This window comes from Shewanella electrodiphila, assembly GCF_023283985.1.
GTDB classification, from domain to species: domain Bacteria; phylum Pseudomonadota; class Gammaproteobacteria; order Enterobacterales; family Shewanellaceae; genus Shewanella; species Shewanella electrodiphila.
On sequence record NZ_JAKIKU010000006.1, the window covers coordinates 173015 to 230685 of the forward strand.

A 57671-nucleotide genomic window follows, 5' to 3' on the forward strand; every position below is an offset into this window, starting at 1 on the left:
AAATGACAACCCTACCATTAAAGTTTACGCAACTAATGAAGATGATGAGCCTGTTGTTGGTCTTTCTTCGTTTGAAGTTAAAAAAGTCGCTCAGCTGATTCCTGCTGGAGCTACAGGTGCAGGTAATAGTGCAGAATGGCAATCAATAGGTTCTCAAAGTTCTTTTACCGATAATAAAAATGGTAGCTACAACTTTACCATTGAAACTGAAGGTTACAATGCAGAACTAACCCAGCGTTATAACTTGATTGCTAAAGCTGGCACACTTTTAGATGGCGTTACAGAAGTCCCTCATACAGAGCTTTCTCAAGACTTTAGTGGTGAAGGTTATGATGCGCTTTACACTAAAAATATTGTATCTCACGAAGTATGTACCAAATGTCATGCTGAAGGTGAACCAATTACCACTCGACATAGCAGTTACTATACTCAAGAAACCTGTGCAACTTGTCACTCGACGAACTTAAGTACTGAAAGTCAGTGGAAACACCTTATTCACAATATTCATAATAGTAATAAGTCATTTACAGATAAAAATGACAAAGAATATACAGGTGTTGAAGCAGAAGCTCTGATTCAAAATAACTGTCAATCTTGTCACGTTGAGTCAGAAGAACTAACTGAATGGGGCAACTGGACTCGTATTCCAACAATGGAAACCTGTACAAGTTGTCACACTGGCATCGATTTCGTCGCTGGTGAAGGTCACTCACAACAGTCAGATAACTCAAACTGTATTGCATGTCATAACGCGAGCTGGACTGAAGAAATCCACACAGGTGGTTTCGAACAGAAGAAAGCATTTATCGACATGTATGGTTTAACTTCTACCTTGATGGTTAACTCAGACAAAACAGCCACTATCTCAGTGACGATTACTGATGCTGCTGGCAGCGCTGTTGATGCATCAACATTAGTAAGCAAGATTCAACGTATTGAAACGATCACTAACGTTGGTCCTAACTTCCCAATAATGGGTTACAACGCAAGCCCAGGAAATGGACAAGCAAAAGTTGCTTACGATTTAGTACGTAATGGCGAACTTGGCGAAAACGTTTCTGTTGAAGCTGGTGCACTACAGTACACCTTACCGGTTCTTCCATTTGGAGAATACTCACCTGCTGGCATCCAAGACACAGATACCGCCTTTACCTTCATTGGTTTAGAAATGTGTAACGATGGCACTGCTGCAGTTGATTGTGGCGATGATATCGCAACTACAAGTATGAAAGCTGACTTAGTATTCGGTACGCTTTCAGGTGAAGCAGCTAGTATGCGTCACACTGATTCAGTTGCATTCAATACGTGTGAAAACTGTCACGGCGAAACATTTGAGATACACAAAGGCTACCATGCAGGCTTTATCATGACTGAGCAATTAGGTCGTGAAAATGCAGATGGTGAAGTGATTGTCGGTGTTGATGGTTGTGTGACTTGTCATACTCCAGACGGTACTTACGCTTCAGGTGGAAACCAAGGTGCACTTGAAATGAAACTTCACAGTGTTCATGGTGAGCAAGATATCATCAGTGATTGTACCCAGTGTCATAATGACTTCAATCTTGATGCGTTCAAACTGAAAGGTGCATTAGCGACTTCAGCTGGTGAATACACCACTCCAATCACTGCTACTTGTGCTTCTTGTCATGGTTTTGACGAAATTAAAGCGCATGCTGAAGGCCAAGGTGGCGTTGTGAACGGTACTTACGAAGATGCCAACGCATCTGCTCAAGTCGAGTTCTGTATGGGTTGTCATAAACCTACCATTTTCGATCACACCGCGGTGAACATGTAATTTACTGTTAAGGGAGGAGCTTGCTTCTCCCTTTCATTACATAAATCACATCTACATCATGGATAGATTGGGAAGCCATACTATGAAAATCAAAATGAAACTAAATTCTATAATCCCGACATTTGTAGCAGTTGTTATGCTATCTCTTGGGATGTCGCACTCGGCTTATGCGTCGAAGTGGGATGCTAAAATGACCCCTGACGAAGTTGAAGCTGTTCTAGATAAGAAATTTGAAGAAGGCAGCTACTCTCCTAAAGGTGCCGACTCTTGTCTGATGTGTCACAGACGTTCTGAAAAAGTCATGGATATCTTTAAAGGTGTTCACGGCGCTATTGAATCGTCAAAGAGTCCAATGGCAGGCCTTCAATGTGAAGCATGTCACGGCCCAATGGGTAAACATAACCGTGGTGGTAACGAACCAGTTATCGCTTTTGGCCCTGATTCTACCCTAGCGCCAGAGAAACAAAACAGTGTTTGTATGGGGTGTCACTTAGACGATGACCGCATGTCTTGGAATACTAGCCATCACGATAATGCCGATGTTGCTTGTGCTTCTTGTCACAGTGTCCATACCGCTAACGACCCTATTCTGTCTAAAAAGACAGAGATGGAAGTGTGTACTAGCTGTCATACAAAACAAAAAACAGACATGAATAAGCGCTCAAGTCATCCAATGCAATGGAATCAAATGACTTGTAGTGATTGTCATAATCCACATGGAAGCATGGCTGATTCAGACTTGGTTAAACCAAGTGTGAACGAGACTTGTTATACATGTCACGCTGAAAAACGTGGACCTAAACTTTGGGAGCACGCACCAGTAACTGAAAACTGTGTAACGTGTCATAACCCACATGGTTCAGTGAATGAAGGAATGCTTAAGACTCGTGCTCCACAACTATGTCAGCAATGTCATGCCAGTGATGGTCATGCAAGCAATGCTTACTTAGGGAACACAGGAATGGGTTCTAATGTTGGTGATAATGCCTTTACTGGTGGACGCAGTTGCTTAAATTGTCATAGCCAAGTACATGGTTCTAACCACCCTTCTGGCAAATTACTTCAGCGTTAAGGATGTACGACTATGAAATTTAAACTGAATATAATCACCTTAGCGTTAGTTGCCAATGCAGGATTTGCAATGGCAGCAGATGGTTACGGTGTAGGCAGTGCCAATACTGACAAAGTCAAATTCGACAAGTGGGTTTGTAAAGGTTGTGCAGTAGAAACTGGCGTAACAGGTAGTGTTGGCGTGGGTGTTGGTTACAACAGCGAAGATGACATTCATTCAGCTAACGCATTTGGCAGCGACAATGAGTTTGCACCTAAGCTAGATGCTGATGTGAATTACATTGGCGAGTCTGGTTACCGTGCAAAAGTTGAAGCGACTGACTTAGGTCTTGATAACGGTCGTTTAGACGTGAATGTCGGTAAGCTTGGTCAGTACAACCTGAACCTAAACTACCGCTCTATTGCAACGTACGACTCAAATAGTGTTGTATCACCGTACAGTGGTATTGGAGGCTCAGACTTAACTTTACCCGATAACTGGCAAACAGCGGGTTCAACTGACGGTATGACTGAGTTATACAGCAGCCTTAATCCATTTGAGCTTTCGCTTAAACGTGAACGTGCAGGTTTGGGTTTTGAATACCAAACAGAATCAATGTTCACTACTTACGTGAATTATCAGCGTGAAGAAAAAACTGGTATTAAGACAGCATCAGGTAGCTTCTTCAATCAGTCAATGATGATTGCTGAACCAGTTGATTACACCACTGATACCATTAATGCTGGTATTAAGTTTAGCGGTAAAAATTGGTTTACGAGCTTAAATTACGATGGCTCTATCTTTAAAAATGATAATGCCCAATTAAGTTACGATAATGCCTTTAACCCGACATTTGGTGCACAAACCCGTGGTTATATGGCACTTGATCCAGACAATGAGTCACATATTGTGTCTCTGCTTGGTCAATATACTGAAAACGGCACAGCAGTCAGTGGCCGTTTGATGTTTGGACAGATGAGTCAAGATCAAGACGTTGTCACTTCAGGTTATGGTTACAGTGTGCCAACAGAATCTGTTGATGCAAAAGTTGACCTAACTGGCATGACGTTAAAAGCCGTGTCCCGAATCAATCGCAGTGTCCGTGTATCTGGTAGTTACGACTACTCAGATCGCGAAAACAACACCAATATTGAAGAGTGGACTCAAATCAGCATCAACGATGTAAACGGTCAAGTGGCATACAACACCCCTTATGATCAAACAACACATCGCGCTAAGTTAGCAGCTGATTACCGCATTAGCCGCGGAATGAAGCTTGATGGTGGTGTCGATTACAAACGTGATGAACGTAGTTACTCAGAGCGTGAAGTGACCGAAGAAAGCACCCTTTGGGCTCGTTACCGCGTCAACAGTTTTGAAAACTGGGATATGTGGGTAAAAGGGAGTTACGGTAACCGTGACGGTTCTGATTACCAAGCATCTGAGTGGACATCATCTGAAAATAACGACCTATTACGTAAATATTACCTAGCAGATCGTGATCGCAGCATGGTAGAAGCGCGCGTAAGCCATACCCCTATTGAAGCATTAACTGTTGATTTAGGCGTGCGCTATGCACTAGATGACTATACTGATACTGAAATTGGCTTAACTGAGTCAAAAGACACCAGTTACGATATCAATGTAAACTACATGTTCAATAAAGATGTCATGTTGAATGCGTTCTATAACCACCAGGTTATTGAATCACAACAATCAGGTAGCAGCACTTTCTCAGGTCCAACTTGGCAAGCTGATATCGAAGACACTATTGATGTAGTAGGCGCTAACTTAAGTTATAACAACTTAATGGATAGCCGCTTACGTTTAGGTTTAGATTACACCTATTCAGAATCTGACAGTAACACTCAAGTTCGCCAAGGCGTTACGGGTGATTACGGTGATTACTTTGCCAAAGTACATAATGTTAATTTATATGGTCAATACCAAGCCACTGAAAAAATGGCTGTACGTTTAGATTATAAAATTGAAAAGTACTTAGACAATGATGCAGCAAATGATATCGCACCTGATAATATTTGGAATGTCATGACCTTTGGCAGCAATAGCCATGATTATACTGCTCACATGATAATGCTAAGCGTTAACTACAAGTTATAAGCAACGCATTAATTGATTAAAAGCCTGCATTTTTGCAGGCTTTTTTGTTGTAAAACACTTTCTATTTGTGCCCTCTTTCGCAAATACCAACAAATAACTCGATATTGCTAAATTAACAAAAGCTATTCTAAGCGATGTCTATTAAAATTTACTTTTAAGTGACTTAGTAGACTCAAGATATCATGCAAAAAAAACACCTTATTCTATCAGGCTTAGCAGGTTCTTTATTGGCTATGCCAGCGTATGCTTCAACCACATCAATGGCAAATGACAGTATTCTCATTTTGATTGCCTTAATGGCTTTCTCATTTATTAATGCCATCCTACAAGCCTGTTGTTACTTCTCTGGTCAATATGTGCAATCTTCATTTAGTCAAAAACATGTCACAGTTTCGTTATTGTTTCCACTTGCTGCCCTTATAGGCTTTGTAAGCCAGTACGAATCATTTGCACAATTTGTACTGTATTTGGGCGCGGTTGTGCTGTCTATTGGTACTGCACTTATCCCTATGCCATTAACGAATAAGAAGTCCCCATCGCGTCTCTCGACGTTAATTTTACTGACTGGGGCCATTGTCATATTACCCTTGAGCATTATCGTCGCACCTATCAGCATTTTTTCTATTGCTTTGTGTCATATTGGGCTTAAACAAACTGACATACCGCCTTTCGCTAAGTTCGCGACTGTATTGACTTTATTAACCAGTTACGGTTTATTGTTTTACTGGCTTTATCAATTAATAACTCAGGTAATGAGTTAATTTTGCAACTTCTCTGAGTGGACATATGTATGTAATTGACAGTGCAATCGCCAACAGGATTGTAGACAGAACAATGAAAATTATTGGGCATAATATCAATGTGATGAATGCCCAAGGCGTTATTTTAGGTTCTGGCTCTAATGAGCGAATAGGCTCAATACATGAAGGTGCATTACTGGCAATTAGTCAAAACCGAAATGTTGAAATTAATCAAGATATTGCCCCAAGCTTACACGGGGTAAAGTCAGGGCTGAATTTACCTCTGCACTATCAAGGTCAGATAGTGGGTGTCATTGGCATTACAGGTCAGCCTTGTGAATTAGCCCAATATGGCGAGTTATTAAAAATGACCGCTGAAATGATTGTTGAACAAGCTAACTTGCAAGATCAATTACAATGGCAAAATAGACAGAAAGAAGAGTTCATTCTTCAACTGATCCGAGATGAAGATAAAGATGTCGATCAATTAACTCATTGGGGACATCAGTTAGGCATAGATATTACCGTTGAGCGTGTTGTCGCCATTATTGAAATAGAATCGGTCAAGCAGCAACAAGTTCACAATAATCAAGCGTTGAAACAAATCGTCCACTTACTGCAGCACCCAGATCGTAATAACCTGATTGCGATGACATCACTTAATCAGCTGGTCATTCTAAAACCCGCATACCTTAATGGTAAACAATGGGATCCGGAACTTGAGAGCCATCGAATAGATAAGCTGTTAAAGCGTATTCCTGCCAATATGGAATTAAACCTCAATATTTCACTTGGTCACTTTTTTATCGGTATTGAAGGCATTGCAAAATCGTATCGTACCGCGAAAGAGACCTTGGCTATTGGTAAAAGCTTAAACCCTGAATCCAGTAAGTATTTATATGAAGACTATGCCCTTCAAGTGATATTTACCGGCTTAAAACAACATTGGCGCGGTGATGCCTTGTCTGCCCCTTATTTAAAATTAGTTGAAGCAGACAAAAATGGTGTACTTCAAAAAACACTATCTGTTTATATTCAGCATATTGGCGATCATAAACAGTGTGCAGAAGTGCTGTTTATTCATCGCAATACGCTCCGCTATCGATTAGATAAAATTCAGCAAATCACCGGAACAAATTTGCAAGAATTCCATCACTTACTTAATTTGTACCTTGGTCAAATCATGCATCAAGCTTAATGGCAGCAAAGTTAACACGTTAGCTTATTTCGTCAGTAAAACAGTCCAGTCCTTTTATTAACCATCTACATGTCAAAAATATGTGCATACGCACATATTTAAATCTTTATATCCATAAAAATCTGTTCAATTGAACAAAGCATATATTGTGCAACTTTTTAATAATACGCATACAAAAACAACTATCTTTATACCCTGACCAGAGACGTTATCATGAGCATGATCTTGATATTAATTGGCGTAATTGCATTTATCGTTATTGCGACTTCAAAATTTAAGCTACACCCCTTTTTGACATTAATTTTGGCTTCTTTTTTAGCCGCATTTGCCTATGGCTTACCTAGTGCCGACATTGCCAAAACCATTACCAGTGGCTTTGGCGGTATTTTAGGTTACATAGGGCTTGTTATTGTACTCGGTACCATCATAGGCACGATTTTGGAAAAAAGCGGTGCCGCTATCACCATGGCCGATGTAGTCATTAAAGTGCTGGGTAAACGTTTCCCAACGCTCACCATGTCGATAATCGGTTACATCGTCTCTATTCCTGTATTTTGTGATTCAGGTTTTGTCATTTTGAACTCGTTAAAACAGTCAATGGCAAATCGAATGAAAGTTTCAAGTGTTTCCATGAGTGTTGCTCTTGCAACGGGTTTATACGCAACCCATACTTTTGTGCCACCCACACCTGGTCCTATTGCTGCGGCCGGTAACCTAGGCCTTGAAAATCAATTAGGCTTAGTCATTGCTATTGGTGTATTTATCGCTGCAATAGCCGCGCTTGCTGGCACATTATGGGCAAATCGTTTTGCCAATGAGCAACCTGATGGTGAAGGCGCTGAAGAACTCAATAATAAAGTTGAAGATTATGAGACCTTAAAGCAAAGCTACGGTGCACTACCTAGCCCAACAAAAGCTTTCGCACCAATCTTTGTACCAATATTGTTGATTTGCTTAGGCTCTATAGCCAACTTCCCTTCTGCGCCACTGGGTAAAGAAGTCATATTTGATACCTTGATGTTTTTAGGTCAGCCAGTTAATGCCTTAATGATTGGTCTGTTACTCGCCATTCCTTTGTTGAAAAGCGCTGACAAAATTAAAGAGTTCAGCGAACGTATTAGCCAAGGCTTAATTGTTGCCGCGCCTATTTTATTAATCACTGGTGCAGGCGGCGCATTCGGTGCTGTTCTCAAAGCTACTGAAATCGGTACTTTCCTTGGAAGTAGCTTGTCGGCATTAGGTGTCGGGATATTTATGCCGTTCATTGTGGCTGCAGCATTAAAATCAGCACAAGGTTCGTCAACGGTTGCATTAGTGGCTACATCAGCTTTAGTCGCGCCACTGCTGGGTGATATTGGTCTTGCAAGTGATATGGGACGTGTATTAACCGTTATGGCCATTGGCGCGGGTGCTATGACCGTATCACACGCTAATGACAGCTTCTTCTGGGTGGTTACCCAGTTTAGTCGCATGAGCGTTAAACAAGCATATCGTGCGCAAACCATGGCAACACTGGTTCAAGGTGTTACAGCCATGACACTGGTTTACCTTTTAAGCTTAGTTTTGCTTTAACCCGCTATTGTTATCCATTGTAGCCACCCTTAAGTAGGTGGCTCTTTTAAACCCAAGAGAGATAATATGAAAATAGTCATTGCCCCTGATTCGTTTAAAGAAAGTCTGAGTGCATTAGGTGTTGCTAATGCTATTGAAGAAGGTTTTAAGCGTGTGTTTCCTGATGCTGAATATTGCAAAGTACCCATGGCCGATGGCGGTGAAGGTACTGTACAAGCCATGGTAGATGCCACTGGCGGCAAAATGCAAAAGCTTCAAGTCACAGGGCCTGATGGACAACCAGTTAACGCACATTATGGCATTTTGGGTTCAAGCAATAATGACTCAGGCACTAGCACTGGCTCTGGCACAGCTGTTATTGAAATGGCTGAAGCATCCGGTTTACATCACATTGAAAGAGATAGAAGAAACCCTATGCTGACCACCAGCTTTGGAACTGGGGAACTTATTCGTGATGCACTAGATAAAGGCATAAATCACATAATTCTAGGCTTGGGGGGGAGTGCGACAAACGATGGCGGCGCGGGAATGGCGCAAGCTTTAGGCTTTAAACTGCTTACAGCAAACGGGAGTGTTATTGGCCATGGCGCTGCAGGACTCAGCCAGCTAGCTGAGATTGATAGTTCATCTGCACACCCACTCATTGCTGATTGCAAAATCGAAGTGGCTTGTGATGTAGATAACCCTTTATGTGGTCCTAATGGTGCCTCTGCAATATTTGGCCCGCAAAAAGGCGCAACAGCAGAAATGGTCACTGAGCTTGATAATATTCTCAGCCACTTTGCCAATGTTATTAATCGCACCCTACCTGAAAATTCCGATAACGACATTGCACTTTTCCCTGGTGCTGGCGCTGCTGGCGGCATGGGCTTTGGCGTTATGGCATTGCTTAATGCACAACTTCAGCCGGGAGTTGAAATTGTCATAGAAACAGTGAAATTAGCCGACATAATGCAAGGCGCCAATATTGTCATCACTGGTGAAGGCCGTATGGATAGTCAAACCTTGAGTGGAAAAACCCCCATGGGCGTAATGCAACAAGCTTTAAAACAGGATATCCCAGTGATTGGCATTGCGGGTTGTTTAGGTTCTGGAGCAGAAAAAATACTGCAACAAGGAATGACAGCAATTTTTCCTATTATTCCCTCGTTAGTTCCGCTCGATGATATTTTAAGCAATGCACACGAAAACCTGGTTCAAACAGCTCAAAATGTCGCCGCTACACTTAAACTATCAATATAAAAACGCTCGTTTAACTCAAAAACTTGCTGAGCAATAATCCATGAAGTAAAGTTAGCCCTCATAATTGCCAAGAAACCACTTTCATTTTAGTGGTACTTGGCTGAAAAATAAAAATGATGGCACGAAGACATGACCGCAAAAAATTACCGACAAGCCCAAGCATCTGAAGCAAGCCTTCTACGTATATTTACCATTCCAGAAGATGCGGAATCAACACTAAGTATCATTGAGCAAAAGCTTTCTGAAGACTTAGCGGGCTTTTTAGGTAAAAGTATTGCCGCGCTTGAAAAGCCATTGTCATTAATCGAAAAAGATTTTCGAGCCTACCAAATTCCTGATTCACCGAGATTTGTTTCAGACTATACCGATGAAATAATGAAGAATTTAGTGGCCCATTCGGTACACACTTCAGCACCGAGCTTTATCGGTCATATGACATCTGCTCTGCCGTATTTTGTATTGCCACTGTCTAAAATGATGGTTGGGTTAAATCAAAACCTCGTTAAAATTGAAACCTCTAAAGCTTTCACCCCACTTGAGCGCCAAGTGCTGGGGATGATGCATCATTTGATTTTTGATCAGGCTGACAGTTTTTACAACCAATGGATGCATAGCGCTAATTACTCCCTTGGCGCATTTTGCTCCGGCGGCACCGTGGCAAATATCACCGCTTTATGGATTGCTAGAAATCAATTATTAAAAGCAGACGGCACCTTCAAAGGAGTTAATCGTGAAGGGCTCCCACGTGCATTAAAGCATTATGGCTATGATGATTTAGCCATATTAGTGTCTGAACGAGGTCATTACTCAATAGGAAAAACTGCTGACTTATTGGGGATTGGCCGCGACAACATTGTCAGTATCCCAACCAATGCCAACAACAAAGTTGATGTTGAACAAATGCGCCAAACGGCTGCGAAACTCGCCAAAGAAAACATCAAAGTGATGGCGATTGTCGGCGTTGCTGGCACAACAGAAACAGGCAATATTGACCCATTATCTGAACTAGCCCAATTAGCATCAGAATTACAATGTCACTTCCATGTTGATGCAGCTTGGGGCGGCGCAAGTTTATTATCAGATAAATACCGTTACTTGCTTAAAGGCATTGAACTGGCTGACTCAGTGACCATTGATGCCCATAAACAAATGTATGTACCGATGGGCGCTGGAATGGTGTTGTTTAAAGACCCTGAGCTTGCCCATGCCATAGCACACCATGCTGAATATATACTCCGCGTTGGTTCTAAAGATTTAGGGAGCCAAACATTAGAAGGCTCTAGACCAGGCATGGCAATGTTAGTACATGCTTGTTTACAGATCATCGGTAGTGAAGGTTATGAGATTCTGATTAATAACAGCCTTGAAAAAGCGCGCTACTTTGCACAAGAAATTAACCAGCACCAAGAATTCGAATTAATAACCGAACCAGAGCTGTGCATTTTGACCTATCGCTATGTACCACAAGCTGTGCAATCCTTTATGGAACAAGCTTTACGTAATAATGATATTGCGAGTGTTAAACTGTGCAATAAATTGCTCGATGGTTTAACTCAGTTCATTCAAAAACATCAACGTGAACAAGGAAAGTCTTTCGTTTCACGTACGCGTATAAAGCCCGCGAAATATCAGCGACAAGCAACGACGGTATTTAGAGTGGTATTAGCTAATCCGCTAACCACTGATGAAATATTAAATGACGTACTGCAGGAACAAACTGAAATAGCGAAGCTTGATAGCCATTATTTACCGCAATTACTCGCAATGACTGAATAAGCTTCAATTTAATTGACCAATAAAAAACCAGCCTTGTGGCTGGTTTTTTATTGCTGCAAAGCCTTATTGACACAAACTTAACTGATGCAATTTCATTAAGAATACGTTTCTTCAATATCGATAGGCTGAGGAATGTAATCGGCAGCTTTTAGACCAAACAGTTGCGGTAAAGTCACCCCTAGCGCAATGGATGAACAAGTTCCGCATATGATGCCAACGAATAACGCGATTGAGAAACCTTGTAAACTAGCACCTGCCAATAACCACAAACTTGACACTGTCACTAATGTCGTACCTGAAGTGACTAACGTGCGCGAAAAGGTCGCTTTAACCGCCTCGTTAATAATCTCATTGGTGTCACCTTTTGGTCTCATCCGCATGATTTCTCTGACTCGATCAGCAATGATGATTGAGTCATTGAGTGAATAACCTAATACTGCTAATAACGCTGCTAAAACCGTTAAATTAAATTCTAGCTGTAAGACTGCAAATACCCCTAGAACGATAATGATATCCGTCATCAAAGCAAGTAAAGCACCAGATGCTAAACGCCAATCAAAACGCATACTTAAGTACACCATGATCATCACTAAACAAACCAGTACTGCAAGCCCGCCTTGTTCTACCATTTCATTACCGACTTGCGGCCCTACAATACTGTGACTGATAAGTGTTACCTGCTCGCTAATCTGAGCAAGTGCATCCGTTATTCCGACATCACCAGCCAATTCATCACTATAACGCAGTATCCATTGACCTTCTTCTGACGCCTTAATCACTTGCACGTCTTGGGCTAAAACATTATCCACATGCTGATTTAATTCAGTAAGTTCTATGCTTGAGTCAAGTGTGACCTCAGTTACCACGCCACCGGTGAAATCTAAGCCCCAGTTAAAACCTTTAATTCCAATCATCAAGATTGAAACCAATAAAGCACATACTGAAAATCCAGTTAATAAAAACCTAAGGCGAGTTAATCCACTTTGCGAAGGATTATTATCAAATTGGCCTTTGAAAAAACGTGTCATTATATTGTTCATATTTTTACCATACGACGCTTATCACGTCCCCATACTAAATTGATGATGGCTCTTGAAAGAAAAATGCCGGTAAACATGCTGGTTAACAGTCCAAGCCCTAGTGTTAAAGCAAAGCCTTGAATGGGCCCATTACCAATGGAATAAAGCGCAATTGCGACGATCATGGTTGTCAGGTTAGCATCGAAAATAGATGAAAATGCACTATCAAACCCACTATTAATTGACTGCGCAAAACTATTACCGAGTTTCATTTTGTCTCTTATTCGCTCGAATATAAGCACGTTAGTATCAACGGCCATACCAACAGTAAGTACTAACCCAGCGATGCCAGGCATAGTCAGTACAGCACCTGGGATTAACGCTATAAGACCCACTAGCATCACAAGGTTGATACACAAGGCTGAATTGGCAACCCAACCTAAGCGTCGATACCAAAAGGCAATAAATGTCAGTGTTAAACCGAGCCCCAATGCCAACGCAGCAAAACCATTTTTAACGTTATCAGCACCAAGACTTGGGCCAATGGTCCGTTCTTCAACGATGGTGACTGGTGCGGTCAATGAACCCGCGCTCAATAGCATGGCTAACTCTTGAGACTCAGCAAGGCTACCACTGCCTGTTATCCTAAAACGATTCCCTAATTGCGATGTAATCGTCGCAACACTAATAACGGAGCTTTGTTCTACACTTGCGCCATCTCTACCTTGCGTAAATTCGTTATAAACCGTTGCCATAGGATTACCGACATTATCGCGAGAAAACTGTGATATCTTGCGGCCGCCCGCTGAGTCGAGAGTCAGGTTAACCTCAGGCATTCCCATTTCACCAAGGCTAGCTCTGGCATCAATAATGTGCTCGCCGCCGAGAATAGCCCTTCTATTAAGCGATATAGCTTGACCATTTTCATCATCCACTGACATCGCCATTGGTGAACGTGGCTCAACAAGTTCATGAAATGAGAGTGATGCTGTTGCGCCAATTACGTTTTTAGCTGTCGCGGGATCTTGTACGCCAGGCAGTTCAATTCTGATCCTTGACTGCCCCTGCCTTTGAACAGAAGCCTCAGTAATGCCCAAGTGTTCTATTCGGCTCCGCATAATTTGCAAGTTCTGTTGTACCGTCGTGGCTCTCAATGCATCCCGCGCTTCTTCTGTTTGAGTCATCACGAGCACATTGCCATTCACCGAGCGTTGCCACTGGGGGAACTCTTCCCTTGCTGCAGCTACACCAGCTTGTAAGTCACCACTATTACGAAAGTTAAGTTGTACCTTTCCATCGATATGCCTACCCTGTGAACCTCTGACCAATTGACGAAATTCATCAATCACCATTTGCCTATGGGCTTGATAGACAGGTTCCATATCTACATCTAACAAAAATTGCACTCCACCTCGTAAATCTAAGCCCAATTTAATCGGGTCAAAACCAAGCTCAGTTAACCAATTAGGCGCATCTGATTCCATGGCCAAAGCCACGAGAACATCGTCAGCTAAATAAGATTCAATCGTTGACTTAGCAGCAGCTTGTTGACTGGCATCGTTAAGCACAACGGTAACTTTATCTTCAGTTTGAGAAACAAGGCTTGTCGAAATACCTGCTATATCAAGCTGTTTAACTAACTGTTTTATTTCCACCTGATGATCGCGATCATTGATATGCAGCGCAGCATTTTCGCCAAATATTGACGGCAATGCGCTGAGAAACATCACAGCAATAGTAAAAAGCAGGACAATGTATTTCCAACTCGCATAGCGATTAATTGGACTTTGTGGTGTTTTTTTATTCACGTTTATATTCTCTGTTAAGAATTAACCGTGCACTTGATAGCTTTCAATTCCAGTGCTAACACCTTGGCTAGATAGAATAGCCAAGATTTAGGCACAGATACAAGCACACTAAAATACGCCGAATACTCGGCAATAATATATTTGTTAAAACGACAGAGATTTAGCTGTAGCGGAGGTGATGATGACTGTAGAGACTATTACCGTCCTTCCAGCCTGACAGGCGAGAAACAGTACTAGAAAGCTTGCTTGTCCAATGATAAGTAAACTTGGGTTTATCTATAGGTGTGATAAAGCGATTAAAAATCACTGGTTCAAAAAAAGCAATTTGAAGAAAATAATTAGGCTTAACGCCTGTTCCAGCGCGGTTATCGCTACTGACAACTCGTCTAACATCATTAAAGAAGTCAACACTAGCTAATTGGCTAATAAGGGGTTGCTCTTTCTCTGGTGTTAAATTTTTATGCCTTAAATCCGTGCTAACAAGCATAGAGATGAAGTCTTGGCCATCAGATAAACTCGTTTGTAGGTATGACAGAGAAGATACTGAATGACTCACGCGTAAACTATTAGCGGGAGCTCCACTCCCCTCTTGCACACAAACGGCTATTTCAGTTGAGGAAATGTTTCTTTGGTCATCATTTAGCTGCACTTGACCAACCGCTGAGAAAGTACTCAACGATAGTAGCAACAATAAAATGATTTTCAGACGCTGAAACAACAAGGTATGTCCCTAAACTTTAAATATGAAAAGGAATTATATGTTGAAATAGATTAATGCTCATAGTGTTAAATTATTTGTTTCACACTCGTTAACAGCTAAACCTGATATAAGCATTAAAAATCATAATCTTAGTAAAACATTAATAATAATTTAGAACAGCCAAAGACTTGAAAGTAAATAAACCATTACTTTGCAGTAATGAGTTCTTCTATATATAGCGGAGAGTTAGAGACTTGAGTCCTACATTGATGCCTACAAACCAATACTTTACTATTTTTGAATTTCTAGATAGTAAAAAGCCCGCAGTTTTTCAGTAGCGAACTTTTCTAAAGATGGCCGAGAGATAGCATATTTTTGAAAGAGTAACCCTACATAGATACGCTACAAACCTGTGATGTTTTATTTTCTAAATTTAAAAAAGCAAAAAGCCCGCTATAAAATAGCGGGCTTCTTTAAATATGGCGGAGAGATAGCATATTTTTGAAAGAGGAACCCTACATAGATGCGCTACAAACCTGTGATGTTTTATTTTCTAATTTTAAAAAAGCAAAAAGCCCACTATAGAATAGCGGGCTTCTTTAAATATGGCGGAGAGATAGCATAATTTTGAAAGAGGAACCCTACATAGATGCGCTACAAACCTGTGATGTTTTATTTTCTAAATTTAAAAAAGCAAAAAGCCCGCTATAAAATAACGGGCTTCTTTAAATATGGCGGAGAGATAGGGATTTGAAGCCTACATTGATGAGCTACAAACCTATGTTTAATTATAATTATACAAGAATGAAAAAAGGCTCATCATTTCTGATGAGCCTTTCGTCTTGAATATGGCGGAGATACGGATTTAAACCCTACATAGATGCGCTACAAACCTGTGATGTTTATTTTCTAAATTCTAGATAGCAAAAAGCCCGCTAAAAAATAGCGGGCTTCTTTTAATATGGCGGAGAGATAGGGATTTGAACCCTAGATGGGCTACAAACCCATGCCGGTTTTCAAGACCGGTGCATTCGACCACTCTGCCATCTCTCCGAACGCCGAGAATAATATAAGTATCAGGCTCACTTGTAAACAGGATTTTTTAAAAACTTATTCAAATGGTCATCAAATAGACTTTTCCGTTATTATTTAATCTAATTCAAATAGAGCTGGTGCTTTTTGAACTCAAAAATGATGAATAAAACGCTTTTAAACCTTCACTAGACTTGAATCATTTCAATGATATGACGATATAGTGTGCTAAAATCTTTTTAATGATTTCTAAAACGTAAAGCTATGACCACAACTTTAATCCCAACCTCGCAACTTGCACCACAATATACTTTGCCTCAATCTTTACCAAGTACCATTTATTTAAGCCAATTGCTACTTGGCCAAGAGCGTTGTGTTGATGCTTTTAACTTAATGAGCAAAGTTGAGCAACAGCATTTATATTTGGCCGACTATGCAAGTATCGATCGTGCCCTCTTTATAAAAGCCCTGGTTGGGCAAGCCAATACGCCTTCTGATTCATACCTCGTTGCCACGAAAAGTAAAAACGAAAACCATGAATTTAGTTTTCGCTGGCAAACAGAGCTTCCTTCAGCCAATGTCGGCACTATAGCCAGTCAAAACCAGTTATTTAGTTATGTAAGTGGTCAAATTCGCCGAGCTGATTTAATTGGTAAAATGCAGAAAACAGATAAAGCCAGTCAATATAAAGCTGGCATACTTGCATCGAACCACTTTGTATTTATTGATGTCGAATCGCTTTGGAAACGCGAAGGACTGTGGGAGTTTGTCATGCAAATTCTTGAACAGGGGTTTTATCGTATAAACAGTGAACTCGCACCAATTCCACTGAATTGTAAAATTATCCTTGTAGGTTCTGCTAATCTATTTACCCATTTGCGTACTGAAGACAGAGTTTTCTTTAAGTATTTTCCTTTGCTTGCTGAAGTCAATTCAGAGCTAGATTTAACAAAGTATTCTGAAAGCCAATATTTACAATGGTTAATGAGTTTAGCCAACGAATACGATATTCAGTTAGAGCTTTCCTCATTAATGCCTTTATTTTGGTATAGCGCTAAGCTCACCGAGCACCAACAACGCTTAAGTCTATCGATGCAGCAAATAACTCAAGTGCTATTGCAAGCTAAGGCATACACGAATAATAAAGCGGTCACAGCATCAGCAATCGCTAAAGTCATTTTACATGCCAAAAAACGTCATGACAGCTCAGCGCAATATACAGCGCAAAATTTTGCAGACAATTTCATTAATCTGCAAACATCTGGTGAGATGATTGGGCAAATCAATGGCTTAACTGTCGTGGACACCCATGATGCTAGTTATGGTGAACCCGCCAGAATTACGACTACCGTGCATTACGGCGACGGTGAAGTCATCGATATTGAAAGAAAATCTGAATTAGGCGGTAATATCCATACTAAAGGCATGATGATCCTATCAGCGTCTTTATACCGTATTTTCGGGCGTGATGTGCCATTACATTTAAATGCCAACATTGTATTCGAACAGTCTTATCAAGAGATAGATGGTGATAGTGCTTCACTAGCAGAGTACTGCTGTTTAATGTCTGCCATTGCTGAGCAGCCTATTAACCAAGCGTTTGCCATTACAGGCGCGTTAGATCAATTTGGCAATGTGCAAGCTATCGGTGGCGTCAATGAGAAAATCGAAGGCTTCTTTAATTTGTGCCAAACGCGTGGCTTAAATGGTGAACACAGTGTCATTATACCTAAAGCTAATGTGTTACAACTAAACCTTGAGCCTGAGATCATCGATGCCATATCGAAGGGTTTATTCCATGTACATGCTATTGAACATATGGATGAAGCCATCTCATTGCTTATGCAGATACCTGCTGGCGAGAGAAATCAAGACAATGATTTTCCTGAAAAATCTTTATATGGCTTAGTCCAACAAAGGTTAGAAAAAATGGCAGGTCAAGATGATGACGATATCGAACCATCATTTTTGCAAAAAATATTAATAAAATTACGCATTATTTAGTGATCGGAGTTGTTTAGCTTACACGTGTTCGCTATCTTGTCACCCTACTCAACATAAAGTGGTAATATTTAAATGGTAAAAGCTAACAGTTTCACTAAAGAAGAGTTAATCGCATGCGGCAATGGTACCCTTTTTGCGCCTAACTCACCTCGCTTACCTATCGACAATATGTTGATGATTGACCGTATAACTAAAATTAATGAAAACGGTGGTGAGTACGGTAAAGGCGAAATCGTAGCTGAACTCGATATTACTCCTGACCTATGGTTTTTTGATTGCCACTTTAATGGCGACCCTGTTATGCCTGGTTGCTTGGGGCTTGATGCAATGTGGCAATTAGTCGGATTTTACTTAGGTTGGGAAGGCGCTGAAGGTAAAGGACGTGCTCTGGGTGTTGGCGAAGTCAAATTCACTGGCCAAGTATTACCAGAAGCTAAAAAAGTCACCTACAAACTCACATTAAAGCGTAAGATTCATCGTAAACTAGTGATGGGTATTGCAGATGCTGTGATGGAAGTCGATGGCCGTGAAATATACAGTGCTACAGATTTAAAAGTGGGTATTTTTACTGATACTTCGTCATTTTAAAAATCACTTAACTCCAAATCTTAAAAGCCCTCACCATTCTTGTGAGGGCTTTTTTTTATTTCATTACCCATCAAAACTATTTATTAAATAAACCGCTTAAACGGCCATCAACACCTTCACGCCACCCGCCTAACCATTGTGATTTAGAATCTAAAGTTCCATATGGACAAAGTTCTTTTGAACGTCCAGCAATTCCTGCTTGGAAGCCTTTAGAAAAAGCTCTATCTAGTCGATCTCTTTTTTGTCTTTTCATTAACACATCCTCATTTTGTTAATTAAGCGCAATTAGTGAATAGATCACTAATGGCTTCACAATAAGAGATAGGCGATTTTTCATACAAGATCAATGTCGGTTTATGACATTTTTTCGCATTTTTAATTAAGGTATTGAGAAAAAAGACAAAAAAAAATCGAGGAAAAAACCTCGACTTTTTGTTTAAAGAATGCTCAATCTATTTCATTTTACGGCGACGCAACCAAAGTAATGGTAAGCCCAATAACCAAGCTAAAGAAGCAGCTCCTTTACGTACATAAGGTTCATCTTCGACAAGATCTGACTCTGTACACGCTTCTTGATTACCTGACGTTGGTTTCAGCACAACCATACGGGTTAAGAATGATGTTACAGGATCCCCGTTACCATCAATTTCAAATAAAGGCGTACCGTTCTCACCTAAAATCAGGTTCCCATCAGAGTCGTATTGATAAATTGGCTTACGTACGAAAGCAGTACCTACTATCGTGCCTTCTTCATTAATGCTATTCGCTTCAACAACATAAAATTCAGCGCCGTAAGACAGGATAGAACCATCGCCATCAATCACTTCAACTTGATGACGACTCCATTCACCGTCTTCATCTTGCTCGTAACCTTTTGACTCACAGGTTAAGTTATTATTGATATTGATAAACTCGCTGTCGTTCATGTTATACAAGAACGCTGCTTTTGGGCGTGGTTTATCTTTGTCATAAGTAACCTCAATATTACCTACAACTTGACCCGCGTTGTTAATCGCTTTCGGTTTACTGGTTAAATCAGACAACCCTTCTTGAAAATCATCTGGCACCACAATTTCAGCAGCAGGATCATTGATATCATAGTAGAAGAACTTCTCTCTTAAATAACCGCTGATATATTTTTGAAAGCTACCTACAACAATACCATTATCATTGACATCATAAGCGATAGAGCTATAAACAGTATCACTGAAAATATCCGGATCAATCCAGTTATACTGGTAATCACCATTGCTATCTTTTTGCCAATATGCGGCATCTTGGTATAAATCGTCTTTGTCACCATTTCGATAAGTGTGAGAGCGACCTACGACCACATCATCATTATTAATACCTAAACCTTGAGCAATATAATTTAATGTCGAATCTTCATCAGGTGTTAACCCTAATGGCAGCTCTACAATATTATCTTCTGGAATTGTATTATCTGCTTCTATTTGCCACACATGAGCACGTGTTTGGTAAGAGATATTACGACGACCATTTGAAGGGTATTGGTCTGCTTGCACACAAATTTCTACTGGTGCAGGAAACTCTAGATCTTCATCCAAACTTGTATCAATACAGTTATCAATACGATCAGAACTGAATTCAATAATATCGGTACTAGCATAACCAGCCACTAAATTATTATTGTTAACCGCAGCAGCAGCTGACCAGCCACCCAGTTCAACCACAAAATCATCATCTTCACGAATATAGGTTTGATAAGATGGGATTAACTCGATTTCAGAACCATCATCTGTGACCGCAACCCCGCGCAGCTCAAAGTCACGGTAATACCAAAACTCTTGGTCTTCATCGCTACCTTCGTAATCCATCGTTTTTTCAGGTGCTGTATAAGAACCAACTTTTACACCATCATCATTCATGCCGTAAAAGAAAGTATCAACAGAGTTGATAATTAACTCACCTTCATCATCAACATCAGTTGGCGCGGTGGTCCCATTGACGCTAAAAAAGTTTGGATTCCATGGCGATTCAGCATCATTTTCTTCTGCTGTGAAAGTGTAATTATTGGCAATAATCGGCAAGAATACCGAATAGACAATGGCCTCTTCTGGCGCAATCCCGTCTTCAACATCAATAACGCCATCATCGTCTTCATCATCTACAGATAATTTTTTCTTACCTTTAGATACACCGACCAATTCATCATTGGCATTTACGCCAAGCGCATAGCCGCGGCTGGTGCCATCGACATTACCTTTGAGATCAAAATCTTCAATATTTACAATTTCATATACTGGAGCAGCATGCACACTGCCGATGGCGCCAAGCACACTCAAGGCAACGACAGATAATGCCTTATCAAACTTCGACTTCATTTTAATTCCTATTTTTATTATGCGCTTACTTCAATGACTCGAGTTCTTCCCAACGTTCAAAGCAAGTGTCCAATTCTTGTTCTTTTGCCGCCAATGCCTGTAGCACTGAGTTGACAGTATCTTGTGGTTGGCTATAAAAATCAGCTGAAGCCACAGTGTTTTGTAATTCTTCTACTTCCTGTTCTAACGTCTCCATTTTACTCGGCAATTGCTCGAGCTCACGTTGAAGTTTGAATGATAATTTCTTAGGCGCATTGGTTGTTGCTTGCTTAGGCTTTTCAGCTTTCGTTTCAACAGGCGCTGATGCTATGACAACAGATGCGGCGTCAGGTTCCTCAGAATAAAATTTAGCTCCTTGAGAAACAGCATCATTATAACCACCAACATACTCATGCCATCCACCATTACCCGCAAACCACCAACTGCTGGTTACCGTGTTATCTATAAATTCACGGTCATGACTGACAATTAATAATGTGCCTTCAAAATCAGTCAGTAGAGACTCTAACAATTCTAGGGTCTCAACATCAAGGTCATTGGTTGGTTCATCAAGAATAATTAAGTTTGCAGGTCTCAGTAACAGGCGTGCCAGCAACAAACGGTTTTTCTCACCACCTGATAACGCTTTGACAGGCGTTCTTGCCCTGGCAGGTGAAAATAAGAAGTCTTGTAAGTAACTTAAAATATGACGGTCTTGGCCATTAATTGTTACGGTACTTTTACCATCACCAACATTTTCTTCAACTGTTTTTTCTGGGTCAAGCGCTTCGCGGTATTGGTCAAAATAAGCAACTTCAAGCTTGGTACCAACTTTTACTTCACCTGATTGAGGTGTTAGTTGCTCAATCAATAACTTAATCAGCGTCGATTTACCACAGCCGTTTGGTCCAATTAATGCGATTCTATCACCGCGCATAACCGTTGAACTGAAGTTTTTAACTAAATCTTTTTCAGGAAGATTATAGTTTAGCTCTTTAATATCAAATACTAACTTACCAGAACGCTCTGTATCACTGACGTTCATCTTGGCGTTGCCTTGTCGATTCAAACGCTCGCTGCGCTCACTTCTCAATGCTTTTAATGCTCGGACTCGGCCTTCATTACGCGTACGACGTGCTTTAACGCCCTGACGGATCCAAGTTTCCTCTTCTGCCAGTTTTTTATCAAAGTGAGCATTTTGCTCAGCCTCAACCCGCAACCACTCTTGCTTACCTTCTAAGTACATTTTGTAATTGCCAGGCCAAGACGTGACAACACCACGGTCCAGATCAACAATTCGGGTTGCCATACGGTGAATAAAACCACGGTCATGGCTGACGAATACGATGGCACCTTTAAAGTTAAGCAAGAATTGCTCTAACCATTCAATGGTATCAATGTCGAGGTGGTTGGTTGGTTCATCAAGTAATAATAAGTCTGGCTCGCTGACTAGAGCACGTGCTAAAGCAACCTTGCGTTGCCAGCCACCAGATAACTCACTTAATGGCTTATCTGGATCGAGTCCAAGTAATTCACAATTCTGGATAATTCTTGAATCAAGTTGCCAACCATTATTATGATCTAGTGACTCTTGAAGACGCGTCATTTGATTGAGCATCTTTTCCATTGCTTCTGGCTCAGCAGTAGCAACGTCATGGGAAAGCTGATGATAACGCTCAAGTTGCTCGCCAATTTCTTTAAGTCCCGCTGAGATATACTTATAAACCGTCCCCGTTTCCGCTTTAGGCGGATCTTGCTGTAAACGGCTAACATTCACATCTGAGGCGATATTAAATTCACCATCGTCAAGTAGCACATCACCTGATAGGACTTTCATCAAACTTGATTTGCCTGCGCCATTTCGGCCGACAATACAAACACGCTCACCAGGTAAAATAGTGAAATCAGAATTTTTCAATAATGGCGTATAACCATAGGCTAACGAACCATTATTAATACGAACTAGACTCAAACGACGCTCCTAATAAAATCAGTTAACTGTGGCACATCAAATGGCCAAAACAGTTCTTTATCACCCATAACTAACACTGGAATTGAAATACCGTAACGCTCAGCAAGTACTTCATCATCGCATATATCAATATGTTGATAACTCAGGGCTAATTGCTCAACCAGCGATTGAGCAATTTCACACAAATGGCATCCCTCTGTGTGATATAAAATTAAATCTGAGTTTTCAGTTTTTGTGTTAGTTAACATATTACGACTCTGCATGCCTTAGCTGCTGTAAGGCGACTTAGCATGAGTGATTGACCATGTGTTATGGATGTGTGGATTACGCTTATAATCCATTGGTAAGGTTTGGTTATCAATGTTCTTCACGTCCATTTTATATTGGCCTAAAAGGTTGATATCCATTTTAAATTTACGTTTGTTGTTAGAGAAAATGATCTCACCCGTTGGGCTCAACAATTTAATCAAATCAACCAATAAAGCAGCATGGTCACGCTGAACATCCCAACTATCTTCCATACGCTTAGAATTTGAAAAGGTTGGCGGATCAATGAAAATCAAATCAAATTGTTCTTCACAATCTTTTATCCATTGAATGCAATTGGCTTGCTCAAACTTGTATTGTCTAACGTTGAGGTTGTTTAACTCAAAGTTTTCTTTAGCCCAAGCTAAATACGTATTCGACATATCGACTGTCGTGACAGATTTAGCGCCACCAAGGGCTGCATGAACCGATGCACTACCAGTGTAAGAGAACAAGTTTAGTACGCGTTTACCCGCTGACTTTTCACCAACCAGTTTACGGGTTAAGCGATGGTCTAAAAATAAACCAGTATCCAAATACCCAGTCAGGTTTAACTTGAATCGCGCATTATATTCTTGAGTAATAATCTCAAGCTTCTGCTCGTCTAACTTTTGGTACTGGCTAGCACCTTTTTGACGTTCGCGTGTTTTTAAGGTGACTAACTCAGGATCAATACCCAAGGCTGCAGGTAGTGATAACAATACATCGGTTAAACGACGTTTTGTCACAGCTTCAGGAATGGTAGCAGGTGCTGAGTATTCTTGAATCACAACATGATCGACATACTTATCAATCGCCACATTATATTCAGGCAAGTCGGCATCATAAATACGGTAGCTATCGATACCTTCTTTTTTGGCCCACTTAGTCAATTGCTTCATATTCTTTTTAATACGATTAGCAAACGCTGGTGAGATATCGGCAATGTCGACACCTTCCGGTAATACTGGCGCTTCACGGCGGGTACTTTTTGCGTGCAATGTATAAAGGTTAAAACCACATTCCAACGCACCGTTAAACATCTTCATTTGTTTGTCAGCTTTAAGCTTTAATGCCGATAGCAATTCAATATCGCTACACAGCATGGCAATCTTCCAGCCACCAAAATCTTTTTTAAACTTATCGCCTAACTGATAATAAAGCTGTAAAAGCTCAGTAATACTGCCTAAACGCTCACCATAAGGTGGGTTTGAGACTAAAAAGCCAGTTTCTAACGGCGGTGTCACTTCAAGCGCATCTGATACCGTAAAGTCAATTAAGTCAGCAACACCTGCATTTTCAGCATTCTGTTTTGCTAGCGCCACCATCCGAGAATCAATATCCGATCCGTAAAACTTAACATTACAACGAGATTTACCTAAGCTCGCTCGTGCTTTAGCTTCTTGTAAGATGTCTTGCCAAACTTGATCGTCATGCTGAAGCCAATGCTCAAAACCAAATCTTGCACGCTGCAATCCTGGGGCAATATCAGCAGCCATTAATGCTGCTTCAATCACAACCGTACCACTACCACAAAATGGATCTAATAAGTCAATCGGTTTAGCTTGCCAGCCACAACGAGCTAGCATATTGGCTGCTAAGTTCTCTTTTAGTGGTGCTTCACCCGTTGTTGAACGGTAACCGCGTTGGTGTAATGAAGGCCCAGAGAAGTTAATCGACATGGTAAGTTGATTATTTCGAAAATGAGCATCGATTCTAAAATCTGAATGGATACGTTCTACATCAGGACGTTCCTGACCATCATCACGAAAACGGTCAACAACAGCATCTTTAATTTTCAGTGCGCCAAACTGGGTGTTGTTAATAAACCCACCAGTACCGTGAAAATCAATACCAAATGTACTTTGATTAGAGAAGTGAGATGGCCAATCAACAGCATATGCTGCGTTATAAAGTTGCTCGGCAGACTCACAAGCACCTTTATAGATAACAACGACAATGCGGCTAGCAAGTCGAGACCACAATGTAATTCGGTAGGCAAGTTCTATAGGTGCTGAAAAATACACACCAGCGACGCTTTCCTTAACATCAGTAGCACCAAACTCTTTAAGCTCATTAGATAAGCTATATTCAAAACCCTTAGGGGCAGCAGCAAAAAAATTTAACATGGAATCGACGTCATCATCTCACAGATATAATTAAGTCGGCATTATATACCTAAACCGATTGTCAGGTGTGAAAATGTCACTGAAATGGATAAATTCTAGTCTTTTGAGTCGTTTTAGCTATTGAGTACCAATAAATCTAAGATTTATTGGATAATTTGATCCAAAAATTAGCTAATTGAAAGCAAAAACACATAGACAATGCTTAAAAGGCCACCGATTAAGGCTGAAATAGTCTATATATGCTCATTAACCCAACAAACGATCATAAATATGCTAATTCGACTTGCCAAGGGCACTATAGGTCGTTATAGTTCGCCCCGCTTAAACGGACGCGGGATGGAGCAGTTTGGTAGCTCGTCGGGCTCATAACCCGAAGGTCGTTGGTTCAAATCCAGCTCCCGCAACCAATTTTATATTGGTTATCAGGAAGTTTAAGCATCAATTAGTTTTTATTCGGACGCGGGATGGAGCAGTTTGGTAGCTCGTCGGGCTCATAACCCGAAGGTCGTTGGTTCAAATCCAGCTCCCGCAACCAATAAAATTAACTAATTGAATAATAAGTACGGACGCGGGATGGAGCAGTTTGGTAGCTCGTCGGGCTCATAACCCGAAGGTCGTTGGTTCAAATCCAGCTCCCGCAACCACTTACTTATTAAAAATTGAAAAATCGGACGCGGGATGGAGCAGTTTGGTAGCTCGTCGGGCTCATAACCCGAAGGTCGTTGGTTCAAATCCAGCTCCCGCAACCAATTTCTTATAAATGCCAATTTATAAGTTTGTAACACTCTGAAATCAGAGTTAATACATTTCAATTTGTCTCAAGATAGTTAAATCGGACGCGGGATGGAGCAGTTTGGTAGCTCGTCGGGCTCATAACCCGAAGGTCGTTGGTTCAAATCCAGCTCCCGCAACCAATTTAATATTCAAATAGTTTTCCTCTAGTATCTCAATGTAATGCTTCTCTTCTAAACATCTTTCGTTGATTGATTTTTCATTATTTAAACCTTTTGCTTTATCCGTGAATAACGTTTGCACACATTTGAGTCACTGCCTTCAAGCCAAAACTTATCACTCGCGCTTACCCTCGATACTTGTATAAGTTGTGGTTTATGCCTTTTAGTGATTATTAAGCGAATACACAGGTCAGAATATCCCCTTCTTAGTAAACAGGTCTTAATAAACAATTCTGAATACAAACATCAACTCTTATACTTTTTAAATTTAAAAGCCTGCGGGTACAAAAAAAGCCCTGAAAACATGTTCCAGGGCTTTTGTTGGTGTTCATGGCTACAAATAACTGTAGCGCATTCAATTAATGCTAGGTAAGTTTATTTAACCAGCTTTTTGATAATCTCTTTAAAATCTTTTCCAAGCTTCTTATTATTCAAGCCGTACTCGACAAAGGCAGCCATATAACTTAACTTGTCGCCGCAATCGTGAGATTTGCCCGTCATGTTAAACGCTTCTACAGCGTCAGATTCTATTAACATATCAATGGCATCGGTTAATTGAATCTCATCACCTGCACCAGCAGGCGTTTTGGCTAATAAATCCCAAATTTTTTCAGAGAGAACATAACGACCAACAACAGCAAGATTTGAGGGAGCTTCCTCAATTGATGGCTTCTCAACCATTTTAACAATCTTAGTTGAATCACCCGCCAAGACTTCAACACCATCACAATCAGCAATACCGTACTTATGCACTTCTTCTGTAGCGACTGGTGCGACCATGATTTGGCTTGCAAAGGTAGATTCATAACGGCTGATCATCGCGGCTAAATTTTCTGAGCTTTGATTAGCAGTATACTCATCCAAAATCACATCGGGCAGCACAACTGCAAATGGGTTATTACCGATACAAGGTTTAGCACACAACACGGCGTGACCTAAACCTTTAGCTTCTCCCTGGCGAACGTGCATAATCGTGACATCTTTAGGGCATATGCCCTGCACTTCTTTTAATAATTGACGTTTAACACGCTTCTCGAGTGTTGATTCCAACTCATAAGATTTATCAAAATGGTTTTCAATAGCATTTTTACTCGCATGTGTGACTAAAACGATCTCTTTCACACCGGCTTTAACACATTCGTCCACAATATATTGAATCAATGGCTTATCAACAAGTGGCAACATTTCTTTTGGAATTGCTTTGGTTGCTGGCAGCATTCGGGTACCTAGTCCCGCAACAGGAATAACAACTTTCATATGAGTCCTTTTATAGTCAAAGTTAAAATTAATTGTAAAAATTTTGAAATTATTATTTCAAGAAAAACTTAAATTTCTTATTACCTTTCGCTTAATCTCCGCGATGCCTTCGTGGCCGTTTTTTCAAGTCAGAAGGAAGGTTATAAGATAACCAGCACAAGGTTAAAATAGTTAAAAAAAGCAGAGTATTAGCGGGGGATTGCAAGTTGAAATCAACCATGTTGTGTATGCACATGTGAACAATAGCCATAGCACTACCAAAGGCCACGCCTTTATAGAATTTATTATTTCGTTTATGCATTGTTTTACACGCTAAATAGAGCCCGTATAAAACCCACAAGCCAAGCATTGCAGAAATAATCACTCCATACTCGATTGAGAATTGTATATATTCATTATGAGCATGATCATAAAAACCGCTGTATGGTCTAGGCTGGTAGCTAGGAAAAGTAGTATAAAAACTCCCACCTCCAGTACCCGTTAACCAGTTATCTTCAATTATTGGCATACTATCAATGACAACCAGATCACGTGTCTCAGAAGCAAAACTGGTATCTTCAATTCTTTGTTTTACCTTCTCAACGCCAAATATAGAACCGACAATAATTAAGTCCAAAATAATAATACTGATCACTAACGGTTTTAATAAAATAGGTGGTCTTCGATAGCAAAATATTGCGAAGACAGAAACCACTATTAATGCAGTAAAAAAGCCAGCATTTCCCATTCTTGAACGACTTAAAATTAAACCAATAATCATTAAAATAATGGCTAGTCGCAAAATCAACTTTCTACTAAACATTGTTGATAAGGCATTCAAGAAAGCTTGCCTGAATTCAAACGCTTGTCGTTGAGTATTCAACTCAGAAATAAGCCAACCCACTGCAATAGCAAGACATAATGCTAAGTAGTTAGCAAAATGATTTTGATAGACAAAAGTTCCTCTTGCTTTATCACCTTCAGCAAAATGAAAAACAGGTGAAACATCTAAATCTAACAAATAAACAAAAGAACCGTAGAATGCTTGAAAACATCCCGACAAAATAATGCTAAAAACAACCCAACGTAACATTCTTTCATCTTTGCAATACTCACTTAGTAACAGGACAAATATTAAATAAGTGAGCGTTTTCAATAATTGATGAGTCGTTTGATAAGCATCTACAGTGTCAATTCCAGGTATGACTCCAATAACTTGAAGTAATAAATACACCAACATAACCACAATCGGAATCAACAGAGTCTTTTGCCAATCAAAACTTAAAATTGGTTTTTCATGCTTCGCACAATAAGCAAGGTGAAAACAAGCCAAACTGAATACAGCTAATTCTAAAATCGACCAAGCCCAAATTCGATTACTCCCCAAAGGGAGCGGAGCGATGATAATTAAACTACAGAGAAAGAAAATAAAATACTTTGAAATTCGTGAAGAAGTTTCCATTTATTTATCAACCAAACCTTTTATAAAAATGGTGACATAAAGATTCTGAAACCCATTGTTGTCCGGCCTCTGAAATCTCTATAGCAGTGTATTTCATATAACTACACACAACCGATGTACGCTGATAATTTCTTGTTAATTGCTGCAATTCTAATTTCATAGACCATTGTGACTCAACTGCAACCAAACTCGTTTCAAGTACAAGCTTTTTCTGTTCCACAGATAATTGAGGCCAAAAAAAGAATCCTACTGCAAGCACTTGCCTTAAGACCTCAGGAGTATAAGGGCCATAACGTAAGCCTTTTTCTAATAGAGGCCAAGCTGTATCGAGGTCACTATTTAAAAACGCGAGACTAGCCCCATAATCTGCATAAGCATTAGGCCACAATGGCCGTAACTTTATAGCTGTCATATAGAGCTGACTATGTTTTTTGACATCAATGTCATAGAACTGATGATAAGCCCCCCACTCCAATACTTTTGCAAATGATAATATGTAATGAGGGTTTGAGTTATCTAGCGAATAAGCATTCACAGCTGCAACTTTCGCTTGTTGAAATTGAGCTTTTGATGGCTGCTGATTGCCTTCCCACAATTTTAAATAAAATAAGGTTTTAAAATGATAGGCATTCGCTACACCTTTTTGTATAAGTAAAGGTAGAAAAGCTAACAAAACAACAATCAATGCAGCATAAATTAATCTGCGTGTTGAGGGCATTTTATGCATCATATTCCATTTATGAAAAAAGTCGCTTAGAGATTAGATTAGGAAAGTCATGTACTAACTGTTGAGCATATTCTTCATCTATAAGTTCAGCGATCACGTTTCTAGCTTCTAGAAGTTTTGGTGGTCTTCGCTTAATAGAATGACAATCTGAGCCGACAATAGTATATAGCTTTTCTTTTAACCACCGTTCACTCGTCAATTGAGGTAGCTCTCCAAATTGCCCTAACAATGAAGCTGCCGTTAATTGAAATAAACAGCCCCTTTGTTGAAATACCTTTATTCTTTCTGGATATCGTTGCAGTTCTCTATTTCTTTCAGGGTGTGCAATCATCGGAATGATGTCAAAATTGAGTAACCAGTCAATCAGTTTGTCAGCACCAGCAGGTATATGGCTACTTGGTAGTTCAAGCAATAGAACCTTTTTTTCTTGATAATCTCCAATAAAAGGTAATAAACCTTGCTGGGCAAATAAAATAATTTCAGGGCAGATGCGCACTTCAGCCGCAACGCTTAATTCAATATTCATGCCTTGAGCTTTAAGCTCATCTTTTACTATATTTGCAGCGTCATTGATAATTTTCAGGTTGTTATCATATATTCCAATGTGAATATGAGGCGTGGCCACTATTCTGGTAATTCCCTGTTCAACGGACAAATTAATGAGTGCAATCGATTCTTGTAAATCTTTTGCACCATCATCAATTCCAGGAAGTACGTGGCAATGAATATCTATCACGAGGCTTTATCAACAGGTAGCTGAACTTCAACCTCGTTACTCTCATAAGGTTGATAATAACCATATTGACCATGATACTGTTGAGCGTCTTTGATATTCAGTTGATTTAGCACGACACCGAAGACTTTGCCTCGAGCCTGGTATAATTTAGCCAAGGTTAATTTAACAGCTTCTGAGCGAGTGGTAGCAGCTTTAACCACGGTGACAACTGCATCACTGTGGGGCGCTATAACAAGCGCATCACTTACTGCTTGAATCGGAGGGGTATCAACAATAATTTTAGTGTATTGCTGCTTCAGTATTGTCATGACTTCAGCAAAGTAAGGAGATGACAATAATTCTTGAGGGTTGAGCGGAATGGCTCCTGCAGCTAACACATCAACATTAGGCTTAACATCTCTCACAATGCAGGAATTAATATCATCAGCACCTGATAGCACATTTGATAACCCAGGTTGATAGTTTGGTAAACCAAAACGGCTGCCAATATTGGGCTTTCTCATATCAGCATCAATTATCAGCACTTTTTCCATACCTGAAAAAGCAAATGCTAAATTCATCGCTACTGTAGTTTTCCCTTCATTGGGAAATGAAGATGAGACTTCAATAATCCGAAGTTCTTGCCCCAACGCCATTAAAGAAAGCGATGTTCTAATCGTTCGTACTGACTCAGCATGCATCTTGGCGTTACTGTCAAAAAATGCAAAATTAACTTCATCATAACTGGCTTTCTTATCCGCTTTAGGGATATAACCTAACGCTCGCTGCGATAGTACTTTTTCAACATCGTCAGTTGTTTTGATTGTATCGTTTAACGCATCAAGCACTAAAACAACCACAATAGCAAAAATAAAACTGGCTAAGAAAGCAGCCACAACAATGAGTTTCTTGTTAGGTTTAATAGGGTTGTAAGGTGTTACAGCCCTATCGGTAAAGCGTGCAACAGGCGAGTCAAAATCACCTGTCACTTCTGTTTCTTTTTGGCGAGAAAGAAAACTTTCAAATAATTGTTGATTAGTATTAACTTCACGTACCAAGCGTTTGTATGTGGTATCAATGGTACTTAGATCCTGAAAGTCACCTTTAGAACTATTAAACTGTTGCTCTAACGCTTTTAGGTTTTGAGTCGCTGTTTGCGCTTCATCTTCGATACCCTGCACCAAACGGCCAATTTGTATGCGCAAGTTTTTTTCAACTGTGGCTAATTCTGCATTAGCTGCAATTAATTTTGGGTGTTTAGGGCCATATACTTGCTTTAATTCAGACACTTTACGTTCGACAATACTGACTTCACGTTTGACATTTTGAATAGAAAGATGAGAAGTGACTTCTGGTAAACTTTCTAATCTGCCAATGTCATTTGCACCATACTTCTTAACAACGGCCATGAAACTGTCAGCTTGCGCTTTACGAGATCTCGCAACGGTAATCTCATCACTCAAACGCTGCAACTCTTTTGCATCTAGCGCTGTAACCCCTTCAACATCCACAAGGCCGTTTTTAATTCTAAACTGCTCTAAACGATGTTCTGATGCATCAAGATTGACACGTAGGTCTTCTAATCGTCCACCTAGCCAAATATTGGCTTTTTGAGTCATCCCAGCTTTAGCTTCTAATTGACTCAAAATGTACGCATCGCCTACAGCATTGGAGACTAAGGATGCGAGCTCTGGGTCGGGGGTTTCGTAACTAATATTAACTAACTGAGTTTTACGAATTGGTCTAATAAAAATGTTACTTGCAAAACCACTCACTCTTTGTTGATACACTTTATTGTGATCAACTGGGGCACTTTCTTCTTTTGGCAGAAAATCAAAGTTATTTTTAAATTGCTTGAATAACGATGGCTGTGGCTGAAATTGCGGATGATTCTCCAAATCTAATTCGTTAAAAACCCTTTCAGCAATGGAGCGGGATTTAAGGATTTCGAATTGAGTTAAATAATATTCCCGTTGCCCTGAATTAATGCCATACACTTCATCAATTTTAATCGCACTCGCTTGTTCAGACTCTATCAATAGCGTCGATGTGGCTGAATAAATAGGCTTCATACTCATCACCACAAACACTGTCAGTGCGGTAACAAGAATAGAAAAAGCTAGAATGCGCCACTTAAAATACAGTAACGGCTTAAAGAGTTTTTTAAAGTCAATTAACTGCTCAGGAAGAATAGGTGATGTTTTTTCGATAGGTGTTGTTGATATCATTAAAAAAATCTCTGTTCTATGGTTACCGTATCACCAGCATTGATTTTAGTTTTAATCTCCGCACTTTCAGACTGAGTTTTGGTTCCTTCACGAGAGATAAAGATTTTATCTGTTGAAGCTCTCTCTGTTAATCCTCCAGCCAATGCTACAGCTTGGTTTATTGTCATCCCTGGTTGATAAGGATACCCGCCAGGTTTTTTTACTTCGCCATGAATGTAAAATGGACGGTAATGCACAATACCTACATAAACACTAGGCTCGACAAAGTAGTCACCTTTCAATCCGGAATAAATTAAATTCTCAACTTCTTTCACTGTTAAGCCTTTAAGTGCTAACGTACCTAAAAATGGATAATTAACCGTACTACTGTTGGTCAATCTGGTTTCTAACGTCAGCTTTTCTTCACCATAAACTTTTATTACGATCGTATCGCCAGCCGATAACCTATGATTATCTTCATCATTTTCGGCAAAAGCATTAACGCTTGTAAACACAAGCGCTAATAACAACAGAACTAATTTCATAACCTTCCTTTACAAAGTCATTTCAGCATTGATGTAATACACATTTCTATCAAATTCGTATATATCACTCGATGAACGACTTTCATTAATATCAACGCCTGCTCTTAACATTAGCCAACGCGCGACTGAATATCCTATCGCGGCTTGGTACGTTGATGTTTTGTCTTCCCTAATAATGCCAGTAAAGTCGTCCTCTACTCTTTCATAACCTAGTTTAGTTGAAAAAAGCTCTGTCCAATTATGCTCCCATGAAGCCCCGTAACTTGTCTCACGTACATAGTCTCCTAAAAGGTTAGGATCTTTACTGCTCTGCCCTGTTTTTAGCGTCAATGCACTATAAGTTAATGGCCTCCACGTGATATCTACATCCCAGGTTAAACCGCTAAAGTCATCTCGAATACTATTATCAAAACTTTTCTGTTGATAACCTACTCTCACTTTACCTTCTGTAGAGGCCGTAGCTTCCCAGTCTGCTCCGAGTAAATAATTGGTCGTTACACTGTCTCGATTTTGTAATTCGATGTCTTGTGGACTCTTGTTATACTCAGTATCAATGCTTTGAATGCTTGCAACTAAGCTCGCTGTAGGGCTCACATCGTAATAAAACGAACCACCAAAAGTTACATCTGTGTAGTTTTTATATTGAGTTAGCTCTTCATATCGTTTGTATTCTTTTTCTAAGTATTTAGCGTTAATTCTTAATCTTGCTGGCGTACTTCTTGCTCCATACTCGTAATAACCGCCAATGGCATATACATCATAGGTATTGGGCTCTACCTGCAGGTTACCTGCGCCTTCGAAAATACCTGTACCCCTATCTTCATGACCCGCAATGTATGAACCAATGATATTAAACCGATTGGACTGGTTAAGTTCCACATCTGCTTTTAATCGAAATAAACCATCTAAATAGTTATCGTCACTGCTGCTGAAATATTCAGCATATTCAATACCAGCTTCGGCGGTATAAGAGCTATTGCCACTAAGAAGTTCAGCTTTAAGAGCAGGAGTTACCACTAAAATCATACTGTCTTCAGTATCAAGGTTTGCACTTGCGATATTGTCATCATATTTCACACTCGCATTTAACCCTGGGGTGAAATCGATCCCTGAATCAGTTTTAATCACGACGGCATTTTCAGTGTTCTGAGCCTGTGCAACAGGGACAAATAATGCACCAACTAACACTGCTATTATATTTTTATTGCCTATCAAGGTTCTCATTTTACTCTCCATGTTAGTAAGCATTATTTCCAGTAAAGCCTTTAAAAACTGTCTTAAAAATTATTTTAACGTCCCACCAAAGAGACCAATGACGTATGTATGCTAAGTCGTATTCGACACGTTTTTCCATTTTATCAATCGTGTCTGTTTCACCACGCCAACCATTAACCTGTGCCCAACCTGTAATGCCGGGACGAACTTTATGACGCAACATGTAATAAGCAACCAGTTGGCGATATTCTTCATTATGAGCAACCGCATGAGGCCTAGGCCCAACAACTGACATAGTGCCTAATAAAACATTAAAAAACTGAGGCAGTTCATCTAGTGAAGTTCGCCTTAGGAACCCCCCAATAGAAGTCAGACGGCTGTCATTTTTCGTCGCTTGGGTGACCTTGGCAGCATTTTCAGTCACCGTCATTGACCGGAATTTGAATACTTTAATCCTCTCACCACCAAGACCATACCTATCTTGTTTAAAGATCACAGCTCCCGGGGAAGTCAATTTAATCGCTATTGCTATCACCATTAAAACAGGTGAAATAGCAATAATCGCCAACGAACTAAATAAAATATCAAAAGTTCGTTTATAGAAGTTTTTCATTCCATGTACTGGTGATTCAAAAACACTAATCGTATCCAAGTCACCAACATGGCCTATACGCGCATGCATCAAATTTTTAAGTAAAAAGTCCGGTAAAATTAAAACATCGACTGTCGAATCGCCCAATTGATGAATAATATTTGAAATTCTTTTTTCTGCTAACATAGGCAAACAGATATAAAGCTTTTTCACTTCACCTTTTTTAGCCATTGCTACAACTTTATCAATAGAGCCATTTAGCAACTTTAAATATTCGCCATTAATTCTCTCTGGCTCTCTATCATCGTAAAAACCTACGCACTGAAGACCCAACTCAATATTTTCATTAAGTTCTTGGTATAAGTTGGTGCCAGATTGAGTCATACCGATAATGGCAACTTTCTGTAAACTATAACCATTACGTCGCATACTTCGCTTAACAATTCGAACTAATAATCTCCAACCAACAAGAAGTAACATTGATAAGCTAAACCAGCCAAACATCACCACTCTTGAATAGTAGTCTCCTTGTTTAAATAAAAAAACAGCTGTGATTAGTATAAAAAACGAAACGACTAATACTGTGGACATCAATCCAAGGACGTAAAGAAAACTACTTAATCGCCAAGAACGGTATATTGATATCGATTCTGCTAAATATAAGTAGAAAAAGAGTTCTGCCATCAGTAGCAAAAAATACTCTCTATCAAATGCAACTTCGTGAAAAGAAAGCATGATAAAAAATGCTGCAATGAGAAAGCTAACATCTGCCAGACGAAACGCAAAAGCTAAGCCATTTCGTGCAACATGGAAGTTTGAGGGCTTATCCACAAATTACTCCTTTTAAAAAGTGAATACTGAATTGTAATAATAAATTTGCTTGATGATATTAAAAATACAGAATGGCTTAATTGAAACTTTAGTTGGATAGATATGACGCTGAATAGCCTTTAGTGCTAGACACAAATCACTACATATATTTATTTTCTTAACGCTACATTCGCAAAGAAAATTGGAATGCCTACAACATACCGAGAAAACATCCTTTTTGGCTCTTTACTTAATCGGTAAAGCCACTCTAAACCGTTATTTCGATAAAAATCTGGAGCTCGTGAATGGCGACCAGCTTGAAAATCAATGATTGCACCACCACAAATAATTAAGGTTCTTGCGGAGTTAGCATGCTTAAGGAGCTTCGCGACTCTTTCTTGCTTTGGCATCCCCATCGCTAACACAACAATATTGAACCTTTCATCACGACAGTTTTCTTTGAAATGGTCTAAATAAGCCTCATCGTCTTTGAAACCGTCTAAAGATTGATAGTCGTTGCCAAGAAAAAGCTTGTTTGCGCCTATGCTCAACCATGGCTCTACTGTGCCATAGACTATAAAGTTGATATCAGAGTGGATAAATTGCGCTTGCTTAATAATAGAAGGAATTAAGTCAGTACCATTTAAGTTCTCACCAGCTGAAATATGATTGTATTTACACGCTATTTTGATGCCTATGCCATCACGCAACACATAATCTAATTGCCTAAAAGATTCGTCAATCTCAGTGGACTTAGCGATTAGGTTATAGCCATGTTGATTCAAAAAACCCAAGCTCGTTGGCTGATTAACATTAATTAAATGATTAATGAAATCGTCGACTTTAGATTTTTCTATATACGAAACTTTTTCGAGTATTGAACTACTGTTCATATTTGTCATCTCGCTCTGTTCTTACCCATTCTTTTTGTCTTGCCGTAAAGAATTTTTTATAGATTGAAAACTTACTAAACACATACGCCAAAATGCCAAAAACATCTTTCAACTTAATGATACTTCGACCATTAAATAACCAAGAAATAGCTATGGCTCCAACTAAAACGAGTAATAAGGTCAAACTAATGTAACTGGCAGTTGGCAACCCGAGGAGTAACAATATTAAGGTTAGAAAATTAGTTAGCACTACGATAAAAATCCACAGCACTGTTGGTGGGATAGCTGCATCTAATGCCAATAAAAATACATTCACTCTCCCTTTAACCAATGCTGTCAACATCATGTGAGGCAATATAGACATGGCGCTAATATGGCCATGTTCCCAGCGAGTTCGTTGAGATTCGGTGCCAGAAGAAGACTCAGGAAAATAACTATTAACCACAGCATGAGGATAGAATTTAGCTTGTTCATCAATACTAGCAAGCTTTAATCCTAGCTCCAGATCTTCAACAATACTGCCGCTAGCAAAAGACACCTTTGTGAATAATCGCCATGGAAACGCCATACCCGAACCTTGCAGATGACAACCTATTTTCATTTTTGCTAAACCGGTAGGTCTAATCTTATTTTTAACTAACCAAGCAAATTCGGCAACACGAGTTTTAATCGATGCGCCAATAGGAGACTTCATTAAATAAAGAGATTGAATAACTGAATTTTGAATTTGGCTTTGATTAACAAGTTTATCAAGGCTTCCTTGTTCAAATTCACAATCGGCATCTAAAACCACCAATGTTTGTGGAACATCCACTGATTTATTCAAATGTTGTACCCCATAATCAAGTGCAAACCCTTTACCTGCTTGATGAAGGTCATGCCGCTCTATCACTTCAACCGAATGAGTTTGGCAAATACTGACTGTATTATCGGTACAATTATCTGCAATGACGATGAATCTATCTCCCTCAATTAGCTGAGGTAAAAGCGCCAGTATAGTTTGCTCAATCACGAGCTCTTCATTATGGGCTGGCATCAATATTGAGCACGGTTGTCTATTTATGCTTTCTAACTTATTTCGACTGAATCTTTGGCCTATGAGCAACTCTAAGCTGATCATCAATGTAGGTACACCGATGATAATCAAAATCAAAAACGTAATTATGTTATCTAGAGTAAACATCTTCTATCCTTGTCTAATGTGACAAGCTAATTTTGCCGCTTCGACATTAATATTATGCCTTGTCGCAACACTTGAATAAGCATTGTGAATGAGTATAGACAAAGCAGCCTCATCTAGCTCAATGAAGTCTTTCATTGCTTTTGTCGTGGCACTTACATCGCCAGCAGGAAATAGAATAGCATTTTCATTTGTAGTCAAAAGCTCAGGTATGCCCGCTATATAAGTCGTTAATACGGGGGTACCAATTGCCATAGCTTCCATAATCGCAACGGGCAAACCTTCAGCAAAACTAGGTAGAATCATTGCATCTGAATCAGTTAATAAACGCTTAACTTCGCCCGAACTTATCCATCCAGTTATGTCGACATGTTCATGTAAACCAAATTGACTAATGTATGACTCAACTTGAGGGCGCATATCACCGTCACCGGCTAAAATCAGTTTTACATTCGGATCAACCGCCACTAAATCCTTAAATGCTTCTAGTAACAGCAATTGTCCCTTCTGTTCACATAAGCGACCGATGCACAAAAATTGTCTCGTGCTTGAAATACTAGGATCTGTTACCTGGCCCTGTAAAAACGTTTCATCCAGACCACAATGAACAATTTTAATTTTTGACCAATCTTCATAATCTGCCCAGCGAAACAGCTGCGAACGACAATAAGATGTAATTGCTGATACAAACTTTGAATTGGCAATTTTCTCATTTAAATGAAGACTAAGTGGTTTATCAAATTCTTCAGGTCCGTGAACAGTAAAGCTATAAGGTGTATTGATAAGCAAATTGGCTAACATCACAACTTCTGTAGAATTAGTGCCAAAATGAGCATGCACATGACGACTATCAAACTGCTCCATAAAGCTGGCCAACTTGCAAGCTTCAAGAAGATAAACCAAATGATAAGGTAAACTCCGTTCTGACATTTTTGATAGCTTAACGGCACTTACTATTGCACGAATGATAGAGGCAGGCTGTTTCACTAATCGCTTAACAAAAAATGGAACAAGCGATTTCACCCCATCTTTGAGTAAATATTGCGTCTTAGAACGTTCTATCTTATCTGTTTCATCAGCGATATCAGCATCCCAGCCACGAAGAGCAATGCGTTGAATCTCAAAACCTTGTTGCTCTAGCGCTATGATTTCACGTCTTATAAAAGTGTGACTGACTTGAGGGTACTGATTAATAAAATAAGTAATTTTCACTTAGAATGACCTTTTGAAAACGATTTTTTTGAAAACTGAATAAATTTAGATCTTCTTTTCCAGCACTCAGACATGATAATCCCTGTCAATAACGCAAATAGCACCACGGCAAATGCTGGTAAATTGGGGATCAATTTATCAATTAAAGACTTAGCTTGAAAATGAACTAAATAGATAAATAAGGATGACATGGCGATAATATTAATAGGCCAATGCAATACCTTTGGAATTGAAATTCTGTCGACCCAAACCGTTGCAATAGCTCCCAACATTAAAAATAATACTTTGCTATTAAAATCAAACAAAACAAACTCTAGGGCTATCAAGCATAATATAGCTGAAGTAATTACTTTCTTTTTAGTCTCAGTACTAAAAGCAACTAAAGCACCTGCAAAAAATATATACATCATTAAGTGAGGAAATCTATCTAAGTAAAAGCTTGTGTCCCATATCATTCGGCACACAATGGAAAGTATGTAAAACATAACAAATCCGAACAAAAGTGATTGGTAAGGCTTTTTACTAATCCAAAAATAGAAATAATTTAAAATCATAACTAAGCCAAACAAAACATATATTTGAACCAAAACCTCAATAAACCAAAATGTTAAACCATCAGCATAGTTAGGGCCAATAAAATTAGATACAAGAAAAACGCCACCAAGGTAAAACCGGCCTAAAAATGCGTAGATAAAAAATGTATAGAGTAAAACAGGAACAATTATCTTGATGATGAACCCAAAGTATATTTTTACAAAGGAAACAATATCAAAGTAAGCCTTACCAGCATTTGCCCGTTTAACTTTAGGGTAATTAAATCTAACGAAATTATATCCTGACAGAAAAATTAAATAGAAAGAACCACCAGCTAAATGAATAAACCCCAAATGACCAGAAACAATTGCAAAAATTGAAAATGCTCTTAAAACAATCGTCAAATCTATTTTAGACATTAACTGCATGTAAACTCCTATGGAGTGAACTCGCTTCCAATCTTGAAAGATAATAAAAAGAACCCATAACTAGCCAAAAGTACCAATTGTAAGATAAGTAAAAAAACATGTTATCCGAATAGCAAACGAGCATATAAGATAAAATAACACCCAACAGGATAGCCGTACCGGGCTTATCAAACTTATAGTAAGACAACATCTCTTTGATGATAGACAAGAAAATGGTTAAGAAACCTATAACACCTACAAAACCCATATCGAAAGCTATTTGAACATATGCATTATGGGCATCAAATTTGCTGGAGCCCTCTAATGGAAAAAATTCGAGGAAATAGTAAGAAAAAGTATCATAACCATGGCCGAAAAACGGCTTAGCAATAATATAGTCCCATGAAGCAATCCATACAATTTGACGCCAAGCATAAGAGTTTAAAACCTCTCCATAAGCTAAGTCATCAGCAGTGACACCGCTAAAAATATCTACTACTCGTTCTTGTATCGAAGGGATGAACATAGCAACTGCACCAAGTACAAACAGGTACAGTAAATATCGCCTTTCAGAAAGGAGACCATAAAAGATAAAAACAAATAAAAGCGCTGCCCAAGCACTTCTTGTTTTTGTTATTAACAAACAGATAATACCGAAGAATAAAATGAGTTTCGCATGCTTTATAAATGACGCTTCAAACATAATAACTTTAGACTTCATCGCATAAAAGCACATTGAAATAACTAAAACTAAATAAAATGCAAAGATATTAGGATGCGAAAATGATGCAAACAATCTAAAACCATCTTTTGTATAACTTGCTGCAGGCAGCGCGAACTCTTTAAATACAAAACAAAATGGAATTACAGCTGAATAAACCACTAACTTTATTATACTTGCGAAGTCCTCTCTACTTTTTATAAAGTAAAATGATAAAGAGAAAATTGAATAATAAGTTAATACCGCAAAAAAAGATCTAGCCGAACCAAGTTTATCAGGAGATATAACCAAAGAGATCAACCCAGTAACAATAAAGAGTGACCATACCTTGAAAAAACTGCGTGGCAATTCAAACTTTTTAATAAAACATACAATTACAAAAAAACAAACGACAAGTAAATTAAGAACGGCCCCCATTCCAATACCTGCAACTTTAGTTAACTCAAGAACAGGATCTAAAGAAGAACGTAAGAAAACGATATAAAATAGCAATGGAGAAAAAATATAAAATGAATTAACCATTCAACATTTTCCATTTTAATACTTGTGCGATTTTTCTAAACTTAAAACCTAATAGCAGAACAAAGATCTCATTAATATTAATGTCTATCTGCTTATAACGATAAAGAGCATCTGTCACACTGACCTTTTCCGAGAAGCTCATTGGATGTAATTTCTCTTGCAGCAGGGAGAAAGCACCTCTAATACGCGCACTTTTCTTTTCAGAAATTCTCACTTCACCATGGATTTGATCGATAATATAAGAAAACTTCTGAATATTTATCAGTTCCCCATATTTTTCAGTTAGTCTAATCCATGTATCCCAGTCTTGTAATGCTGGCATTTTTTCATCAAACCCAGCAATCGCTTTAAGATATTCTGTCTTGGTAAAAACTTGATTACCTACAGCATTACTGTGTCTTAACTGATCATATGAAACGAAACTAGTTTCATTGTATTTATGCTTGCCATCACTTCTTAACTCAATAACACTATCAAATAGGCCAGCAATATTTTTATTGTCTACCTTTTCTTTATTCCAGTAGTCTAAGAAAGCTTCAATTCGCCAGTTTTCAAAGTAGTCATCATCATCGAGACCGGTGATGAACTCACCTTTCGCTAATTCAATGGCTCGGTTCCTACCGTAACAAGCACCTTTTGATTCACCCGCGTTTATTATCGCCGTTAGTTTTCCCTCGGCTTGCATGTTGCGGAGATAATCATGAGAACCATCGGTTGAACCATCATCTGCGACAATAATCTCAACATGAGCATAGGTCTGAGAAATGACGGATTCTACAGCTCTTTTTAGTAGCTCAAGACGATCTTTGGTGGTGATATAGACACTGACTAACATCAATACTCTTCCGTAAACAATGACAATTAATCAGTTTTAAAAACTGATTCTGATAAGATTTTAGTAATTTTTTGCTTCTTATCTTTAAAAATACTCTCGACACAGAGTCCACTAAAGATACTTTCAACTAACTGTAAGTGTTCATTAATGTCAGTTGGATTTGCGATATCATATATCACATCACCCAACCCAATATCTTCAAACACACCTGTCACTTTCGTATGTCGACTCCTATCGATATACGGAATGACCATCGCACCTCTAGATAAAGCGAAAATTAACACATGTAGCCTATTTGAAATGACGAATTTAACATTCTCATATGCACTGAATATTTTGTCTGCGTCATGGTCAAAAAAAGTAATACTCGCTGTGTCTAGCTCTATTTCATTAGCAAGCAAAGACATGTAATCATCATCGAGGTTAACTTGAACTATCGGTGTTAGCTGATAAGACTGCTTGATGGTGTTTAATGCATCACAAATTGCTAGTGTGTTTTCAGCATTATTAGCATTTGATGACACAACTCCTGAACGAAAAGAAAACCCAACGCCACACTTTTCTGTCTTGTCACCTGATGAATAATCTAAACATAGACCAAAATCTGGAAAGTACTCAAAGTTATTAATCCCGACACTCTTTAAATATTGGTGACTATATTTTTCACGCACACCGGTATAAAAATAGGCTCTACTCTTTTGCACCTCAAGTGCTAATGCAGAGTCACCATAGGGCCCTAATGAGACACCGAGACGAACATAACGGATCCCCAATAAGCTAAATAAGCGCATTTTAATGAACCTAAACCAACCACTTCTATCCGCAGTTTCATAAAAAACATGCCCAGGAACATCTAAAAAGTAAGTTTGTTTACGACTGAATATTGATTTAATCACTCTTTTATAAAAAGGTTTTTTTTCAGTTAAAACCTGTTCAATCTTGATATCTTTAATCAAGGCTTCAACGAACCATGTTGGCACACCTTTGGCTTCTATCACTACAGAAGAATTTACCGGCAATGCTTTCAATAATTCTTGGTTGATCACTAAATCACCCAAGTTCTCATATTGAGTAATCGGTCTAAAAAAAACAGTGCTATCCATGAATCCCTCTGTGAAAATTCCATCTAAATGGGTTAAGTAAATTTGATGCTATTCTAAAAAATGGTCGAGTTTTTCTCATCAGTAATACGCCAATGTATCCAGAACAAACTTGAGCAGCAAAACTTGCCCATGCAGCGCCTGTAATTCCATACTTAGGTATTAATATAAGGTTCAATAAAATATTGATACTCATTCCAATAACGACATAAACAATGGTGTACTTCTGAAGTTTTTTCATCGTGACCCAACGAGAGCGAATCATCCCTAGAACAGTAAAAATTGCACCCCAAATCAAAATATTAAGTACAGAGCTCGATGCTTGATATTGCTCACCAAATAATAATGGGATAAACCAAAATGAAGTCAAAGTAACAAATATTGCAATCGATATAGCCAATATTATGGGTATTTGGAAATAACGATTAAATGCTGTCGCAATATCAGTTTCTTTCATCGCATTAACCACTCTTGGAAAAAAGCTCACTATAATTGCTGTGGGTAAAACAATTGCTGCATCATAGAGTTTCACTGCTACTGAGTAGTGTCCCACAGCCTCTTTACCAATCATTTGCATTAGCATGAGTTGATCTATTCTGGAATAAACCATCACAGCTAACATTGAAAATATTAAAGGCCAAGACTCCAAAAAAACACGTTTTGCAAAGCTATAATCAAAGGTGTATTTAGCGGCCATTTGTGGTTTGAAGCGAAGAAACACGATTAATAATGCAATTGCGATATAAATTGAATCAAGTAATAAAGCAAAAGCAAACCAACTCAAAGGAGCATTAATTAAAATAAACGTCACTTTAGTTAAAGCAGAGAAAGTAAAAGCAAATGAATTTGCGATTGCTGAGAACTTAATTTTCTCAACAGATTGAAAGAATAAATTCACTACAATAGAACTATTGAACATCATAGAAACTGAAATAATTGCAACTAATACAGCCATGTCAGGGCTAGGGGCAATTATCCAAGCTGTCACAGTTGAAAGGCAGGCAGACAAAGCGCCACCACTCAATTTCATTATGATAGCCGAAGGTATGATTCGGTGAACATTATCTCTATCTTGGGTTAACTCTCTTACGATAACATTATCGATCCCCAAAGCTGCTATTGCAGAAAACATCATCACTAAGCTTTGGCTATAACTCAGCACCCCATAATCCTCAGGGCCAAGATAACGCGCAACATAAATAGCGACGCCTAAACCAAGAAACAACTGCAACACTTTCTCGATAAGCAACCAACCAGTATTGGCAAAATTATATTTCGATTTCTTATGTTGGTTCGACATACTTGTAGCGCTCTTCAAACTTATCATCCATGGTAAAATTCTTAGTTAATTCTACGGTCAACATTTATTTATGCAGTTTATATTCTTCTAATTCATCTGCTTTGGTGTACGGCCAATACTGTAATACTTAATGCCTTTTTGTTGCATACGCTGCACATTAAATAAGTTTCGACCATCGACAATGACAGCTTCATTTAAAAGTGACTTCATGTTATCGAAATCGGGTGCTTTGAAGCTTTGCCACTCAGTGCATATCACCAATAAATCAGCGCCATTCAATGCAGCTTCTTTTGTCCCCATAAGGCCTAAATCGTTGCGATTACCATATATCCGCTGCGCTTCTTCCATTGATTCTGGGTCAAACGCTTGAACCTTAGCCCCCGCTTGCCATAAAGAATCCATAAGCACTCGGCTGGGAGCTTCACGCATATCATCAGTATTAGGCTTAAATGCTAAACCCCATACCGCCACAGTTTTACCTGATAAGCTTTTATTTTCTATAACAGCTTGATGATTCAATTCAGGAAAATAATGCTGACAAATATATTCAAAAAGTTTATTTTTTTGCGAATAATTGACTGCTTCTACAGCTTTAAGTATTTGAGATTCATACCCTATCGCATCTGAAGTTTTCACTAATGCTTGTACGTCTTTAGGAAAACATGAACCACCATAACCACAACCAGGATAAATAAATTGAAATCCAATTCTTGAGTCAGATCCAATACCTTGTCTTACTTGCTCGATATCAGCGCCAACTTTTTCAGCAATATTAGCCATCTCATTCATGAAACTAATTTTAGTCGCTAACATACAATTTGCGGCATATTTGGTTAATTCAGCGCTTTTGACATCCATCACAATTATTTTTTCGTGATTTCTATTAAAAGGTTCATAAAGTTCACGCATTAAATCTTCGGCATATTCAGAATCGGTTCCGATAACAATGCGATCGGGCCGTTTACAATCTGATACAGCTGAGCCTTCTTTTAAAAACTCTGGATTAGATACTACTGAGAATTTAGGTTGAGACTCACTGCTCAAAAAACGTTCGTTAAGGACATTTGTTATCATCGCTTGTACTTTATCAGCCGTCCCAACTGGAACCGTTGATTTATCAATCACAATTTTACTAGAATTCATATGGGTAGCGATTGTTTCTGCTACTTTCAAAACATACTTAAGGTCAGCAGATCCGTCTTCATCAGGAGGAGTACCAACCGCAATAAACTGCAACTCTCCAAAGTTAACACCAAACTCAGCGTTCGTTGAAAACGTTAAACGCCCTTCGGCATAGTTCTTTTCTACTATAGAGCTCAAGCCAGGTTCATAGATTGGGATGATGCCCTTTTGCAAGTTATCAATTTTATTCTGGTCAACATCAATACAGCATACGTCGTGACCCGCATCCGCTAAAATTGCACCCTGCACTAATCCAACATAACCAATACCAAAAACAGTGACTTTCATCTAAAACCTCTTACATTTATTCCATTAATAGCAAGAAAAGACACGCTACCGCCCCTGAATTTCAGCTTCCAGATTGCTGTACATCTCTTCCATAATTCCTAATTTCTATATATCAATAATCTCAATAAACTTGAGCTAAACTAAACTTAATCGCCTCACCGCACCACAACAAGGCAACAAGTGCGCAACAAAGCCAGAACAGACACCAACTTTAGCTTGGTTTAGGTTAAATTTTAATGACAATGTCTATTAAATATTTCAACCTTACGTCAAAAACCAAGCGCAACCAACTGTTTCTACTTGTAAAAAATCATTGTGAAATTTTATTACATGCCAAAATAAACAGTGAACCACATCAAGACAAGCAACAATCAAACCAAGTTTAAATTATTATAAACCTAATAGGTGTCAATATTATGACACTCAAAATTAACACTTACAACCATTGATATAAAAGGTTTTTTACTAAACAAGGTGCAAGCGTCAAAATATAGTCACTTATTATATGTGCTTCATACACTTACATGTTAAAGTGATAGACACTTGATGACTGAGGAAAAAAAGAACAAGGTTGTTACACTTTTATTACGGAAACCATTTTTTTGAAATTGAATTACAGTTAGAGTAAAAATGACTTCCTATGAAGCGGCTGGTAAAGTAAACGTGATATCAACTCAAAGTCTACGCCCTAAGTTAGTTCGTTTTTTAATCATAACTGCGATCATTAATGATACCTAATCAATATCTAGCATTATTTATGAGTGTTTATATTGTTTCTAATAAGCGGAGCATGATAAGCCGACTTCCAATAGCATTATTGCTGTTTAGTTTTTGCTGCTTTTCTTTTATTTCAGAAAAAACATTTAATATAGAATTTTATGAACAGCTCAAGAATCGTTACACCACTGAAAGACTGGATATTTTTTATAAATGGGAAGCGTTAATTAAGGCAGAACAACAATCAGAGATACTGTCAAAATTAAATCTTGTAAATCAGTTTTCTAATCGAAACATTAGTTTCAAATCAGATATCAAGCATTGGAAAAAACAAGATTATTGGGCAACGCCTATAGAGTCTTTAGGTACAGGAGCGGGTGATTGTGAAGATTTCGCGATTTTTAAATACATGACTTTATTAGCATTGGGTATAGATGAATCAAAGTTAAGGTTAATGTATGTCCGTGCACTCACGATTAATGAACCTCACATGGTTCTTATTTATTCAGATACCCCCAGTTCAATGCCACTGATATTAGACAACTTGAACACTAGAATTCTCCCAGCAAATAAACGTCGTGACTTGAAGCCAATTTATTCGTTTAACGGTCAAGGGTTATGGTTAGCGAAAGCTCAAGGGTTAGGCAATAAAGTAAAAAGCGGATCAGGTTCCAAAGATTGGACCGCACTGATGGAAAGAATTGAGCAAGGCCAATAATAGGAGCAAAGTAGTGAGCATTAAGAAAGGGTTATCTTTAAAAACACAGCTTTATTTATTAATTGCTTGTTTAACTATTTTTACCTTTAGTGCATCTCTTTATAACAATATAACGAGCATGCAGACCTACCTCGAAGACCAACTTTCCTCACATGCACAAGACGCTGCACATAGTTTAGGCCTCTCTATTTCGCCTTATATGGATGAAGAGGAGTTAGTTATCGCAAAAACGATGACAAACGCACTATTTGATTCAGGTTATTATCAATCGATTGCATTTTATGATCTTAATGACAAAATAATTTTTTCAAGAACTAACCCACACGGCACGCAACATATACCCAACTGGTTTATCAAGCTATTTTTATTATCACCGCCAGTAATGACAAGCGAAGTCTCTAATGGCTGGGTTATAGCCGGAAAAATCAAGGTTCAATCTCACTCAGGTTCGGCCTACAACACCTTATGGGATCATAGTAAAAATATTTTATGGATAACCTGTATGCAATTATGTATCGCATTAATTGCAGGTTTCTTCATATTAAAAGCGGTTTTATATCCTTTAAAAGGAATTGAAAGACAAGCAAATGCTGTTGCAACAAAACAATTCGAAATTAATTCTGAAATTCCTTACACCACGGAATTAAGAGCTGTAGTCAATGCGCTTAATAAAATGGTCGAAAACATTCGCCAAACTTTTCATGAACAAACACAATTGGCAGAATCGTTATCAAAACAAGTCTACTTAGATAGTCAGACTGATTTACCCAATCGTAGAGCATTGTTAAAAAGGTTTGACTCTTACATTGTCGAAGCGAATGAAACCGGTTCGGCTTTATACATGAACCTCATTTCAATGACATCATTGAAGCAAATCAATGATTCTGAAGGTTACAGCGCTGGAGACAATTATATTACAGAAGCGGTAAACCTATTTAAAAAACAAATAACGCCTTTCAATCAAATTACGATGTTCAGGGTGTCAGGCTCAGAATTTATTATTTTATCGCTAATGTCATCCTATGAAGCAGAACAACTAAACAGTTCATTAAATGAGTCAATCAGCCTTGCAAGTAATACACAATATCCTCAAGGGTTCGCTAAACATGTGGCTACGAAAGTAGACTTATCAGAGTCATTTAGTTGTGCTATTCAACGATGTGATACCGAGATTGCCACCCAGCAATATTATTTAAATACTCAAAACAATCAAATTACAGCATCTGATAGTCAAGGGCACTCAAGAATCAAATGGTTAGAAATTTTAAAGCAATTTATCGCTTATTCATCATCTAACAATATTCAACGAAATCTTGAGAATATGCACGAACTGGACAGTATTTTCGAACTGATGCTGCAACCGATTATTAATAACCAAAAAGATCTGATGTATGTTGAATCGTTTCTGCGATTTAAACTAGAAGATGAAGTTTTCTCCACTCCTGAAGTTTTCGCCATGGCAGAGCGATTACACTTATCTAGCGAATTAGAGCAGGCTGTTGTGAGCTTTATTTTTCATAAATTATTAAAAGTTAAACAGGCTAAAATTGCCATTAACATTGGTAATAGCGCTATTCACGATGAATCATTCACCAATTGGTTATTTCAAATATACCAACAACATAAAGCACAGCTTCCTCAGTTAATTTTTGAAATTAATGAATCAGCAGCAATGGCATCTGTTGAGTCTACCAAGCAGTTTATCAGTCGAGCTAAACAAATGGGCATTGAAATAACCCTTGAACGATTTGGTGCCAACTTAAGCTCTTTTTCTTATATCAAAAACATGGATATTGACTATATCAAACTGGATGGCGGTTATATTAGAGATCTGGAAGAAGCTGACTCTCGCTTTTTTGTCCAAACCGTAACACAAATATGTCACGGTATTGGAATAAAAATAATTGCTCCCCACGTTGAAAATATAACCATTTCAACTCACTGTTTACAAATGAATATTGATGGCTTGCAAGGGAATGGGCTGTACCCTGTGAGTCATTATAATACTATCGTCTCTTCCAAAGAGGGCGAAATAGATACTATACTTTTACTTAATAGATTTAATACTTCGACACAAATTAAGGAATAATGATGCGTAACTTAAAGCTAAGTTTATTACTTTTATCAGCAATGGTTTCCAGTAATGGAATAGCTGCAGTAACCGAAACCGAATTCGTAGCCGGTGTCACTCAAGCAAATGAACAAGGAGTATCACTTGCGGAGTATGCATTAGCACAATTTAACGCAACCCCTGAAGATGCTGGTGAAATTCTTGCTTTAGCGATACAGGCAACCGATGGCAATGAAGAAATGATAATTCAGGTTCTTGCCTCTGCGGCGGCTTCAGGTATGGATCCAGATGAAATACTGGCAATTGCGCTTGCGAATGGTGTCGACCCTTCTATCGTTGCAAAAGCGGTAGAAGAAACATTAACTGCCGGTGGTGGTTCATTTGGTTCAGCTCCAGCACCTGGTGCCATTGGTTCTGGTGGTGGTTCTGGCGGCGGTGCGGAAACCGTTTCGACCAACTAATTAACCTGAGCCTAATTTAATATAAGCCGTGTTCAACCTAGGCCGCAGTTAACTTAAGCCAAATACATATAAGCCCGCTAATAGCGGGCTTATTCATTTCAATTACCTTTAATAAATGCTTGCTCGATATCAGCGATCAAATCTTCCACATTTTCTAGCCCCACAGAAATGCGTAATAGGTTATCAGTGATCCCAGCTTCTTCTTTGGCTTCAGGAGAGTATGCACTATGAGTCATTGATGCAGGGTGTTGCACTAATGATTCTGCATCCCCTAAGCTGACAGCTATTGTGAATAGAGATAAAGCGTTAACAAAATTAATCGCTGTCTTCATGTCACCGTTTAACTCGAATGCGACCACCCCGCCTGCACGTTTCATTTGTTTGCCAAGATACACATGTCCTTGATGAGATTTAAGCCCTGGATAAAATACTTGGCTAATTTGAGGATGATTCTCGAGAAAGTTAGCGATTATTTCAGCGCTATCACAATGTCGTGTCAATCTTACATCAAGGGTTTTTAAGCCCCTTAAAATGAGCCATGCATCGTGGGGAGACATAACACCACCAAAATCTTTCAAAATGTCGTGCTTTAGCCCATCAATATGTTCTTTGCTACCACAAACAATGCCAGCAATAACATCCCCATGACCATTTAAATATTTGGTTGCGCTATGTACCACCATATCAATCCCCATGGATAATGGCTGCTGTAAAAGTGGTGTCATGAAAGTATTATCTACAATACTAACCAGTCCATTACGCTTAGCAATATCTGCGATAGCGCGTAAATCATAAACCTCTAAATGTGGGTTTACTGGTGTTTCACAAAACACCAGTTTTGTGTTTGGCTGCACTGCTGCTTCCACTGCCAATGTATCCGTAAAATCCACAAAGCTGACATCGATGCCAAATCGGGTTAATTGAGTGTTTAATAATGCAAAGGTGCAGCCATATACAACATTTGATGCAACAAGATGATCGCCAGCTTTAAGATGTGTCATTAATGCAGCAGAGACAGCTGCCATACCTGATGCGCATGCGGCGGCGCTTTCTGCGCCTTCAAGTAAAGCCATTTTGCGTTCTAACTCATCGGTTGTCGGATTACCGAGTCGAGTATAAATATATCCAGGTTCTTCACCTGCAAAACGTGCTCCACCTTGCTGTGCATTGTCAAATACGAAAGTGGCGCTTTGATACAGAGGTGTCACTAACGCGCCAAACTGTTCTTTTTTATGCCCACCATGAATTGCTAACGTGGCTAAATCCCATTTTTTTTGCATCTTGCTCTCCCTGCTTATTTAAACTCTCGAGTTGAACTCAAGTACTTAAGTACAAAGCTTAAGATACAGGTACGATTAATTTAGCCAACACTAATCAAATTTCGAAAGTCCGCAACGTTGTAAATTTATAATTACATCTCAATGTAGCAAACAAAATAATTAAGGCATGAAACTTAAACTTAGAAAGCTAGCCAACAGTGTTCCATAAAGAACAAACAACATTAATGACACAAGCAATACAAACAGCTCATCAACGATACAAACAACTAAATAAATGATTAAAACAGGATACTTAGCACAGTTTAGTCAAAACAATGACAAACGAGTTGCTAGCGACAAAAAAATGGCTAAAATTATTTTTCAAATGTATTAATTAGGATGCTGCATGATTTATTTGAAAGCTTGCCCTCAATGCAAAAAAGATACAGAGCTAAGAAAACTACATAGATCGTTAATAGAGAAACATTTTAAATTTAGACATTATGATAAATACATGTGTGAAAGTTGTTCTTCTGTTTTCATGGTTAATCAACTTTTCCCACAAAGAATGAAGATTATTGCAAAAGTAGCCTAAACCTAATTTTATCAATTTAAAATAAATACTTTCCTGAGAACATACCGCGATATGAGTGAAAATATCACACAGCTAAATTTCCTTATGAGAAAATTGGACACTTCCTAAAATATGAATCAATGTAATACATACAACACACTTTAAACCACTAAGTTAAACACATAGTAGAAACGAAAATACTTAATATAGTAAATTTTGAACTAGCAAGCACCATATTGTCATTAAAGAGTCACAGCAGCCCTAAAGCCCATCAATCCAGCCTTTCCCAAACTTCAACCTCTGACAACACTCCAGCTTCAAAGCGCTCGGTATGCCACTCATTACCGACCAATTTATAAGAAAAGGTAAATGACTCCCCTTCTTGAACATTGAAAGAGTTTAACGATGGAAATTCGATATAATGCTGCTGAGTCAGTTGGTACTTACCTGTACCTGCAGCCCAAAACGTTTTCACGCCCGAAGAGGTTTGCATTGTGGTAAAGCTAAAATAATTCTGCGAAATCACTTTTATCGCGCTGAGGTTTAAGTCCTGATAATTGATCCACTTTCCTTTATCGTTGAGATACTGTCCAGAGCTCAGGGTCCAACTTCCAACCAGTTGATTTTGGTAATTTGCGCTTTCACTTTTAATGGCATCTTCTGAATGCTCTTCAGCACGAATGTGGGGACTGGCGACAATCATTGCCAAACTGAATATCAGTTTAACTATTAGTGTAAACCCGCGTTTAGCTGCCATTAATTTTTCCTTTATAACTAATTCAAAGGCATCATGTTAACGTTTCGCCCGCTTAGGTATAGCCGACTTAAGTCTACTGGCATTATCCTAATGCTATAGAACTGCTTAATTGTATGGAATGACAGGCAGAAAGGTTCTAAAGTTGATATTCTGCCACAATAAAATATTCGCCCTGCAGCTATAGTCGATAAGTTCATAAGTCATCGCTAAGTTCATAAAACATCGAGAATGGAGTTCACAATGACAGAAAAAGAAAAGATGCTTGCAGGTCAGTCCTATGATGCTTGGGAACCTGAGTTACTTGAATTAAGAGCCAATGCAAAGAAGCTATGCCATCAATTTAATCAGCTATGTCCATCAGAAATAGAACAGCGCACAAACGTATTAAAAGCATTAATATCACCTAAGGGAAAATGCCATATAGAAGCGAACTTCTTCTGTGATTACGGCATAAACATTGAAGTAGGCGATAATTTCTATGCAAACCACAACTTAGTCATCCTAGACGTATGTCAGGTCAAAATAGGTAACAATGTGATGTTTGGCCCCAATGTAATGTTATCTACTGCAACTCATCCTCTGGATGCCATTGCAAGGCGCACGACTGAATATGGAAAGCCGATAACGATTGGAGATGATGTGTGGTTAGGCGGCAATGTATCTATATTACCAGGAATAACCATTGGCGATAATGCCGTGATCGGCGCAGGAAGTGTAGTAACAAAAGATATTGCCGGCAATGGTGTTTTTGCCGGCAATCCTTGTAAATTTATTAAAGCGCTCACCTAAGAAAGTATTAATATTTTAGGTCAATGCGTCATTAAATCATTCTGCTCATTTTGATTTATAATGATTTTTTAAGTCGTTTCATCCCTTCATCAATATTAATTAAGGCTTGATAACCAAAATCTTGTTTCGCTGCACTAATATCAAAATAATGGCTAGTTGACAGCTGCCTTGCCACAAAACGCGTCATAATCGGTTCTTGTTGTTTGTTGAGCAAACCATAAACGGTTTCTAACACCACGCCTGCTGTATAAGCAACGCCTGCTGGCACTCGTTTTGAAACGGGGCCGATATCGACACAAGCAAGAATTTTGTTGAGCATTGAAGCCATTGTAATTGGCTCATCATTACTTAAAAAATAGGCCTTACCTGCGGCATTTGAAGCAGCATTTAAATCATTCGCGGCCAAAATGTGGGCATAAGCGGCGTTATCAACGTAAATGGTATCAACCAATTTATCCTGTTTACCGACTAGTTTAAGCTTACCCATTTGAGCTCGCGCGATGACACGTGGCACAAGATGAGGATCTTCTGGGCCCCATATCAAATGAGGTCTTAATGCTGTGGTCTTAAACTCAGTATTATTAGCGTCTAACACCATTTTTTCAGCTATGGCTTTTGAGTGACCGTAATAATTCAAATAGGATTTGGCATAAGGGGCTGATTCATCAATACCTGACTCATCTTCACCTGCAAAGGTCACACTTGGGGTGCTGGTATAAACTAAGCGCTTAATATTTAATGCCTTACAAGCGCGAATAATATTGGCAGTACCATTTACGTTTGGCTCAAAATAGCTGTCTCTGCTGCCCCAAACACCAGCTTTTGAAGCAACATGAAATACTAAGTCGCAATCTTGCATTGCAGACAATACACTTTCATAGTCAGCTATATCCCCTTGAAACATGGTTACGCCCATGTCAGTTAACGCGGGATAGTCACCGCGGGCAAAACCCACAACTTCGATTTGTGCGGCACGTAATCTTTTACAAATGGTTTTACCTAAAAAACCACCAGCACCGGTCACAAAAACCCGTTTAGCTGATGCTTTAAGCGCTGTTAACGCTTGTTGTTCTTGTACTAATAAGTCATCAAACATTAATGGGCTCTTTTGATTTTTATCTGAAGATAAAGACGGTTGATTAACACTCACAAGTTATTCCTTCCATTGCTTTTGTGCCCAGACACTGAGCTTTTCACGGAATATTTTTGCGTTATGACGCACATCAACCGGAAAGTCAGGATGAATAAGGAAGCGATGAATTCCTGTTGTATGAGGGTATTTTTCAGCGATATCAAGCAACTCTTGATAGAGTAGTTTACTGGTTGAGCAGACAATCCCTTTATCAAGTTCAACACATAATAACGGCACAGTGGCGCCATTAACTTCAATAGCAACCAGTGCAGAGCGTTTGACTTGTTGATGAGTGTTAAACACTCGCTCACAAGGAATCGAAAAATAACGTTTATTGCTATCTACCCGATGGGCTTTACGGCCACACATCCATAAATGACCTGCATCATCAAGATAACCTACATCACCCATTCGGTGACGAACAATATCACCATCGGCAATTTTAGCCGAAGCTGTTGCTGCGTCTCGCTGGTAATAACTCTCACTGACCATTGGGCCTTTTACGACTATCTCACCGATTTCACCACTGTTCAGGGGTAATGATTCATCCCACTGACTGATCACATCTTCGGTAATATCGATAATGGCAATATCAACACCATCTATTGGCTTGCCAACACAAATCCCTTTACCTTTATCAGTGGACTCAGTGGTATCAAATAACGCTGAGCTCGGCATCATACTGATAGGTAAAGACTCAGTCGCGCCATAAGAGTTTAACACTTCAACGCCTTCAGATAACATCTGACTGAATCGTTTAATGGATGAAATTGTCGCTGGCGCGCCGGCTGAAATAACTCGCTTAACACTCGGTAACTTATGCTCTTTTTGCTCCCCCGCTTGACCTAATCGTTCTAGTAAAGCTGGGTTAACAAACATATTTGAGCATTGATACTTTTCAATCGCAGCAAAAAGATAATCAGGGTTAGCCGTTATCGGTTTACTGGCATCCATGGCAGGTACAATAGACGCCATACCAAGTGCTGGCCCAAATAACGAAAATAATGGGAAGGTCGCTAAATCTCGCTCGCCAGGTTTAATGCCATAATCATGCTTTAATGCCTGAATTTGCGCCTCAAACATTGCATGGCTGTACACCACACCTTTAGGCGTACCAGTGCTGCCACTGGTAAATAATATCGCCGCCATTTGGCTGTTATCAAGAAGCTGTATTGGATATGGCGTATTAAGCTCGGCTTTAGGCAAGCTATCAATATTTTTTGCCCCAGCCAACCAGCGCTCTAGTCCACTGCCACCAACATTCAAACAATGCTTTACAGAAGGCTTACCCCAACCTAATACTCTACGGGCAATATTCGCTTTCGAAATACCAATAAAAACGTCGGGCTTGGCTTCTTCAAAGCATTGCTTTAAGTTCTTAACCCCCATTCCAGGGTCCACCAAAATCGGGATAATCCCTGCTTTAAATAGCGCAAAAGTAAGCACAAAAAAATCGATACTCGGTGTCACCATCAATACCGCTTTCATCCCCGCTTGAATCCCAGCAGCATTTAGCCGATAGGCCATATCGTCAGAGTCAGCATCTAAGGCTTTAAAGTCAATTTCTTGATATGAAAGTGAACCGGATTGAGCCGTTTGTACAGCAACAGCAAGTTCAGTGGGAATGTGTTTCGCAGCATGAGATAAATGCTGGCAGATATTGGCTGTATTTATAGTCATAAGCTCACTGTCATGAATACGATTTAAGGTTCACTTTTATAACATTATCATTGTTAACTGATTCATTGCTTAAGTATCACTGTATTAAGAGTAATGACTTTCTAAGTTCAGCTAACGCTATAAAGTAAAAAGGCATCATTACGATGCCCTTACTTTATTCACTCTGACAAGTTAAGCCTTTGGCTGCTCTGCCATAAAGTGCTGAATAAGCCCAATCACATCTTCAGCCGCATCTTCCAGAATATAATGACCACAATCATCAAACTCTCGCACCTGCGCATGAGGCATATGTTGACGCCACTTGTCTAAAAAGTGCTTATCAAAAACAAAATCCTGAAGTCCCCAACAAATTAAGGTCGGTACATCAGAAAACTTAGTTAAGCTGTCACTGATGTCAGACACTAACTGGTAATTACGGTCTTCAGGCTTTAATGGAATATCCTGTACAAAACGTAATGTTGAAATACGGTTTTTCCAGTTATTAAACGGCGCAACATAGGCTTCACGCACTTCTTTTGACATCGGTTTACGCTTAACACCCACATAAGAGGCAATGGATGAAAAAGCATTAAAGCCTCTTACCAAAAATGTACCTAATATCGTTTCACGGCAAACCCATAATGCCCAAGGAAAAGGCTTGGTTTCAGGTAAATGAAACGCTGCAGTATTTAAAAAGACTAAACGTTTAATTCTTTCAGGGTAACGAGCTGCGTAACCCATACCAATCATGCCACCCCAATCGTGCACGACTAGGGTAATGTTTTCTTTCACATCAAGACTATCAAGCAAGGCTTCTAGATCATCAATACGATTTTTTAAGGTGTAATCATATTGTGGATCGTCAGGCTTATCTGATAAACCACAACCAATGTGATCAGGTACAATACACTGATGAGTTGGGCTTAATGCCGTTACTAAGTTACGGTAGTAATAACTCCAACTAGGATTACCATGAACCATAACAACTGGCTCACCTTGACCTTCGTTGACGTAATGTAATTTATTACCATTTCGGTCTAAATAATGGCTGTCAAAAGGCAACAGATTTTCTAACATGATGCTTCCTAATAATTCTTATAATATTGTTAAATAACCAGTTAGATGATTACCACTTGATGCCGAGCATCATACAGTTCAATCCACTGCCTATTCCTAGAAAGCTCACTTGATCGCCGAGTTTCAAGAACCCTTGATCATGGGCAATCGCTGCGGTCACAGGTAAAGACACTGTGCCCATATTGCCGAGCGTTTCATAGGTAGGAAATTCTTTTTCATGAGAAATGTTGAGTGCATTTAAAACTTGCTTGCGATTAGATGCGCCAACCTGGTGACAAATCACTTTATCAACTTGTTCTACAACCCAATCACGTTGAGTCAAGAAGTGCTCCCAAGTATGCTTAGCTAAATCAACACCCTCTTTGAGCAGTGTGACGGCATCAGTGCGCATAAACTCACGATATAGCTTCTGGCTCGTTTCCTGAAGGCCCCATTGACATAACTCATGGTGCTCAGGAGCAGATA

General features: G+C 39.1%; 45 protein-coding genes and 6 tRNA genes (2 of these 51 running past the window's edge). 19 read left to right on the top strand and 32 right to left on the bottom strand.

Features of this window, described 5'->3' with window-relative positions:
• From L2737_RS12705 to panP, 8 genes are all read left to right on the top strand, one after another.
• Window positions 1–1795, top strand: the 3' portion of a protein-coding gene (locus L2737_RS12705) for an OmcA/MtrC family decaheme c-type cytochrome (protein ID WP_248955950.1). Its footprint begins 182 nt before the window's first position; 1795 of the gene's 1977 nt are visible here — the last part of the coding sequence; the start codon falls outside the window, past its left edge; the stop codon is at window positions 1793–1795.
• A gap of 136 nt (window positions 1796–1931) precedes the next feature.
• Window positions 1932–2867: a DmsE family decaheme c-type cytochrome gene (locus L2737_RS12710; protein ID WP_371996804.1), complete on the top strand. Its 936-nt coding sequence runs from the start codon at window positions 1932–1934 to the stop codon at window positions 2865–2867.
• A gap of 12 nt (window positions 2868–2879) precedes the next feature.
• On the top strand, window positions 2880–4967 hold the full coding sequence (locus L2737_RS12715; RefSeq protein WP_248955951.1) for an MtrB/PioB family decaheme-associated outer membrane protein: 2088 nt from the start codon (window positions 2880–2882) through the stop codon (window positions 4965–4967).
• Between the two features lie 182 nt (window positions 4968–5149).
• Window positions 5150–5728 carry a hypothetical protein gene (locus tag L2737_RS12720; protein WP_248955952.1) on the top strand — a complete coding sequence of 193 codons (579 nt, stop codon included), beginning with the start codon at window positions 5150–5152 and terminating at the stop codon, window positions 5726–5728.
• A 25-nt stretch (window positions 5729–5753) separates the two neighbouring features.
• Window positions 5754–6905: a sugar diacid recognition domain-containing protein gene (locus L2737_RS12725; protein WP_248955953.1), complete on the top strand. Its 1152-nt coding sequence runs from the start codon at window positions 5754–5756 to the stop codon at window positions 6903–6905.
• 213 nt (window positions 6906–7118) lie between these two features.
• Window positions 7119–8477 carry a GntP family permease gene (locus L2737_RS12730; protein ID WP_102528607.1) on the top strand — a complete coding sequence of 453 codons (1359 nt, stop codon included), beginning with the start codon at window positions 7119–7121 and terminating at the stop codon, window positions 8475–8477.
• Between the two features lie 66 nt (window positions 8478–8543).
• Window positions 8544–9719 (top strand): glycerate kinase, encoded by a 1176-nt coding sequence (locus L2737_RS12735; RefSeq protein WP_248955954.1) that lies wholly within the window; start codon window positions 8544–8546, stop codon window positions 9717–9719.
• A gap of 129 nt (window positions 9720–9848) precedes the next feature.
• On the top strand, window positions 9849–11495 hold the full coding sequence (gene panP / locus L2737_RS12740) for a pyridoxal-dependent aspartate 1-decarboxylase PanP (RefSeq protein ID WP_248955955.1): 1647 nt from the start codon (window positions 9849–9851) through the stop codon (window positions 11493–11495).
• A 95-nt stretch (window positions 11496–11590) separates the two neighbouring features.
• On the opposite strand, the gene secF is transcribed toward panP, so the two are convergent.
• The 4 genes from secF to L2737_RS12760 form a co-directional block, all read right to left on the bottom strand.
• Entirely contained in the window at window positions 11591–12523 is a 933-nt protein-coding gene (gene secF / locus L2737_RS12745) for a protein translocase subunit SecF (protein WP_248956028.1), read from the bottom strand.
• Window positions 12524–12531: 8 nt separating this feature from the next.
• On the bottom strand, window positions 12532–14322 hold the full coding sequence (gene secD / locus L2737_RS12750; RefSeq protein WP_248955956.1) for a protein translocase subunit SecD: 1791 nt from the start codon (window positions 14320–14322) through the stop codon (window positions 12532–12534).
• A 160-nt stretch (window positions 14323–14482) separates the two neighbouring features.
• The gene (locus L2737_RS12755; protein WP_248955957.1) at window positions 14483–15043 is read right to left on the bottom strand and encodes a hypothetical protein; all 561 of its coding nucleotides are present in this window, start codon (window positions 15041–15043) and stop codon (window positions 14483–14485) included.
• 941 nt (window positions 15044–15984) lie between these two features.
• Window positions 15985–16075, bottom strand: a tRNA-Ser gene (locus L2737_RS12760).
• Between the two features lie 243 nt (window positions 16076–16318).
• Between L2737_RS12760 and L2737_RS12765 the strand changes: the two genes are divergently transcribed.
• Both L2737_RS12765 and fabA read left to right on the top strand, forming a co-directional pair.
• Window positions 16319–18058 (top strand): S16 family serine protease, encoded by a 1740-nt coding sequence (locus tag L2737_RS12765; protein ID WP_248955958.1) that lies wholly within the window; start codon window positions 16319–16321, stop codon window positions 18056–18058.
• Between the two features lie 72 nt (window positions 18059–18130).
• Window positions 18131–18646 carry a 3-hydroxyacyl-[acyl-carrier-protein] dehydratase FabA gene (gene fabA / locus L2737_RS12770; RefSeq protein ID WP_248955959.1) on the top strand — a complete coding sequence of 172 codons (516 nt, stop codon included), beginning with the start codon at window positions 18131–18133 and terminating at the stop codon, window positions 18644–18646.
• Between the two features lie 76 nt (window positions 18647–18722).
• Here the strand turns inward: fabA and rmf are convergent, their stop codons facing one another.
• The 5 genes from rmf to rlmKL form a co-directional block, all read right to left on the bottom strand.
• Window positions 18723–18899 carry a ribosome modulation factor gene (gene rmf, locus L2737_RS12775; RefSeq protein WP_102528615.1) on the bottom strand — a complete coding sequence of 59 codons (177 nt, stop codon included), beginning with the start codon at window positions 18897–18899 and terminating at the stop codon, window positions 18723–18725.
• A 199-nt stretch (window positions 18900–19098) separates the two neighbouring features.
• Complete coding sequence (locus L2737_RS12780; protein ID WP_229369877.1) at window positions 19099–20991, bottom strand: DUF3466 family protein; 1893 nt, start codon at window positions 20989–20991, stop codon at window positions 19099–19101.
• A gap of 25 nt (window positions 20992–21016) precedes the next feature.
• On the bottom strand, window positions 21017–22942 hold the full coding sequence (locus tag L2737_RS12785) for an ABC transporter ATP-binding protein (RefSeq protein WP_229369880.1): 1926 nt from the start codon (window positions 22940–22942) through the stop codon (window positions 21017–21019).
• Complete coding sequence (locus L2737_RS12790; protein ID WP_248955960.1) at window positions 22939–23205, bottom strand: glutaredoxin family protein; 267 nt, start codon at window positions 23203–23205, stop codon at window positions 22939–22941. The genes L2737_RS12785 and L2737_RS12790 overlap by 4 nt, the downstream gene beginning before the upstream one ends.
• A 3-nt stretch (window positions 23206–23208) precedes the next feature.
• Window positions 23209–25356: a bifunctional 23S rRNA (guanine(2069)-N(7))-methyltransferase RlmK/23S rRNA (guanine(2445)-N(2))-methyltransferase RlmL gene (gene rlmKL / locus L2737_RS12795; protein ID WP_248955961.1), complete on the bottom strand. Its 2148-nt coding sequence runs from the start codon at window positions 25354–25356 to the stop codon at window positions 23209–23211.
• Window positions 25357–25686: 330 nt separating this feature from the next.
• Between rlmKL and L2737_RS12800 the strand changes: the two genes are divergently transcribed.
• The 5 genes from L2737_RS12800 (at window position 25687) to L2737_RS12820 (ending at window position 26270) form a co-directional block, all read left to right on the top strand.
• Window positions 25687–25763, top strand: a tRNA-Met gene (locus L2737_RS12800).
• A gap of 51 nt (window positions 25764–25814) precedes the next feature.
• Window positions 25815–25891: transfer RNA gene (locus L2737_RS12805), tRNA-Met, on the top strand.
• 32 nt (window positions 25892–25923) lie between these two features.
• Window positions 25924–26000 (top strand) — tRNA-Met (locus tag L2737_RS12810).
• 28 nt (window positions 26001–26028) lie between these two features.
• Window positions 26029–26105 (top strand) — tRNA-Met (locus tag L2737_RS12815).
• Between the two features lie 88 nt (window positions 26106–26193).
• Window positions 26194–26270, top strand: a tRNA-Met gene (locus L2737_RS12820).
• Between the two features lie 414 nt (window positions 26271–26684).
• Here L2737_RS12820 and galU read toward each other — a convergent pair.
• The 17 genes from galU to L2737_RS12905 all read right to left on the bottom strand — a co-directional run bounded on the left by galU (window position 26685) and on the right by L2737_RS12905 (window position 45992).
• The gene (gene galU / locus L2737_RS12825) at window positions 26685–27566 is read right to left on the bottom strand and encodes a UTP--glucose-1-phosphate uridylyltransferase GalU (protein ID WP_102527052.1); all 882 of its coding nucleotides are present in this window, start codon (window positions 27564–27566) and stop codon (window positions 26685–26687) included.
• A 91-nt stretch (window positions 27567–27657) separates the two neighbouring features.
• A complete protein-coding gene (locus L2737_RS12830) occupies window positions 27658–29007 on the bottom strand; it encodes an O-antigen ligase family protein (protein ID WP_248955962.1) in 1350 nt (449 codons plus the stop codon).
• 7 nt (window positions 29008–29014) lie between these two features.
• On the bottom strand, window positions 29015–29737 hold the full coding sequence (locus tag L2737_RS12835; protein WP_133146620.1) for a hypothetical protein: 723 nt from the start codon (window positions 29735–29737) through the stop codon (window positions 29015–29017).
• A 7-nt stretch (window positions 29738–29744) separates the two neighbouring features.
• Window positions 29745–30470 (bottom strand): tyrosine-protein phosphatase, encoded by a 726-nt coding sequence (locus tag L2737_RS12840; protein ID WP_248955963.1) that lies wholly within the window; start codon window positions 30468–30470, stop codon window positions 29745–29747.
• Window positions 30467–32677, bottom strand: coding sequence for a GumC family protein (locus L2737_RS12845; protein ID WP_248955964.1), 2211 nt, complete (start codon window positions 32675–32677; stop codon window positions 30467–30469). The genes L2737_RS12840 and L2737_RS12845 overlap by 4 nt, the downstream gene beginning before the upstream one ends.
• Window positions 32677–33201 carry a polysaccharide biosynthesis/export family protein gene (locus L2737_RS12850; RefSeq protein ID WP_102527057.1) on the bottom strand — a complete coding sequence of 175 codons (525 nt, stop codon included), beginning with the start codon at window positions 33199–33201 and terminating at the stop codon, window positions 32677–32679. The genes L2737_RS12845 and L2737_RS12850 overlap by 1 nt, the downstream gene beginning before the upstream one ends.
• Window positions 33202–33210: 9 nt before the next feature.
• The gene (locus L2737_RS12855; RefSeq protein ID WP_157936193.1) at window positions 33211–34425 is read right to left on the bottom strand and encodes an outer membrane beta-barrel protein; all 1215 of its coding nucleotides are present in this window, start codon (window positions 34423–34425) and stop codon (window positions 33211–33213) included.
• 13 nt (window positions 34426–34438) lie between these two features.
• Window positions 34439–35839 carry an undecaprenyl-phosphate glucose phosphotransferase gene (locus L2737_RS12860; protein WP_229369894.1) on the bottom strand — a complete coding sequence of 467 codons (1401 nt, stop codon included), beginning with the start codon at window positions 35837–35839 and terminating at the stop codon, window positions 34439–34441.
• A 149-nt stretch (window positions 35840–35988) separates the two neighbouring features.
• Window positions 35989–36711, bottom strand: a complete 723-nt coding sequence (locus tag L2737_RS12865) for a WecB/TagA/CpsF family glycosyltransferase (RefSeq protein ID WP_248955965.1) — start codon at window positions 36709–36711, stop codon at window positions 35989–35991.
• Window positions 36701–37894, bottom strand: coding sequence for a glycosyltransferase family 2 protein (locus tag L2737_RS12870; RefSeq protein WP_346349195.1), 1194 nt, complete (start codon window positions 37892–37894; stop codon window positions 36701–36703). The genes L2737_RS12865 and L2737_RS12870 overlap by 11 nt, the downstream gene beginning before the upstream one ends.
• Window positions 37895–37897: 3 nt before the next feature.
• The gene (locus tag L2737_RS12875; protein ID WP_248955967.1) at window positions 37898–39103 is read right to left on the bottom strand and encodes a glycosyltransferase family 4 protein; all 1206 of its coding nucleotides are present in this window, start codon (window positions 39101–39103) and stop codon (window positions 37898–37900) included.
• Window positions 39100–40065 carry a hypothetical protein gene (locus tag L2737_RS12880; RefSeq protein WP_248955968.1) on the bottom strand — a complete coding sequence of 322 codons (966 nt, stop codon included), beginning with the start codon at window positions 40063–40065 and terminating at the stop codon, window positions 39100–39102. The genes L2737_RS12875 and L2737_RS12880 overlap by 4 nt, the downstream gene beginning before the upstream one ends.
• Complete coding sequence (locus tag L2737_RS12885) at window positions 40049–41287, bottom strand: O-antigen ligase family protein (protein ID WP_248955969.1); 1239 nt, start codon at window positions 41285–41287, stop codon at window positions 40049–40051. The genes L2737_RS12880 and L2737_RS12885 overlap by 17 nt, the downstream gene beginning before the upstream one ends.
• Window positions 41280–42122 carry a glycosyltransferase gene (locus L2737_RS12890; protein ID WP_102527064.1) on the bottom strand — a complete coding sequence of 281 codons (843 nt, stop codon included), beginning with the start codon at window positions 42120–42122 and terminating at the stop codon, window positions 41280–41282. Before L2737_RS12890 ends, L2737_RS12885 begins: the two co-directional genes overlap by 8 nt.
• 26 nt (window positions 42123–42148) lie before the next feature.
• Window positions 42149–43225 carry a polysaccharide pyruvyl transferase family protein gene (locus tag L2737_RS12895; protein ID WP_248955970.1) on the bottom strand — a complete coding sequence of 359 codons (1077 nt, stop codon included), beginning with the start codon at window positions 43223–43225 and terminating at the stop codon, window positions 42149–42151.
• On the bottom strand, window positions 43218–44549 hold the full coding sequence (locus L2737_RS12900) for a flippase (RefSeq protein WP_324295174.1): 1332 nt from the start codon (window positions 44547–44549) through the stop codon (window positions 43218–43220). The genes L2737_RS12895 and L2737_RS12900 overlap by 8 nt, the downstream gene beginning before the upstream one ends.
• A 60-nt stretch (window positions 44550–44609) precedes the next feature.
• Window positions 44610–45992, bottom strand: coding sequence for a UDP-glucose dehydrogenase family protein (locus tag L2737_RS12905; protein WP_248955971.1), 1383 nt, complete (start codon window positions 45990–45992; stop codon window positions 44610–44612).
• A 757-nt stretch (window positions 45993–46749) separates the two neighbouring features.
• Between L2737_RS12905 and L2737_RS12910 the strand changes: the two genes are divergently transcribed.
• The 3 genes from L2737_RS12910 to L2737_RS12920 are packed head-to-tail and all read left to right on the top strand — an operon-like array spanning window position 46750 to window position 49959.
• Complete coding sequence (locus tag L2737_RS12910) at window positions 46750–47427, top strand: transglutaminase-like cysteine peptidase (RefSeq protein WP_248955972.1); 678 nt, start codon at window positions 46750–46752, stop codon at window positions 47425–47427.
• 13 nt (window positions 47428–47440) lie between these two features.
• On the top strand, window positions 47441–49516 hold the full coding sequence (locus tag L2737_RS12915; protein ID WP_248955973.1) for a bifunctional diguanylate cyclase/phosphodiesterase: 2076 nt from the start codon (window positions 47441–47443) through the stop codon (window positions 49514–49516).
• 2 nt (window positions 49517–49518) lie between these two features.
• A complete protein-coding gene (locus L2737_RS12920) occupies window positions 49519–49959 on the top strand; it encodes a hypothetical protein (protein ID WP_102527069.1) in 441 nt (146 codons plus the stop codon).
• A 98-nt stretch (window positions 49960–50057) separates the two neighbouring features.
• Here L2737_RS12920 and megL read toward each other — a convergent pair whose 3' ends face one another.
• Together megL and L2737_RS12930 are read right to left on the bottom strand one after the other, a co-directional pair.
• On the bottom strand, window positions 50058–51239 hold the full coding sequence (megL, locus tag L2737_RS12925) for a methionine gamma-lyase (RefSeq protein WP_248955974.1): 1182 nt from the start codon (window positions 51237–51239) through the stop codon (window positions 50058–50060).
• Between the two features lie 824 nt (window positions 51240–52063).
• Window positions 52064–52549 (bottom strand): hypothetical protein, encoded by a 486-nt coding sequence (locus L2737_RS12930; protein WP_248955975.1) that lies wholly within the window; start codon window positions 52547–52549, stop codon window positions 52064–52066.
• A 240-nt stretch (window positions 52550–52789) separates the two neighbouring features.
• Between L2737_RS12930 and L2737_RS12935 the strand changes: the two genes are divergently transcribed.
• On the top strand, window positions 52790–53338 hold the full coding sequence (locus tag L2737_RS12935) for a sugar O-acetyltransferase (RefSeq protein WP_248955976.1): 549 nt from the start codon (window positions 52790–52792) through the stop codon (window positions 53336–53338).
• A 55-nt stretch (window positions 53339–53393) separates the two neighbouring features.
• On the opposite strand, the gene oleD is transcribed toward L2737_RS12935, so the two are convergent.
• The 4 genes from oleD to L2737_RS12955 all read right to left on the bottom strand — a co-directional run.
• On the bottom strand, window positions 53394–54434 hold the full coding sequence (gene oleD, locus L2737_RS12940; RefSeq protein ID WP_229369994.1) for a 2-alkyl-3-oxoalkanoate reductase: 1041 nt from the start codon (window positions 54432–54434) through the stop codon (window positions 53394–53396).
• Window positions 54435–54491: 57 nt separating this feature from the next.
• On the bottom strand, window positions 54492–56150 hold the full coding sequence (oleC, locus tag L2737_RS12945) for an olefin beta-lactone synthetase (RefSeq protein WP_248955977.1): 1659 nt from the start codon (window positions 56148–56150) through the stop codon (window positions 54492–54494).
• Between the two features lie 171 nt (window positions 56151–56321).
• A complete protein-coding gene (locus L2737_RS12950; protein WP_248955978.1) occupies window positions 56322–57206 on the bottom strand; it encodes an alpha/beta fold hydrolase in 885 nt (294 codons plus the stop codon).
• A gap of 49 nt (window positions 57207–57255) precedes the next feature.
• Window positions 57256–57671, bottom strand: the final stretch of a protein-coding gene (locus tag L2737_RS12955; RefSeq protein WP_102527075.1) for a 3-oxoacyl-ACP synthase III. 634 nt of this gene lie beyond the right edge of the window; 416 of the gene's 1050 nt are visible here — the last part of the coding sequence; the start codon falls outside the window, past its right edge; the stop codon is at window positions 57256–57258.

Coding starts and splice junctions, on each gene's coding strand:
- L2737_RS12935 (WP_248955976.1), top strand. CDS start 52,790: ATGACAGAAAAAGAAAAGATGCTTGCAGGTCAGTCCTATGATGCTTGG.
- megL (WP_248955974.1), bottom strand. CDS start 51,239: ATGCAAAAAAAATGGGATTTAGCCACGTTAGCAATTCATGGTGGGCAT.
- L2737_RS12830 (WP_248955962.1), bottom strand. CDS start 29,007: ATGGAAACTTCTTCACGAATTTCAAAGTATTTTATTTTCTTTCTCTGT.
- rlmKL (WP_248955961.1), bottom strand. CDS start 25,356: ATGTTAAATTTTTTTGCTGCTGCCCCTAAGGGTTTTGAATATAGCTTA.
- secF (WP_248956028.1), bottom strand. CDS start 12,523: ATGACACGTTTTTTCAAAGGCCAATTTGATAATAATCCTTCGCAAAGT.
- L2737_RS12950 (WP_248955978.1), bottom strand. CDS start 57,206: ATGTTAGAAAATCTGTTGCCTTTTGACAGCCATTATTTAGACCGAAAT.
- L2737_RS12845 (WP_248955964.1), bottom strand. CDS start 32,677: ATGATATCAACAACACCTATCGAAAAAACATCACCTATTCTTCCTGAG.
- L2737_RS12765 (WP_248955958.1), top strand. CDS start 16,319: ATGACCACAACTTTAATCCCAACCTCGCAACTTGCACCACAATATACT.
- L2737_RS12720 (WP_248955952.1), top strand. CDS start 5,150: ATGCAAAAAAAACACCTTATTCTATCAGGCTTAGCAGGTTCTTTATTG.
- galU (WP_102527052.1), bottom strand. CDS start 27,566: ATGAAAGTTGTTATTCCTGTTGCGGGACTAGGTACCCGAATGCTGCCA.
- L2737_RS12905 (WP_248955971.1), bottom strand. CDS start 45,992: ATGAAAGTCACTGTTTTTGGTATTGGTTATGTTGGATTAGTGCAGGGT.
- L2737_RS12710 (WP_371996804.1), top strand. CDS start 1,932: ATGCTATCTCTTGGGATGTCGCACTCGGCTTATGCGTCGAAGTGGGAT.
- L2737_RS12855 (WP_157936193.1), bottom strand. CDS start 34,425: ATGAGAACCTTGATAGGCAATAAAAATATAATAGCAGTGTTAGTTGGT.
- oleC (WP_248955977.1), bottom strand. CDS start 56,150: ATGACTATAAATACAGCCAATATCTGCCAGCATTTATCTCATGCTGCG.
- L2737_RS12870 (WP_346349195.1), bottom strand. CDS start 37,894: ATGTTTACTCTAGATAACATAATTACGTTTTTGATTTTGATTATCATC.
- L2737_RS12790 (WP_248955960.1), bottom strand. CDS start 23,205: ATGCAGAGTCGTAATATGTTAACTAACACAAAAACTGAAAACTCAGAT.
- L2737_RS12885 (WP_248955969.1), bottom strand. CDS start 41,287: ATGGTTAATTCATTTTATATTTTTTCTCCATTGCTATTTTATATCGTT.
- L2737_RS12780 (WP_229369877.1), bottom strand. CDS start 20,991: ATGAAGTCGAAGTTTGATAAGGCATTATCTGTCGTTGCCTTGAGTGTG.
- L2737_RS12880 (WP_248955968.1), bottom strand. CDS start 40,065: ATGCAGTTAATGTCTAAAATAGATTTGACGATTGTTTTAAGAGCATTT.
- oleD (WP_229369994.1), bottom strand. CDS start 54,434: ATGTTTGATGACTTATTAGTACAAGAACAACAAGCGTTAACAGCGCTT.
- L2737_RS12895 (WP_248955970.1), bottom strand. CDS start 43,225: ATGGATAGCACTGTTTTTTTTAGACCGATTACTCAATATGAGAACTTG.
- L2737_RS12865 (WP_248955965.1), bottom strand. CDS start 36,711: ATGAACAGTAGTTCAATACTCGAAAAAGTTTCGTATATAGAAAAATCT.
- L2737_RS12910 (WP_248955972.1), top strand. CDS start 46,750: ATGAGTGTTTATATTGTTTCTAATAAGCGGAGCATGATAAGCCGACTT.
- L2737_RS12900 (WP_324295174.1), bottom strand. CDS start 44,549: ATGATAAGTTTGAAGAGCGCTACAAGTATGTCGAACCAACATAAGAAA.
- panP (WP_248955955.1), top strand. CDS start 9,849: ATGACCGCAAAAAATTACCGACAAGCCCAAGCATCTGAAGCAAGCCTT.
- L2737_RS12715 (WP_248955951.1), top strand. CDS start 2,880: ATGAAATTTAAACTGAATATAATCACCTTAGCGTTAGTTGCCAATGCA.
- L2737_RS12930 (WP_248955975.1), bottom strand. CDS start 52,549: ATGGCAGCTAAACGCGGGTTTACACTAATAGTTAAACTGATATTCAGT.
- L2737_RS12835 (WP_133146620.1), bottom strand. CDS start 29,737: ATGATGCATAAAATGCCCTCAACACGCAGATTAATTTATGCTGCATTG.
- L2737_RS12920 (WP_102527069.1), top strand. CDS start 49,519: ATGCGTAACTTAAAGCTAAGTTTATTACTTTTATCAGCAATGGTTTCC.
- L2737_RS12850 (WP_102527057.1), bottom strand. CDS start 33,201: ATGAAATTAGTTCTGTTGTTATTAGCGCTTGTGTTTACAAGCGTTAAT.
- L2737_RS12735 (WP_248955954.1), top strand. CDS start 8,544: ATGAAAATAGTCATTGCCCCTGATTCGTTTAAAGAAAGTCTGAGTGCA.
- L2737_RS12730 (WP_102528607.1), top strand. CDS start 7,119: ATGAGCATGATCTTGATATTAATTGGCGTAATTGCATTTATCGTTATT.
- L2737_RS12890 (WP_102527064.1), bottom strand. CDS start 42,122: ATGTTAGTCAGTGTCTATATCACCACCAAAGATCGTCTTGAGCTACTA.
- fabA (WP_248955959.1), top strand. CDS start 18,131: ATGGTAAAAGCTAACAGTTTCACTAAAGAAGAGTTAATCGCATGCGGC.
- L2737_RS12725 (WP_248955953.1), top strand. CDS start 5,754: ATGTATGTAATTGACAGTGCAATCGCCAACAGGATTGTAGACAGAACA.
- rmf (WP_102528615.1), bottom strand. CDS start 18,899: ATGAAAAGACAAAAAAGAGATCGACTAGATAGAGCTTTTTCTAAAGGC.